Genomic DNA, 57,671 nt, shown 5'->3' with positions numbered 1-57,671 from the left:
ATGGTGCTAGCTGCACTTTATGAGAGCTTTTTGCTGCCATTTCTCATCATGCTAGCCATGCCGCTTGCCTTTTGTGGCGTGGTGATCGGACTTTTTATAAGCGGCAATCCATTTAGCCTATTTGTCATGGTTGGCGTCATCTTGCTCTTTGGTATGGTCGGTAAAAACGCCATCTTAGTCGTTGATTTTGCAAATCACTTTGCAAATAGCGGTATGGAGGCAAACGAAGCTGTGAAAATGGCTGCTAAAAAGCGCCTAAGAGCTGTTTTGATGACCACTTTTGCGATGATATTTGCTATGCTGCCACTTGCCCTTAGTAGAGGAGCTGGCTTTGAGGCAAACTCACCTATGGCTATAAGCATCATCTTTGGGCTCATTAGCTCGACCTTGCTAAGCTTGCTTGTCGTGCCAGTGCTCTTTGCATGGGTTTATAATCTTGATAAATTTATAAGAAAATTTTATGAAAGGGAGAGAATTTGAAGAAAATTTTGGCAGTTTTGCTCTTTGCCTTGCCTCTTTGGGCTGGAAATTTACTAGAGATCATCGCTCTAGCGCAAAGTGCAAGGCTTGAGAGTTTGAAAGAATTTAATAAAAATGAATATATAAATAAAAATAAGAGTAACAAGCTAAATTTATCCCTTGATGGCAGATATACCTTTGTGCCTGATGAGATAAAGGGCGGATATATGACAAAGGCGGGATCGATCACGGCAAAGGTTGAATATCTTATCTTTGACGGCGGTGCGAGCGAGGCTGCTGATAAAATTTTAGATCACAAAGGTGTGGAGAAAATCTACAAAGATGAAGAGCTGATGAATCTCACCGCTTTTCAGGTCGCAAAGGTCTATTTTAATGCCGTTGCCCTAAATTCGCTTATAAATTTAGAGACAAAATTTGTAGATAGCTTTGCCAAGGCTGCGGCTGAAAATGAGTTTTGGTTTGAGTATGGCGAGATCGATAAGAGTGAATTTGATGCGATAAATTTTACTCTTAATAAAAAAAGAGCTGAGCTTGACGAGCTTGGGCTTAAGCTAGCCGAGCTAAACTCAAGGATAAATTTGCTCTCAAACGGCGAGATCGGCTTTAATGCTGGCTCAAAGATAATGATGCCAGATTTTAGTAAAGATGATATAAGCGCAAAACTTGGGGCAATGGAGCAAGAAAAATTTATAAAAGAGCAAGAAAATGAGAGGCAAAAGAGTAAATTTGCTCCAAAAATTTACTTAAAAGATACGCAAAGTGTGAATAATAACAGCTTTAAAAAAGGTGAGAGGACGACTTCGCAGATGATAGGTGCTTACGCTGATACGAACAAGCCTAGAGTGGAGTTTGAGTGGAAGCTGCCTGATAGCTTAAGTCTTAGCAAACAAAGTCAAGTTAAACGCATTGAAGAGCAAAAGGCGGCACTTGATCTAAGCGATGAAGAAAATAGAATAATCACTCGCCTAAAAGAGCTAGAAAGCACGATCAAAGGCTTAAATGCGAAGTTAAATTTGCAAGATTTTAAGCAAGGTAAGCTTGATAGTGATTTTATTGATTTATTAAATGGCTATCTTGATGGCGAGATAAAATATGAAGAATTTTTGTTTGTGAGTGAGAAAAATTTTAGTGATAGGGCAAATTTCATACTTGATGGCGATTTACTTGAGCTAAACAAGCTTGAGTATTTTTTTGAATGTGCAAGAAAAATAAATGAGGTGATAATTGAATAAACTGATCTTTGTAACCATTTTGTGGGCTTTTAGCTTTAGTTTGATAGGTGAGTTTTTAGCTGGCAAGGTTGATAGCTATTTGGCTGTTTTTATTCGGGTTGCGCTTGCGAGCTTAGTCTTTTTGCCATTTACAAAATTTCGTGGCATCAGCCCAAAGCTAGCATTTGGCATCATGGCGATCGGAGCGGTACAAATAGGACTTATGTATCTATTTTATTACAATTCATTTTTGTATCTAAGCGTGCCAGAAGTAGCACTTTTTACCATTTTTACGCCGTTTTATGTGACACTTATCTATGACGCATTTAGCTTTAAATTTAGGCCACTTTATCTATTTAGCGTTGGCGTTGCGGTTTTTGGAGCTTTGGTTATAAAATATGGTGCTATAAACGATGGTGTATTAAAGGGCTTTTTGCTAGTGCAAGCGGCAAATATCTGCTTTGGAGCAGGGCAGAGTGCATATAAAGCACTTTTAGAAAAATTTGACGTGGATCAAAAAAATGTCTTTGGCTACTTTCACTTTGGAGCATTTTTTGTAGCTGTCGTTGCGCTTCTTACTCTTGGCAATCCAGCCAAATTTTCACTTACTTCAACGCAAATTTTAGTACTTCTCTGGCTTGGAGTGGTCGCTAGTGGGCTAGGGTATTTTATGTGGAATAAAGGTGCTTGCGAGGTCGATAGCGGTGTGCTTGCCATCATGAATAACGCTCTCATTCCAGCTGCTATCATCGTAAATTTAGTCTTTTGGCAAAAGGATACAGACTTAACTAGGCTAATTTTAGGCGCTGTTATAATGTATATATCTTTGATAATTCACAACAAGATAATGAAATTTTATGGTATGAAGATCGCTTAGGCGTAAATTTTATAGCCAGTAACGAAAAAGCACAAAAGCCCAAGTAGTGGCAAGATGTAGAATATGGATCTAAATTTTATAGCTAGAAGTGAAGCGATATTATAAAAGATAAAAATAATAGCTGGCACAAAAATTTTAGTCGAGCTTAGTCTAAAATTTAAAACATTATTTAGCAAGCTATCAAAAATGTCGCCATACGAAGCGATGTGAAGTGCAGCACTTAATGGATAAAAAACGCTAAAGATGTAGTTGATAGCAAGGACGCTAAGCTGCTGTAAGCTAATGAGTGGAAAGAAATAAAGTACGCAAATTTCCATTGCAAAGCAAACATATAAATTTAAAAGTATAAGATGAATGAAAGGCGAAAATTTATCTTTTAGGTGTTTAAAATATAAAAATATGTAAAAAACGCCCATGAGTGAAAAGTAAAAACCTACGCTAAAAAGTAGCTGCGGAAAGAGCGATATGCTAACAAGTGTCACTATAAAAAGTGTTTTGAAGTTTAAAATTTTAACGCCTTTTAACGTGCAATAAAATCCTAAAATGCTCATTAAGAACGCTCGCAAAAAGCTTGGTATAAAGCCTATTATAAAAAAGTAAAATGACAAGACTATAAAAACGATAATGGCTAGATCAAAGTTGTAGTTTCTAAAAGGTAAAAATCTCGCATATAAAAATTTTAAAAGTGGCCTAAATACAAAAAATATAACCGCACTTATAAAACCTAAATGATAGCCACTTATGGCTATAAGATGCGCTATGCCAAGGTGCGAGACGTCATCTCTTAACTCTGCATCGATACTTGTGCCTAAAAATAGAGCCGAGTAGAGCTGTGAAATTTTACTATTTTCATGCTGGGCGTAGATGAGTGATTGTAATTTTTGGTTGATATTTAGCGTGGCTTTTTGTGGTAGTTTTTCGCGTGAAAAGCTAGGCATATAAAAGGAGGAAGCAAGATAGTCTTTAAAACTAACGTCTAAATTTATGATGCTTAGAAATATATTATCTCCAGCTTTAAAGTCATCTGCTTTAGCTCCAAGCGTATAAAATGAAAACTCATCAGTTTTAAGCTTTAAAATTTGCCTTTTCTTGCCGTCATCTCCAAGCTTTTCGTAGCTAGAAATCACGGTTGCTGTTAGCTCTTGTTCGCCTTTGTCCATAAAAATTTGATATTTATGATAGCTAATAGCCAAATTTATAGAAAAAATGCAAAGGCAAATCAGACAAAATATAGTAAAAAATTCTTTATTCTTTAAAGCTTTAAAACGCATCAGCCTTCAAATGAAACATCAGATACTGGCATTGCAGACATATCTTCAAATCTTGAGTGTTGCTTTTGAAAGAGCACATCAACTGAGCCAGTTTCGCCATTTCTATTTTTGCCAACTATGATCTCAGCCTTTTCTTGAAGCTTATTAAAGACGTGATTGCTTTTGTACTCTTTACCCTCGGCACTTGCGCGTTTTTCTTTCTCTTTTTCTTCTTGTTCTAGATAAAACTCATCTCTATAAACAAAAAGAATGATGTCAGCATCTTGCTCGATCGCGCCTGACTCTCTTAGATCACTTAGCATAGGGCGTTTGTTTGCGCGAGATTCTAGGCTTCTGTTTAGCTGAGAAAGAGCGATGATTGGCATATCTAGCTCACGTGCCAAAAGCTTTAACCCACGAGAAATTTCAGCTATTTGGACGTGACGATCAGCGTAGTTATTTGTACTCATCATAAGACCGATGTAATCAATCACGCAAAGTGAAATTTCAGGATGCATAGCCTTTAGTTTTCGCATTTGTGTTCTTACTTGATGGATATTTACATAGCCACTATCATGCACAAAAAGCTTGCTAGCCGCGAACTCCTCGCAAGCATCGCTAAATCTAGCCAACGCTTCATCATCCATCTTTGCAGTCATTATGTCTTGAAGCGGGATAGAGGTCTTGCTTGCTAGCATTCTCATCATTATTTGCTCAGCTGGCATCTCGAGCGAGAAAAAAACAACTCCAGCATTATTTTTTAAAACCTGACTCATAAAATTTAAACAAAGTGTCGTTTTCCCCATGCCTGGACGAGCTGCGACGATGATGAGGTCACCATTTTTAAAGCCCTTTATCATCTCATTTAGCTTCTTAAATCCAGTATCAAGTCCAACAATATCTTTTTCGCCAAGCAAGGCTTGAGCATTAATATGATCCATCATTTTCATGATGATCTCTTTGCCTTCTTTTATAACTCCGGTGCTTCCACCTTCTATCAAAGAGTAAAATTCCTGGCTAAGATCATCGACCATATCGCGGCTTGGCTTGTCTTCATTTACTTTGCTTGGTATATTGTGAGCGATCTTTACAAGACTTCGTTTTATAGATTTTTCTCTTAGTTCATTTGCATATTTTTGAATGTCTATTAGGGAGTTTGTGCCCAAAATATCTAGTATTAGCTCTTCGTCGTATTTTTCGCCAAGTCTATTTTTTAAAAATGGCATAGTTATAGGATCATCGCTATTTAGGCATGCTACCATTGCATCATATATTTGCGAATGCCCTTTTAGATAAAAATCCTTTGCCTTAACAATGTCAAAAATTTCACCTAAAATATCGTTGTTTTGCAAAATGGAACTTAGTATAGCTCGCTCCATATCAATGTCGTAAAGGTTGGTAAATTCTATCTCGTTAATTCTTTGCTTTGCCACAACTTTTCCTTTAGTCTCTACTTTTTATCTCGTCATCGATCTCTTGTAAAAATCTATCCACAAGCTCGCTCTCAGGTAGTCTTGCGACCACTTCGCCGTGACGCATTATCATGCCATTTCCTTTGCCAAATGCTATGGCAACATCTGCGCCTTTTGCCTCGCCGATAGCATTTACCACGCAGCCCATAACTGAGACGTTTAGCGGCTCTTTTATACCTTTTGTTTTTTCTTCTACGAGCTTTACTGCTGCCATGAGATCAGCTTGCAAACGACCACAAGTTGGGCATGAGATGATATTTAGACCCTCTTTTTGGCGGCCACTATCTTTTAAGATCGCCTTTGCGACTTTTATCTCCTCTTCTAGCTCGCCTGTGATGCTAACTCTCATCGTATCGCCAATGCCTTCAAGCAAAAGCCCACCAAGCGCGATCGCGGACTTGATAGTGGCGTGAAATGTTGTACCAGCCTCAGTAACACCAAGATGAAACGGATAGTTTGTCTTTGGGCGAAGCGCCCTATAAGCTTGCATAGTGCGCTCGACGTCGCTTGATTTGAGCGAAATTTTAATGTCTGTAAAGTCAAAATCCTCAAGAAGCTTGATGTTATACATCGCACTCTCCACCATCGCCTCCACAGTGCGGCCGTAGCGATCCTCAAACTGCTTTTCAAGCGAGCCAGAATTTACGCCTATGCGGATAGGTAAATTTCTTTGTTTGCAGGCATCAACGACTGCTTTTATATTTTTGGCTGAGCCTATGTTGCCTGGATTTATGCGGATAGCATCGACAAATTCGCTAACGATGAGCGCGTAGGTGTGGTTAAAATGTATGTCTGCAACGACTGGAATAGGTGAGCCTGCAACGATCTGCTTTAGCGCGCTAGCGTCCTCTTTATCAAAAACTGCGCAACGCACGATATCACAGCCTGCAAAATAAAGCCTCTGTATCTGCTCAAGCGTGCCTTTTACGTCTTTTGTCTTTGAAAAAGTCATTGATTGCACGGATATTGGCGCGTCGCCACCTATTAAAACATTACGAATTTTTATCTGTTTTGTTGGGTATCGTTGCAAAATTTTGCCTTTAAATTTTTATTGGGGATTATATAAAATCTTGGCTTTTAAATAAATTTGTTTAACCCTAATCCCCAAAAACTTCTTGCCTATATTCTTGAGTGTTTATAAATTTGCTTCGAAGGCTCTTTTGTTTTTCTATGTGAGCATCAATATTTTTACTAGTTATTTCTACGCCAAAATCTTTGTAGCTACTTTTATTCATAAGTCTATCTAATACTATATTTCCAAGTTTTGGTGTATAGTGACTACTTTCAAAATAAAATTTCATTTTGGCACCATCAGTAGGTATTTTTTCATTAGTTATCTCGTGATAAACGGCAAAATCAACTACTCTAAATGGCTTTTTATTGTATTTTTTAGCCACTTTTTCTACTGTTAATACGATATCCTTTTTCCATTTATACCAAGTATCAAGTCCAATAAAATAATCAAGAGATTCCCAAAGTCGTATGTGGGATGGATTAAAGATTATATCCGTATCCACATCGTTTTTATAAGCTATTTCTAAAAGCTCTTCAAAATCAAGAAAACTATTTTTACCAGTGTTGGTATAGGTATAATTTTTTGAATTATTCTTGTAATAATCTTTTTCTACTGATTTGAATTCATCTGCATAATTATTATGCTTAAGAAAAAGTATTGTGTTGCCGTTATGTAAAACAGCGGCATTTCCATTTTCAAACATTGTCTTAAAACTATCCATTAAGGCATCAAGACTAAAGATATATTTTATTTTACTAGAATTACTTATTATTCCATCATTCTCTTTATCTTTTTGGCTGAACATCCTGTAATCAAGGCATAGCAAAACATGTTTTAAATTTTTTTGTTGTATTGAAAGTTCAAATAGCTGTTTGTTTTCATATATGCTTCCACCACTAATTGCAAGATTATATGAGACAGGTTTAAAATATTCATGACTAACATCTATGCCATATTTTGGTCTTGATGTTCCTAGTGCAATTGAAAATGGCTTTATTTGTTTTATTATTACAGGTTCTATTTCTCTTGATTTATCGTAAATTGTTACCTTTCTAAAATTAAATAAGTTTACTTCATATATGTAATAAGGATTAATTGTAAAAATTATCAAGAAGGTTAAAATAAATAAAATTATTGTCGTTATAATCCAAATTCTTATCCATTTTATAGGTTTCATTTTATATCCTTTAGAAATTAAAATATAGGAATTCTGAGATCTTATTTAGTGAAAGAATGGCTAATGTAAAAATAACAGTAGATAATAGAATATTTCTAAAATTAAATTTTAATTGTTCTAGTTTTTTTATACTATTTTTAAACACCAAAACTAAAATAAAGCCAAGTAACATGAATAAAAAAGTATTTTTATTTCCAACTCTTTCTATAAAGTTATTAAAACCAACTCCATATTTAGATAAAAACTCAAGCTTTGCTGCTAGAAAATTTGGTAAAACTATTCCACTAAGCCCAAACATCCCTTTTAGTACTTTTAAAGCGTCACCCCACTCCTTAGCTCTAAAAAATATCCAAGCGATATTTATGAAGTTAAAGGTCATAAACCAAGCCACGAATTTATTTAGCCTAAAGCCCAGCTCGCTCCAAATCCTTTGTATAACCAGTGCCACGCCGTGCAAAAATCCCCAAAACACAAATGTCCAGCCGGCCCCATGCCAAATACCGCCTATTATAAAAGTCGCCATTAAATTTATATAAGTTCGAAATTTGCCTCTACGATTACCTCCTAGCGGGATATAAATATAGTCTCTTAAGAATCTACTTAATGTTATATGCCATCTGCGCCAAAAGTCTTGAATGCTTAAGGCTTTATAAGGTGAGTTAAAGTTTATTGGAAGCTTAATATTAAAAAGAAGTGCCGCGCCGATAGCCATATCGCAGTATCCGCTAAAGTCAAAGTAGAGCTGAAATGTATAGCTTAGGCTAGTTGCCCAAGCTTCAAAGAAATTTAAAACGATAGCGTTATCAAATCCGTTTGTTGCCCAAATAGCAAAATTATCAGCAATAACTACCTTTTTAAAAAGACCTACCGAAAAGATAAATAAGCCAAGTGCTATATTTTTGTAGTTGATTATTTTATTTCTAGTATTTGCAAACTGCGGCATCATCTCTTTGTGATGCACGATCGGACCAGCGATTAGCTGCGGGAAAAAGGTAACAAATAAGCAGTAGTTTAAAAAGTCATACTGCCTCGTACCCCCCCCATAGCACTATCAACCAAATAGGCTATCTGCTGAAAAGTAAAAAACGAGATAGCAAGAGGCAAAAGTAAATTTAAATGAGATATGTGTGTGCTAAAGATAAAATTTACATTACTTATAAAGAAGTCTGAATATTTAAAATATCCAAGGAGTATTAAATTTGCCGTAATCCCTAGTATAAGAATAAATTTTTTAGAAATTTTACTATCTTCTTTGTTTAGCTCCACTCCAAAGCGGTAGTTAAATATCATGGAGCCTAAGATTAGTGGCAGATAAATGACATTCCACCAGCTGTAAAAAAAGAGAGATGACAGAACCAAAAAGCCTTTTGCTACTTCTGTAAGGCGCTTTTTATTTAGATAAAAGTATATAAAAAATGTAAATGGCAAGAATAAAAATATAAATTCGTAAGAGTTAAAAAGCATTGATGTATCCGTTAAATTTTTGGCGAGATTATAGTAAACATTAGCTAATCCCTAACTAAAGTTGACTGGGTCTATATCAATATCGCTAAGCTCGCTTTTGCAGAGGTTTGCAGCTTTTAAAAGAGGTATATGTGAGTTTGAGCGGAGTAAAATTTCATATCTAAATTTACTTCCAAGATACTCTATCTGGCACTTTCCGTATCCTATGACCTCAAGCTCATCGCTTCTTAGAGGTTCTATTCTTTGCACAAATTCATTCAATGTATTTTTTACTATGCGTTCATCTTTATGTGAGATGATAATGCGAAGAAGCCTAGTAAATGGCGGATATAGTCCCTCGCGGTAGCCAATCTCATCTTTTAAAAATGCGTCATAATCACTGATGTAGCTCTCAAAAAATTCTCTTTGTTTGCTTTGAATGATAACTCTACCAACCCCGTTTCTACCAGCTCTTCCAGCTACTTGCATGGCAAGAGCGAGCGTTCGCTCTCTGGCCTTATAATCAGGAAAATTTAAAAGCTCGTCAAATCCCATGATGACAGCAAGCTCTACGTTGTGATAATCATGCCCTTTGCTTAACATCTGTGTGCCAAGCAAGATATCTATCTTGCCGTCGTTAAATTCTTTTAAGGCCTTTACGAGCTTGTTTTGCGTCGTTATCTCATCCCTGTCAAATTTAGCGATTCTGGCGTTTGCAAACTCATTTTGCAGCCTCTCAAGTAGTTCGCTCGTGCCAATTTTTTTAGCCTCTATCATCTCGCTACCGCACTGGTGACAAAATTTTGGCACGGCCATTTTATGCTCGCAGTATTGACACTTTAGCACGTTTTGTTTTTTGTAATAGCTCATACCGATGCTGCAAAATGGGCACTTTAACGTTTCACCGCAGTTTTTGCAAACTAGATATTTAAAATTTGCCCTTGTTGGCAGGCAGATGACAGCTTGCTTTTTATTCACGAGTGTCTTTGAAATTTCATCTTTTAAAATTTCACTAATTCCAGTCTCGCTCTCATCGAAAATGTAATTTTTTTGCGAATCAAAATATGTCCCTTTTAAGCGAAAATGCTCCTGCTTGTAAAAGCTAGTAAGGCTTGGTGTGGCACTTCCAAGCACCACTTGTAGATCAAATTTGCTAGTTAAAAAGAGTGCAAGATCTCTTGCGTTGTAGTTGGGTTTTGAGCCTGTGTTTTTGTAGCTATCGTCATGTTCTTCGTCTATGATGATAAGTTTTAGCCTCTCAAGTGGTAAAAATAAAGCCGATCTTGCACCTGCAACGAGCCTAACTTTTTCACTTTTTATATCTTTTAAAATTTGCTCTTTTTTCTTTGATGTTATCTTTGAGTGCCAAACAGCTACCGCCTCGCCAAAGAAGCCCTCAAGGCGTTTTTGCATTTGTGGCGTGAGTGAAATTTCAGGCATTAAAAATAGCGCTTGGCTGCCTACGTTTAAAATTTCTCTGATCTTTGCTATGTAAATCTCGCTTTTTCCGCTTCCAGTGTCGCCAAAGATGAGTGAAATTTTACGTTTATTTATAAAATCCAAAGCCTCTTGCTGTTTTTCGTTTAGTTTGGGTGCCACATTAAAATTTTGATTTTCATAAATTTGATCTACTGCAATATTGTCATTTGGTTCAAATAAATTTAGGCTGACGCCAAGCTCGCATGTGTAATATTTTGAGATAAATATTGCCAATTCGCTTTGCATTGAAGTTAGATTAATCGGTAAAATTTCTAAAATTTTACTTGTTTTAAACTCTGGTTTGTCAGTCTCTTTTATGATAAAAGCAGTAAGAATTTTGCCTCTTAAAGAAGCCTTTACGCCTTGAAATTTTTCTAGTTTTTGATCGCTTTCATAAGTGAGTGGGGCTAAATTTAGCCCATAAAATGCGAGTATGTAGTAATGCATTACTGAAGTGATTTGCAAATTTCATTTTGGTCATTACAGCTAAAATCGCCAGTTGTTTTATCGTATTTGAAATTTGCTACTTTGCCATCTAGTCTAAATGTATATTTGTCATCGCTTATTCTGTGCCAGCCATTTTTGTTGCCGCTATCTTTTATCGGTATATTTATAACATTTTTGAAAAGTTTGCTTGGATCGCCATCGTCTAGTTTTTGTGGAAATTCTGGCTTTGCTTGCAAGATATTGTCATTGTATTTTAGTGAAATTCCGCTTCTTATAGCAGCAAGTTGAGTTTTTGCATTTGAGATAGTAGCGTCACTTCTAGAAAAAAATAGCCTAGGTATAGCGACTGTGCTTAAAATACCTAGTATAACTACTATAAATATCAGCTCAAGCAAGGTGTAAGCTCGTCTTTTCATCTCTCTTCTCGCTTTAATGTCTCATCAACGTTGCCAGTTAAATTTTTTACCGCCTTTATCACAGCATAATTTTCATAACATTTTTCTATAAAGGCATTTAAAAGCTCTTTTGGCTCGATAAATTGGCGCCCGCCCATTAAATTTTGCCAGTCATCTTCAAAGAATTTAGCAAAATCATCATCAAGCGTGATTGTGTAGTCGCGAGATGATATAGTGAGCGTAATTTTTTTCATATTTTAGCCAAGCTTATCTGCCAAGGACAGCTTCGATTTTTCTCATTACGTCATCAGCTTCGGTATTTTTCTTGTCAAGATCTTCTTCTAAACGCATGATTTGATTGCTTTTTGCCTCATTTTGTGCTTTTAAAGTTACGATCTCATTACGCAATTCTTCGTTTGTTTTGCAAAGCTCATCATATTTTGTGATTAGGTCATTTACTTTATCGCTTAGTGTGGTTAAGATAGCGTTGTCTTCAAACATCAAGATTCCTTTAAAATAATAATTAGGCTCGTATTCTAACACGCAGAGGCTAAATTCTTATTAAAATTCTCATTTGACAAAGCACTATCTTTGCTATAAAATTCGCCCAAATTTAAAGGCAATCAATGAGTAAATTTGAAATTTCATCTAAATTTAGCCCAAGTAGCGACCAAGCAAGAGCGATAAAAGAGATAGTAAAAAGTATAAAATCAGGCAATAAATACCAAACTCTTCTAGGTGTGACAGGATCTGGCAAGACCTTTACCATGGCAAACGTAATACGTGAGCTAAACATGCCAACTCTTATAATGACGCATAACAAATCTCTTGCCGCTCAGCTTTATAGCGAATTTAAGGGCTTTTTTCCAAAAAACCATGTCGAGTACTTCATAAGCTACTACGACTACTACCAACCAGAGGCATACATCCCAAGAAGCGACCTATATATAGAAAAAGATAGCTCAGTAAATGAGGAGCTTGAGCGCCTGAGATTAAGTGCGACGGCTAGCTTGCTAAGCTTTGATGATGTGATCTGCGTGGCCTCAGTCTCTGCAAACTATGGCCTTGGTAATCCAAGCGAGTATAAAGGGATGGTGGCATATCTTAGCGTGGGTGAGAAGATAAGCCAAAGAAAGCTTTTAGAACAGCTTGTGGATATGGGCTATAAGCGCAATGACAACTACTTTGACAGGGGCGACTTTCGTGTAAATGGCGACGTGGTTGATATTTATCCAGCTTACTATAACGACGAAGCCCTAAGGGTTGAGTTTTTTGGCGATGAGATCGATACGATGTATCATTTTGATGTGCTTGATAACAAAAGGCTAAAGGATATCTCTAAATTTACGCTTTATGCGACAAGCCAGTTCATAGTGGGTGCTGATAGGCTAAAGATCGCGATGAAAGAGATCGAAGAGGAGCTAGATTTTCGTTTGAAAGAGTTTAACGAGCAGGGCAAGCTAGTAGAGGCGCAGAGGCTAAAGCAAAGGGTGGAGTTTGACCTCGAAATGATGGCAAGTACGGGCATGTGCAAAGGCATCGAAAACTACGCGCGCCACCTAACTGGTCAAAAACCCGGAGAGACGCCGTACTCGATGTTTGACTACTTTGAGATAAGTGGCAAAGACTATCTAGTTATCGTCGATGAGAGCCACGTGAGTTTGCCGCAGTTTAGGGGTATGTATGCGGGAGATAGGAGCCGTAAAGAGGTGCTTGTGGAGTATGGATTTCGCTTGCCATCAGCACTTGATAACAGGCCGCTTAAATTTGATGAGTTCATAAGCAAAAAGGCGAAATTTCTCTTTGTCTCAGCCACGCCAAACGAATATGAGCTTGGTATCAGCCAGGGGCACGTATATGAGCAAATTTTGCGTCCTACGGGACTGCTTGATCCGCTTATCGAGATAAAAGATAGCGATAACCAAGTCGAGGCGCTATTTGACGAGGCAAAGGCAGTCATCGCAAGAGGTGAGCGTGTGCTAGTTACGGTGCTAACTAAAAAGATGGCCGAGGAGCTAAGCCGCTACTACATTGAGCTTGGCGTAAAGGTCAAGTATATGCACTCAGACATCGACGCGATCGAGCGAAATGAGATCATTAGAGGGCTTAGAAGTGGCGAATTTGACATGCTAATAGGCATAAATTTGCTCCGTGAAGGGCTGGACCTGCCTGAAGTGAGCCTGATAGCGATCATGGACGCCGATAAAGAGGGCTTTTTGCGCTCGACAACGAGCCTTATACAGACGATGGGGCGCGCAGCTAGAAATGTAAACGGCAAGGTGTTAATGTTTGCCAAAAAGATCACGCACTCGATGAAAGAGGCAATCGATACGACAACGGCTAGGCGTAAATTTCAAGATGAGTACAACAAAGCTCATGGCATCACGCCACACTCTGCAAGTAGGAATATCGAAGAGAGCCTGCATGTCGAAGATGATGGTGAAATTTATAAACGTGGCAAGAATTTAGAAAAGATGCCAGCAAGCGAGCGAGCCGCGATAGTAAAAGAGCTAAGAAAGCAGATGCTTGAAGCGGCGGCGCAGCTTGAGTTTGAGAAGGCAGCGGCGTTGCGTGACGAAATAGCGAAGATGAGAAAGCTATAGGCGTTGTCTTTTGTGTATCTTTAAATGAGCTTGCTAAAATTTTGCTCGACAGACTATATGTCTAGTCTGCGCAAATTTTAACCTCACAACATTTAGATATACAATAAAATATTGCCGTCAAGTGCCATGGATCAGCTCTTTTACGTCGTAAAATTTTTACCTAGGTTTAGCAAAAAATACTGCATCTTGGGGTTTAAAAATTACTAAACAAAATAAAAATTTTCTTGTCCTGGCGGCTTAATTTGTTCTATCTTTAGTCAAAAATTTCTTCATTTCTGCTTGCAGTTGCAAGCTCGCGAAGCAAAACATTTAAAATCATCACAAGATGCTTTGCCTTGATGATTATTCAGTAGCTAAAATTTAAATTTTTATGTGTCTAGTTTGTGCAAATTTTAACTGCGCAACATTTAAATTTATCACAAAATATTACCGCTTTTGAGCCCATTCGTATCGTAAATTTTGCCTAGTCTCCTCATAGCGAAGCTAAAGACAAAAATCATCTTGTCTTTAGCTGTTTAAATTATAAATTTATAGCCAAATGCCGTTTTATGATCTATCCTGCTCTCTTGTGTCTTTTTTCACGCTATACCAAGCAATTAGTAAAAAGAAAAACTCTGCTATATTAAAAAGGTCTATGTTTTTGGTTAAAAGGCCTATAAAGTCTGGCTTACCCGGAAATAGTAGTGTTAAAAGTATGACTGAACTTACCACAAACAATATAAAATTTATCCAAAATAGCCTACTTTTAGTTGCACTTGCTAATCTTGTTGTAAATAAAAATAAAAATACTGTAGCTAACAAATGAGCAAATACTCCAATGTATAAGATTGTGTTGGCACTATAAACTAAAGATTTAATTGAGGCATTGTGCGTACCAAAGATATTTAAAAAATTATAATCGTAAGCATATATATACATGCAGTCAGTTGTTGCTTTTGCTATTGTAAATATCACAAAAAGGATAGAGAAAAATAAGAAATTTGTATGTAGTCTTATCTCATTTAACGTATGTGCTATCTGCTTAACGGCAGAGTAAATAACCGCTAATACTACCGCATAAACAAGAGGCTTTATAAATATTATTGGTCGAAGTGACATTCTTTCTTGATGTGCTAACAAATATTCAAAAAATATATAGTAAAAAAATGTTGCGATAAGGCCAACTAAGCAGGCTTTCGCGGCTAATTGGCTTGAAGATTTGATAGTAGTCACGTTTAAAATCCCATCTTCGCTAGTTACTTGAATTTCGTCACTACTTGCTTGTGTCTTTAGTCGCCACCATGCGATTAAAGCAAGAAAGAAAGCTCCAATATCAATATAATCATAAATTTTATGATCAATTTTAATAAAGTAGCTTGCTATGTGAGATGCGCCAAATAATGCATAAGCCCAAAACATTTTTTCTTTTGTTGTTTTTATTAATTTTGCGATAGATATAAATAAAAATAGTGATGCTATTACGAATAATACTCTCAATAAATAGCTACGAAAAATGAATAGCTGTTTAAATAGGTCATGATTATACATAATCTCTTCGTTGCTATAAAAATAATTCAATATCGTAAAGATAAAATCATCATAGTTAAAATTTCTTTCTCCCAGATACATGACAATTTTAAAAGTTAAAAAAGTTAAAATGACATATATCAAAATGAAAATAGTAAAAATTTTAAAATATGTTCTTAGTTTTGAGGAATTATAAACAGAGCATATCAATGAAATGGCAAAAAATAAAAGTAGCCAACTGATAGAGTCGCAGCATGCTTTGAGGATAAGACTGAAATCACGATTAAGGGTTTTGTAAAGTCCTGAAACGAAAACTAGATACTTAAATATCACCACGATACAAGATATAAGCCCCAACTCTCTGGCGCTTTTTAGCATATATTTTTTTTCTTGTTGAAATGGTTCCAAATTTACTCCTTAAATTAAATCAGTTATTTTATTGTAATTAGTTTAAAAATATTCAAATATTTTAAATCAGGTTAATTTATTTTAATTTTGTATTTATCTCGTAACCGGCTTTAAAAAGTAGCTAGAAGCTGCGCATATAAGCGAAACTGCGGCGATAAAGTAAAATGGGTGCGTTAGGCTAAAGATGTCAGCGATCTTGCCAATGACCGTTGCGAATATGCCGCCAATCGTGATACTAAGGCTAAGCGTTATGCTTGACTAAGCCTATAAACTGATCTGATTTGGCAAATAAAGCTGTGCAAAGGGGTTGAGGGGGTAAAAGATAGGCTGATGTAGCCACTCACGCACATGGAGGCCGCGGGAAATAGCGCGTAGCTGTCGATAAAGAGCATTAGCACGACTAACGGCGCGGCGATGCTTAGGCTTATTTTGATGAGTCTAACTAGGCCGTATCTATCCGCTAGTGCTCCGCCAAATAGCGTAGAGATCGCACCTGCAGCGAAAAAGAGGCTTAAATTTATATTTGCAGCTTCTTTACTAAGGCCAAAAATTTTGATGAGGTAGATGCTAAAAAATGCCGAAAAGCCAAATGCGACGATCGAGCGTGAAAATATACATACGCAAAGTCTTAAAAATGCGCTCAAATCGTCTTTTAAGAGGGTAGTTTTTTGTAAAATTTGCTTTTTGTGATTGCCTTCTAGTGCTTTTATAAATTTGCCCTTTTTAAGGTATAAAAGCGTTAGAAAAATTTGAGGGATTATAAAGACTAGCGCCCCTTTTAGACCAAAATTTCCCACAAAAACAGCGACTAAAATGGGTCCAACTGCAAAGCCGACATTGCCACCAAAAGAAAATATACTTATGCTTTTGGCTCTATTTTTGGCGTTTGAGGCGTAGTTTATGATTCTTGCGGCGCTTGGGTGAAAGAGCGCGGCGCCGATACCGCTTATCATCACGCAAACTAGGATGATGTAGTAGTTTGTCACAAAGCCAGTGAGGCTCATGCCCCCGCCAGCAAGCAGTAGCCCAAGCGGGATGACGTATGGCAGCTCTTTTTTGTCGCTTAGGTGACCGATGAGCGGTTGGATGAGCGAGCTTGCTAAATTCGTGGCGGTCACGAGCGAGGCGGCTGTTGCGTAGTCGTAGTGGTAGCTCGCGATGAAAAGGACAGCATCGCACCAAGCGCGCTTTGGTTTATGTCGCTACAAAAGTGCCCAAGCCCCATTAAATACTTTAAATTTTCCGCCTTTTTCATCTAAAATAGCCCTTTTAAAAGCCCCTTTAGATTTTGCTTTTCGCCGTTTGCACCTTCATCATCTTTGCCGCTTAGTTTTTTGTCTAAAAATCTACCTATCTCTTTTTTGACCTTATTTTCGAGATATTGCGATCTGACGTCGTATTTTAGCTTGCCTGTAATGCCTGAGATTTGCACGTTTAGGTCAGTCTTTTCGAGCCTGCAAACAAGCGGTGCGTTAAGCATTTTTGTAGCTGTGTTATAAGTGCCGTTTGTAACCTTTATATCGCTCTTTGGCGAGCTTAAATTTACATTGAAAACGACATTATCGCCCTTTATATTGCCGTAAATTTTGCCGTCTTTGTAAATCTCTTTTGTGATGTCCTTGCCGGTGAAGGTTTTTATATTGTTTGTAAGATTTGTGTTGGCTAGGTGACCCTCTTTTAGCAAGATGTCAAATTTGCCAGCCCTTTGCTTTGTTTCGTAGTCAAATTTAGCATCGCCGTTGCCATCATAGAGATGCTCTAGCCCCAAAGTCTGCGTTAGCCCTTTGACCTCAAAGTTTTTTAGCACCGCATCAAGCGCGCCACCTTTGTAGGTTGCCTCTAGTTTGCCCTTAAATAGATCATCAGAGGTGGCTTTTACGCTTAGATTATCCACTTTGCCGTTTGCCGTTACGAGGGTTACAAATTTACCGTGAAGCTCGCGGCCAGCTAAAAATGCAAGCTTATTTAGCTCCGAAACTACCGCTTGAAGCTTTAAACTTAGCGTGCTTTTACCGATGTCAAAGCTGCCGTCTATACCCTTTATATCAGCTAGTGAGCTAAGAAAGTCGCCATTAAATTTTGCCATGTCACCTTTGTAATTTAGGCTCAAATTTGAGCTAAATTTCTCGTTTTCTGGGAATTTTTTATCAAGCATTTTGCTAAGCGCTGTGGCGTTAAATTTGCCATCATTTAAAGCGATCGTTGCGGCAATACTTGAGCTTTTACTAAAGATATTTTGCCCCTTTGCTTGGACATTTGTCTTAGCATTTGCTAGTCTGCCGTTGCCACTAAGTGCCAAGATCTCTCCTAGCTGCGCCTCTTTTAGGTTAAGATCAAGATTTTCATTTTTTATGGTGGCGTTTAGCTTGCCAGCAAAGGCATCGCCGCCCAAATTTAGCTCATCTATCTTGCTCTCTTTGAGCTTTACATCGCCCGCAAGTGCCATCTTTGAGCCCACTTCAAAGCCACTAACCGATTTAAATTTCTCAGGGTCGCTAATGAGCAGGGCAAATTTGCTAAAAATTTGGCTATTTTTTAGATCATAAATGCCCTTTACATCCTTTAGCTCGCCAAGATCGCTAAGCACGTTTGCGTCAAAATTTACAAGCTCACCTTTTGCTGTGGCACTGCCTTTTAGCTCAAATTTCGCCGCATTTTTAAGCTTTGCTAGTTCTTTATCTATAAGGCCGTTTTTTATCTCAAATTTAGCCTCGCCTGTAAGCTTTTTTAACTCGTCAAAGCCGCTAAAATTTGCGTTTAAATTTATCTCTCCGTCTGCGTAGCTAGGCTGAAGAGCAAGTGCTAGAAGCTCTTTTAGCTTAATATTAGCTGCATTTAAGGCTAAGTTTTTGCTATCAAAATTTGCATTTATTTTGCCGCCAAGCCCGTTTATATCAGCTTTTAGGTTTTTAAGGGCATTTCCTTGCATTGTAATTTCGCCGTTTGCATCCACAGCGCCACTTAGCTGTTGCCCCAAGAGCTTGCCAAAAAGGGCAAGATCAGGTACGTTTAGAGAAAAGTCGCTCTTTAAATTTTTGCTAACTAGATCATAAGTCGTTTCATTTGCTTTTAAAGTGGCTTCAGGCGCGATGATAAGGGTTTTTGCCACTACTTTTTCATTTGCAAATTTAGCATTTACGCCGCCTTTAAAGTTTATATTTTTTGCTAAAATTAGCCCAAATTCATTTTTTAGAATTTCTTTGTTTATCGCTGCATCGCTTGCTAAAATTTGAGCGTTAATGATCGGCTCATTTTTCTCATCAATCTCTTGCATATTGCTCGTTAGATCAAGTTTGCCGCTAGCCAAATTTGGCTTTTGTGCTAGAGCTGAGATCTCAGAAAGGTCGATGTTTTTAGCGTCAAGATTTAGGGCTTTTGGCAGGTAGTCTTTTAAGTTTGCATTTAAATTTATGTTTGAGCCAAGCGCCGTGCCAGTTGCCGCTAATTTAAAGTCGCTAAAATTACCAGCCATGTTTGCTTTAAGCGCGACGTCTTTTTTTAACCCAAGCTCGCTAGCCTTTGCCTTTTCGGCGTCTATATCTATGTTTAAATTCATGCTTTGAGCAAGCAGTGAAAGCTCACCATTTGCCTTTAAATTTATGGCATTCATCACGGTTGCTTCTAAATTTAGCGTGCTAAGCCCAAGATTAAAATCTTTAAATTTTACATCGATACCGCGAGCAAGTGCTTCTTTTTCTATTTTGCTAGCTATAAATTTATTACCAAAAGAGCTAAAGATAAAGCCAAAAATGCAAAGGATTATCAGGGCCAAAGCCGCTACTAAATAGGCTATTTTTTTCATAAAATTCCTTTATATTAGTTTTACATATCATAAAACTTTAGTGTAAGTGACTAAAGTTTTAATAAAATTTAACTATAAATTATTGACTTTTTTAGAAAAAAGTGCTAGGATCTCATCACTCAAAAATAAAGAGTGCTAAAAAAGACAATTAAACCAAAAGGATGAACAATGAACTTTCAACCATTAGGCAAGCGTGTTCTAGTCGAACGCGTAGAGGAGACAAAGACCACAGCTTCGGGCATTATTATACCTGATAACGCAAAAGAAAAACCTTTAAGCGGCGAGGTAAAAGCAGTCGGGGCTGAAGTAGAGGGCATAAAAGTTGGTGATAAAGTTGTATTTGCAAAATACGGTGGCACTGAGATAAATTTAGATGATAAAACATATCTTGTTTTAAACATTGATGATGTTTTGGGCGTGATTAAATAATTAAAAAAGGAAAAACAATGGCAAAAGAAATTTTTTACTCTGATGATGCAAGAAACCGCCTATACGAGGGCGTAAAAAAACTAAATGACGCTGTAAAAGTGACAATGGGACCAAGAGGCAGAAATGTCCTTATCCAAAAGAGCTTTGGCGCGCCAAACATCACAAAAGACGGCGTTAGTGTGGCTAAAGAAGTTGAGCTAAAAGATACTATCGAAAACATGGGTGCAAGTTTAGTTAGAGAAGTGGCAAGTAAGACAAATGACCAAGCAGGTGACGGCACGACAACAGCTACTGTACTAGCTCACGCGATATTTAAAGAGGGCCTTAGAAACGTAACTGCTGGCGCAAATCCTATCGAAGTAAAACGCGGCATGGATAAAGAAGTAGCAGCTCTTATAGACGCACTAAAAAATATCTCTAAAAAAGTATCTGGCTCAAAAGAGATCGCTCAGATCGCTACTATCTCTGCTAACTCAGACGAGAGTATTGGCAAACTTATCGCTGATGCGATGGAAAAAGTCGGCAAAGATGGCGTCATAACAGTAGAAGAGGCAAAATCTATCCAAGATGAGCTAAGCGTTGTTGAGGGTATGCAATTTGACCGCGGATATCTAAGCCCGTACTTCATCACAAATCCTGAAAAGATGCAAGTTGAGCTAAGCAATCCATTTATATTGCTATTTGACAAGAAGATCACAAATTTAAAAGACTTGCTTCCAGTGCTTGAGCAAGTACAAAAAAGTGGCAAACCACTTTTAATAATCGCTGAAGATATCGAGGGCGAGGCACTTGCAACGCTTGTTGTAAACAAACTTCGCGGTGTGCTAAATATCTCGGCTGTTAAAGCTCCTGGCTTTGGCGATAGAAGAAAAGCAATGCTTGAAGATATCGCTATTTTAACAGGTGGCGAAGTTATCAGCGAAGAGCTAGGCAGAACACTTGAAAGCGCTACCATAAACGACCTTGGACAAGCTTCAAGCGTAGTTATCGACAAAGATAACACAACTATCGTAAATGGTGCAGGCGAGAAGTCAGCAATAGACGCTAGAATAACTCAGATCAAAGCTCAAATCGCAGAAACAACAAGCGACTACGACAAAGAAAAACTTCAAGAGCGCCTTGCAAAACTAAGCGGCGGCGTGGCAGTTATCAAAGTAGGTGCTGCGACTGAAACTGAGATGAAAGAGAAAAAAGACCGCGTTGATGATGCTCTAAGCGCTACTCGTGCAGCTGTTGAAGAGGGCATCGTAGTAGGTGGTGGTTCAGCTCTTATCCTTGCTTCAAAGAGTGTAAATTTAAATTTACAAGGTGATGAGGCAATCGGCGCTGAGATCGTTAGAAGAGCGCTTCGTGCTCCACTTCGTCAAATCGCTGAAAACGCTGGCTTTGACGCAGGCGTTGTGGCAAATGCAGTTGAGACAAGCAAAGATGCAAATTTTGGCTTTAATGCTGCAACTGGCGAATATGTAAATATGTTTGAAGCCGGTATCATCGATCCAGTGAAAGTTGAGAGAGTTGCGCTTCAAAATGCTGTTAGTGTGGCTAGCTTGCTACTAACAACTGAGGCAACTATTAGCGAGATAAAAGAAGAAAAAGCAATGCCTGCAATGCCTGACATGGGCGGAATGGGCGGCATGGGCGGCATGATGTAGCAGCCCTTTTCGAGCTAGAGCCTTTTCTAGCTCGAATTTATATTTAAACTTTAACCTCACTAAATTTATAAAATTATTTACTCCTTTTTAAATTTATTCTTGTATCATTTTGCTTTCTTTTATGGAGAATTTACAATGAAATATGATGAAATTTTTAGAGAATACGACATCCGTGGCATTTTTGAAAAAGACTTGACAGAGGACAGCGTCAAGGCTATAGGGCTTGCTTTGGGTAAGAAATTTAACGAATTTGGCGTGAAAACTTTAAGCGTTGGTTTTGACGCAAGACTAAGTGCTAGCACACTTTTTAGGTATCTGCTAAGCGGTCTAAACAAGGCTGGTGGCTTTAAAATTTATAGTATCGGTTTGTTACCAACTCCTGTTGGCTACTTTAGCGTTTATGCTGATTACTTTGACGCAAACATCATGATCACGGGCTCTCACAATCCAAAAGACTATAACGGCTTTAAGATTACCATTAAAAAAGATAGTTTCTTTGGCAAAGATCTGCAAATTTTAAAAGATAAGGTGAACGAAATAATCGCCTCTGGTGAGCAAATAGCAGACGATGAGAGCTGTGAGAAATTTAACATCTTAGAAAAATATGTCGAGTTTTTTGTAAAAGAATTTAGCGAGCTTAAAAATTTCAAAAAGCCTTTTATCATCGACTGTGCAAATGGCGCTGTTGGCGTGAGCTTGGTGCCGATCGTTAAAGCGCTTGGGCTAAATGCAAAAATTTTATATGAAGATCCAGACGGAAATTTCCCAAATCACCATCCAGACCCAAGTGAAAAAGAGAATTTAAAAGAGATATTTTCGCTCATCGAAAAGAAGGAGTTTGACCTTGGATTTGGCTTTGACGGAGATGGCGATAGGATTGCGGTTATAACGCCAAAAAGAGATATAAAAGGCGATGAGCTAGCCTATCTTTATGCTCTAAATATGAAACATCCAAAGGTGCTTGGTGAGGTTAAATGCTCACAAAATATGTATGATGAGATCGCAAAAATAGGCGAAGTTTTTATGGGCAAGACTGGGCATAGCAACATCAAAAAAATGATGAAAGAGCTAAACGTAGATCTAGCGGCAGAAGTTAGCGGACATATCTTCTTTAAAGAGCGATATTTTGGCTTTGATGATGCGCTTTATGCGATGATGAGGGTGCTTGAGCTGGTTCACAAAGGCTTTGACCTTGACGGTGAGCTTGATAAGATGCCACTTGTCTTTAGCACCGATGAGATCAAGATAAAGACAACTGACGAGGCTAAATTTAATATAGTTACCAAGTTAAAAGAGTGCGTGAAAAACGAGAGTTGCGACCTGCCAAAGATAAAAAATATCATCGACATTGATGGTATAAGGATTCAGTTTGAAAATGGCTGGGCACTGGTGCGCGCGTCAAATACAACGCCAGTTATCGTCACTAGATTTGAAGCAAAGAGCAAGGAATTTCTAGAAGAGATCGAGCAAAAAGTGACAAATCTACTAAAGAGCTTAATGTAGCTTACAATGAGCATTTTGGGCTAAATTTACTCCAAAATGCTTTTAAAATTTTATTTAGACGTTCAAAAACTAAGTTTTATCTTTCTCGTCTAGCTTTTGCGGTTTTTCCTCTGCATACATACTATCTGTAATTTAAATTTATAAAATACATGCGCCTTAGCCTTTTTGAATGTTCATGCGGATAATGCAATTTAAATCCACAAGTAGCCTATCTATTGTTGGCATTCTTTTTTAAAAATAGCTCATTATTACAAGGAGCTCGCCTACTAGCTTGCTGCTTAGATACATAATACTGTCTATCATGCATTTTATGCAGTGTAACCTACAGGTAAAAAACTTCACAAGTGTATTCGTTAAATTTAAAAGATAGAGAGATGGCGTAAAAATTTACGCCATTAAATTTTTAGAGTTTGCCGCCTTCGACGACAAGTGATTCTGGATTGACACTATCACCATAGATCGGTTTTAGTGTAGCATCATAGTCTTTATGGAAGAAATTTTCTTTTCCAAGCTCAATGATCTCATTGTTTAGCCAGTCAAGTAAAACTTTGTTACCTTTTTTAACAGCTGGTGCTATCACATCCACATCACCAAGTGCTTCAACGCCTACAACAAAGCCAGGAGTCTCTTTCGCCCAGGCAAAAAGTAGGGCGTTATCATGCGCTAGTGCGGCACCTCTTTTATCAACCAAAGCTGCAAATGTTTCAGTATTTTGGTCGTATTTTGCAAGCTTAATGTCAGGATAATTTTTTGTAAAAAACGCGTCAGCGGTTGTGCCCTTATTTACGATTAGGGTTTTGTCTTTTAGCTCATCGATGCTTTTTATCACTGCACCTTCAGGGCTTACGATGCCAAGTGAAACCTTCATGTATGGAAGCGCAAAATCAACAACTTGTGCACGCTCAGGTGTTTTTGTAAAATTTGCAAGCGTGATATCTACTTTATCAGCTACTAAAACTTCAACTCTACCAGCAGCCTCGACTAGCTCAAATTTTACCTTGCTCTCATCGCCTAGTAGGTCTTTTGCGATACGTTTTGCAAAGTAAATATCATAGCCTTGATTTTTGCCGTCTTTATCGACATAGCCAAATGGTGGTTTGTCGCTGAAAACACCAATTCTTACATATCCGCGCTCTTTGATCTTTGCGATCGCATCAGCTTCGTTTGAAGCAGCTTTTGCCGTGTCGGCACCTTTGTCATTACCACAACCCGTTAGAAAGACGGTAGCGATTAATGCTAATAAGAAAAATTTAAATTTTCTCACTCTTTCTCCTTGTAAAAAAGTTAAATAAATAAGAGCGTTAAAATTTCGCTCTAAACGCATTTTGAAAAAACGGCAAATTATCTCTTATTTTTTCTAAAACGAGAATAAATTTAGAAATTTCTTCGCGCGATCGCTCTTTGGGTTGGTAAAAAATTCCTCTGGCTCGCTGATCTCCACGATCGCCCCAGCGTCCATAAATACGATCTTGTTTGCAACCGCCCTTGCAAAGCTCATCTCGTGGGTGACTATTAGCATCGTCATGCCATCTTTGGCTAAATTTAGTATCACGTCAAGCACCTCTCTAACGATCTCTGGATCAAGCGCAGCCGTAACCTCGTCAAATAGCATGATCTCAGGGTTTAAACAAAGGCTTCTTACTATTGCTATGCGTTGCTTTTGACCGCCACTTAGCTCCTTTGGATAGGCAAATTTCTTATCAAGCAGTCCAACCTTGCTTAACCACATATCAGCGGTCTTTTCAGCCTCGGCCCTATCTCTTTTTTGCACCTTTAAAGGCCCAAGAAGGACGTTGTCTATGACGTTCATATGATCAAAGAGCTCGTAGCTTTGAAAGACCATGCCGACTTTTTGGCGGATCCTTTGCCAATCATTAAATTTAGCATCAATCACTTCACCATCGATTATTATCTCACCGCTTGCGATACTCTCAAGGCCGTTTATGCACCTAAGAGTTGTGCTTTTGCCACAGCCTGATGGGCCAAGAAGCACGACTACTTCACCGCTTTTTACCTCTAAATTTATATCCTTTAAGGCGTGAAGCTCTCCATAAAATTTGTTTATTTTTTTAAGTTCTAATATATTTTCGCTCATTTTAGCTCCATTTTTCTTCTAGTTTTTTTGATAATTTTGAGACTGGATAGCAGATCGCAAAATATAAAAAGAATATGAGCGTGTATATCCAAAATGGCGCCATAGGATTTGTAAATACATTTCGCTCGATGATCTGCTGGCCGACTTTGACCACCTCTACAACGCCGATTAGAACGACGATAGAGGTTGTTTTTATCATACGACTTAGTAAATTTACTGCTCCAGGCACTAGCCTTCTTGTGGCAAGCGGGATGATGACGTGAGAGTAAATTTGAAATTTACTAAGCCCAAGTGATGCCGCTGATTCAAATTGATGTTTTGGTATTGATGTTATTGCGCCACGCACGATGTCCATCATTTCAAAAATTCCCCACAAGCTAAAGACGATGAGTGAGGCTGTAAATGCTGAAATGTGGATATCAAACGCCTTGCTGACACCAAAATAAAATAAAAATAGCCAAACGATCTGAGGCATTATGCGAACGATTTCTAGGCAAATTTTTAAAATAAAATAGATAAATTTGTTTTTCATGCTCATAAGCACGCCAAGCACTAAGCCACCGATTATAGAGATAAAAATAGAGATAAATGAAATTTCTGTGCTAACGACTAGACCTTCAAAGAGTCTTAGTAAATTTTGCGTGTCAAATAAAATACTAACTCCTTGCATTTCTCACCCTTTTTTCGACGTAGCTAAGCGCCAGCGAGACTGGCAAGATGATGACAAGATAGCTAATAACCAGCATAAAAAGTGCCTCATCTGTCTTGTAGTAAAGTCCGATGAGATCCTTTGCGACATAGACTAGATCAGCAAGAGCTACTATGCTAACGATGCTTGTCTCTTTTAGTAAAAATATGACGTTTGCGCTGATACTTGGCAATGCCACGCTAAAGGCTTGTGGCAAGATGACATATCTTAGGAGCTGATTTTTGCTAAGTGCGATACTAAGACCTGCTTCTATCTGCGACTTTCTAACCGCCTCAAAGCCAAGCCTAAAACTCTCGCTCATGTAGCTGCCGCCAAGAAAGCTAAGTCCCGCGACCGCACAGGTAAAGCCACTCATCGACACTCCAAGCTTTGGCAAGCCGTAGTATAAAAAGAAGAGCTGGATAAGAAGCGGCGTGTTTCTTGAAAGCTCAACGTAGCAATCAATCACTTTTGATAGAAATTTTAGCTTGTAAAATTTTACAGCCATACAAAAAATACCGATCAAAATAGAAAAAATGATCCCTAAAAAGGCGATCTCAATCGTAAGCAACCCGGCCTTTACAAAAAGTGGGTAAAATTTCTCAATAAACTCAAAATCCATAAATATTAATCCAATCTGAAAAATGGATGTATTTTATCCTAATAATCATAAATTTAAAACTAATTAGGTATTATCGCAACTTAATTTTAAGCTTGCAAAAAGGATAAATTTTGATCGATCTTTTTCAGATCATTGGCTTTTTAGGGATGATTTGCATCGTGATGGGCTACTTTTTACTTCAGATCGGCCGCCTAAATAGCCGCGATCTAGCCTATCAGATAATAAATTTAGTAGGCACTATACTACTCATCATCTCGCTTTTTGTGCACTTTAACCTCGGTTCATTTTTGATAGAGGTCTTTTGGATATTCATTACGATTTATGGAATTTATAAAATTTATAAGGAGAGAGCGTGAGAGCTTACGCAGAGTGGGAAGAGCAGGAGCTTTTGTTTTTATCATTGCCACACAGTAAGAGCGACTGGGAGCCCTATTTAGAGGAGATTTTGGCGAGCTATGAGGAGCTTGTGGCTGCTATTACGCCCTATGAGAAGGTGGTGCTCATCTGCCCTGATGAGGCAAATTTTTCTAGGTTTAAGAAATTTAAAAATGTTGAGTTTGTTAAACTTGAGACTGACGATACTTGGATCAGAGACTACGGTATGATCGACGTTTGTGCTGAAAATGGCGTAAAGAGCTACGACTTTAAATTTAACGCTTGGGGCGGTAAATTTAAAAGCTCAAAAGATGATGCGATAAATTTAGAGCTAGCTAAAATTTATAAAACTAAGCTTGAATCAGTTGATATGATACTAGAGGGTGGCAGTATCGAGTTTAACGGAGATGGCGTGCTTTTAACCACCTCAAAATGCCTGCTAAATGAAAATAGAAACAAAGCACTTAGTAAAGAGCAGATAGAAGAAAAGCTTAAAAATTTATTTGGTCTAAAGCGTATAATATGGCTTGAAAGTGGCTTTATAAGAGGCGATGACACAGATAGTCACATCGACACTTTAGCGCGTTTTATCACGCCTGATACGATAGCTTACGCAGCTTGCGATGACGAGAGCGATGAGCACTTTGATGAGCTTAAAAAGATGGAAGATGAGCTTAAAAAAACTGGCTTTAAGCTACTTGCTCTACCACTTCCTAAGCCTAAATTTTATGAGGGCAAAAGGCTTGGCTGCACCTATGCAAACTTCATCTTTATAAATGGCGCGCTAATCGTGCCAACATATAACGACGAAAACGATGAAAAGGTGCTAAATTTACTAGCTCAGGCACTGCCAGACAGAAAGATCATCGGTGTAAATTCACTAGTTTTTGTCCGTCAAAATGGCTCGCTTCACTGCTCAAGCCAAAATAGATACAAAAGGTCTTAGTCTTGTCAAGTCCGTTTGATTATGAGTTTAACCGTATAAATAAGCAGGAGTGCACGCAGGGTGAAAATAAGGCTGTTATCGCAGCTGGAGCTTGCGCCTTTTTGCTCGCACTTGTGAAATTTACAGCTGGGCTTTTTAGTGGCTCGGTCGCTGTGCTTGGCTCGGCGATAGACTCGATGCTTGATTTTATAGTTTCGCTTTTAAATTTATTTGCGCTTAGAAAGTCAAGAAAGCAAGCCGATGAGAGATTTAACTTTGGCTACACAAAGCTAGAGGCCTTGGCAGCGCTATTTGAGTGCATCATAATCGTGCTAGCGGCGGGCTTTATCTTTTATGAGAGCATTAAGAAATTTAGCAAGCCAAATTTAGAGATAGACCTTGGCTTAAGCCTTGGTGTGATGATATTTTCAGTCGTAGTGACGCTATCTTTGGTGCTATTTTTAAGCCAAATTTCTAAAAAAAGCGGAAACCTTATCATAAAAGCAGACGCACTACACTATAAGATCGACCTTTTTAGTAACCTAGCAGTCATCATCTCGCTACTTATCATTAAATTTAGCGGATTTGTGATGATAGATGCGATCTTTGGTATCGTGATAAGCGGCTACATCGCTCAAAGCGCTATAAATTTAGGTAAAGACGCCTTTGGCATCTTGCTAGATCACGCAGCAAGCCCTGAAGTCACAGATGAGATCATCAAAATGATAAAGGCAAAGCAGAGAATTTCAGACTTTCACTACTTAAACACAAGACAGAGCGCAAATACCATATTTTTAACGCTGCATTTAGTTTTTGACAAAGATATCTCGCTTTACGATGCGCACGAGGTGGCCGACTCGCTTGAAGCTGAGATAAGAGAGAAATTTAGGGATTATTCTTGGCAGATAACCACGCATTTAGATCCATATAACGACAAAGAAGGGAAATGAGATGAAAGTAGCACTACTTCAACAAGAATTTAAAGGGACAAAAGAGGCGACTATCGCAAAGACACTTGAGCTAATAGCTGAGGCAAAAAAAGGTGGCGTTGATCTAGTCGTCTGCCAAGAGCTGCACCAGACGCAGTACTTTTGCCAAAGCGAGGATACAAATTTCTTTGATCATGCAAACGACTGGCAAGAGGATGTCGCTTTTTGGGGCAGGGTGGCAAAAGAAAATGGCGTGGTTTTGGTCACTTCGCTCTTTGAAAAGAGGGCTGACGGACTTTATCACAACACCGCCTTTGTCTTCGAGCGTGACGGCAGTGTGGCTGGCAAATACCGAAAAATGCATATCCCTGATGACCCTGGATTTTATGAGAAATTTTACTTTACGCCTGGCGACATTGGCTTTGAGCCAATTGAAACCAGCCTTGGTAAGCTTGGCGTTTTGGTGTGTTGGGATCAGTGGTATCCAGAAGCAGCTAGGCTGATGGCGCTAAAAGGAGCAAAAATTCTCATCTACCCAACGGCTATTGGCTGGTTTGAGATCGATAGTGATGATGAAAAGTCAAGACAGCTTGAAGCGTGGGTGGCGGTGCAAAGAGGCCACAGCGTGGCAAATGGCCTGCCGGTTGTTGCGGTAAATCGTGTGGGCTTTGAAAAAGATGATAGCGGCGTGATGGATGGGATAAAATTTTGGGGAAATAGCTTTGTTTTTGGGCCACAAGGCGAGCAGCTTTTCCGTGCAAATAGCACAGATGAGCTTTGCAAGATCGTTGAAATAGACATGAAAAGAAGCGAAGAAGTGCGCAGAATCTGGCCATTTTTAAGAGATCGCAGGATCGATGCCTACGCAAATATCACAAAAAGATTTATAGACTAAATTTAGAGCTAGAAATTCTAGCTCTTTTAAAATGTAAATTTCTTATCTACTATGCGGACTATCCTGCCGTCAAGCCTTTTTGCCTGCTCTTCATTGTGCGTGGTGATGATGATGGTGTATCTTTGCGACAAGCTTTTTAAAAGATCTTCTACGATCAAGACATTTTTCATATCAAGCGATGAGCAAGGCTCATCAAGCATGAGCACTTCAGGTTTTGTAGTTAGCATCCTTGCGATGCAAAGTCTTTGCTTTTGACCGCCAGAGAGCTTGCTAGCTGGCATATCTAAGTCACTTATCTCATCTAGCAAATTTACACTTTTAAGTAGCTCTTCTACCCTTTTTTGCTTATCTTTTATGCTGCCTTCATAAAATTCCATCGCATAGGTCAAATTTCTTTCTACACTAAAAGGAAAGAGCGTGGCGTCTTGAAAGAGTATGGCTAGTTTTCGTCTTAGCCAAATTTCGCCCTTGTTTTTGATATTTTCACCTTTAAATAGTATCTCTCCGCTATATCTGCCGCCTTTTTGCTCTAAAAAGCCATTTAGTGCCGAAATAAATGTTGATTTACCACATCCTGAGCTGCCCATTAGGCAGATGATCTCGTTTTCGGCGACGTTTAAATTTAGATCTTTTAAAATTTCATTATCTTGATAAAAAATACTAAGATCTTTTATGTTTAAAATATCTGGCAATTTTCTCTCCTATATCAAATAAAACTACGGCTGAAAGCAGGTGCAAAATGATCAATATAAAAATGAGCACGAGTGCCGTGGCGTAGGCATTTTGCGTTGCGACTGACTGGCTTAGGAGCATGTGCAGGTGAAAAGGCAGTGCCATAACTGGTGAGAGCAGGCCCTCGGCCTTTGCCATGAAGACGACCCCTGTTAAAAGTAGTGGCGCAGTTGCCCCTACGGCGTAGCTGCCAGCTAGTATCAAGATCGATATAATATTTTTTCTAATAGTTGGCAAAACAAGCTTTCTGGCCATGAAATTTTTATCAACGCCAAGCGCGAAGCTATCTCTTAACATCTTTTCATCGATCTGCGAGATTACCTTTTCAACGCTTACTTCAACAAACGGAAAGACCATCAAAGCAAGCGTAATGCTAGCTGTTAGTAGGCTTTTAGGGATATCAAGACTAACGATAAAAAGCCCATAAACAAACATCCCAAGCAAGATAGAGGGTATGGAGGCCATCGTTTGGATGATAAATTTAAGCCCAAGCTTTATCGTACTAGAAGTGCAGTAAATTTGCCTATAAATGGCGCAGCTAACGCCAAGGAGCGCAGAAAATATCATAGATAGTATCATCAGTAAAAATGAGCCTATGATAGCGTCTCTTATGCCGCCACTCTCACCTAAATTTAAACCTTGTGGATTTTTAGCTAGAAAGTCTAAATTTATCTGAGAGATGCCATTTGCAAAGATGAAATAAAATATCCAAAATATCACCGCAACCACTATAAATACGCAAAGATAGGCGTAAAATTTGACTATAAAATCTTTAAAAGCATTCATTGTTTTTCTCAAATTTAAAGATAAAAATATTTAGCAAAAATATAAAAACAAGCAGGATAAATCCGCTTGCAATAAGGGCGTGATAGTGCAAGCTGCCAGCCTCGCTCATACCCATTTCAAGGGCTATTAGAGATGGTATGGTCTGAGCTTTTGAGAGTAGGTGCGGAAAAAGCGGGGTGTTGCCTATGACCATCATCACAGCCATCGTCTCGCCAGCTGCTCTTGAAAATGCTAGTATAAAGCCTGAAATGCTAGCTTTTATGGATTTTCTAAAAATGACTTTTCTTATAAAATATCCCGTGCTTACGCCAAGTGCGTCTGAGTTTGTTTTGAAATTTTGCTTTAGCAGATCAACACTTTGGAGCAAGTGCGAGGTAAAAAAGGGCAGTATCATGACGCTAAGGATGAGGCTAGCTGCCAAAACTGACTCGCCAGCAGACATTTTTAGCCCTGACTCTATAATTTTTACAACCGTGTAAAGCGCGAAAAATCCATAGATGATAGAGGGTATGCCAGCTAGTATCCGTATCATCCAGTCTAGCACGTGTTTAAGCCAGGCGCTCGTAAAAAAGCATATAAATATAGTAACGCCAAGTGAGATAAAAAATGAAAATATGCAAGCTAAAAACGCAACTACGAAATTTGCGACCAGGATATTAAAGAGTCCAAAGCTAAAAGGCTCTGTGCTAACGTCCCAGTCGCCATTTAGCAAGAAGTCAAAGAGGCTTACTTCTGTAAAAAAACTCGTGGAATTTAGCAGTAAAAACCCCACGAGTAAAAGCAAAAGCATGGCGGATAAAAGTGTAAAAAGATATATCGCGCCTTTAAAAATTTGCCCTGTCATTAGACTATTTTACTGGTATAAATCCCATTTTTTCGATAGTCTTTTGACCTTCGGCTGAATTTAGCACGTCAACAAAAATTTGCTCACTCTTGCTTAGATCGCCACTTTTTACGATGATGAGCGGACGAGAGATGTAGTATTTACCATCAACTATATTTTTAACAGTTGGCTCGACGCCGTCAACGTTTAGCGGTATTAGCTTGCCTTTGTTTTGATTTGTGATACCAAAAGATGCGTAGCCAATAGCATTTTTATTTTCGATGATTTTAGAGACCAATGCGCCCATTGAAGGTGATTGGATGACATTTTTACTAACTTTTACATCTTTCATTATCTTTTTTTGAAATACCTCGTGAGCGCCGCCACCTAGATCTCTTGTAACTACGACAATTTCGTCATTTGGTAGGGATTTGTCAAGGTCGCTCCACTTTTTGTACTCGCCTGAGAAAATTTTGATAATCTCATCTTTACTCAAATTTCCGCCCTTTAGCTTTATCACCTCATTTTCTGGGTTTACAGCCACGCAAAGTGCATCTATGCCAAGCGTATAGGCTTTCATATCTTTGATCTTTGCTTTTTCACTATCTTTTACGTCGCGAGCTAGCATGCCAAAGTCAGCGACATGATCAAGCACGGCTTTCACGCCAGCACCAGAGCCACCAGCTGAGACAAAGATGGTGATATTTTTGTTTGGCAATGCGCTATCTACTTTATCCCAAGTCTCGTACTTTTCGATAAAGTCGGTTGAAATTTTAGCGATGACTGGAGCTAGAGTAGATGAGCCACTAAAGCTAACTTGTGTTTTTTCGTCCGCACCAGAAGCGAAATTTAGAGATAAAAGCAGCATTGAAGCGGCCAACATAAGTGATTTTTTCATAAATTCCTCCATAAATAAATTTTTGATTGTTATTAACATTTATAAAAGCTATTGATTAGTTGTAAATTTGCAACAGTTTTTCTAAAACTTAGAACTGCGGTGGATTATACAATAAAAAATGATATTTAAATAGCTGGTTTATCAAATTTATTTTGACTAATAAATAAATATAAATTTAGTCTTAAGAAAATATTTTTTTAAGTCTTGATTGTGTAGAATGGTTGCAACTTTACTAAAACGGCATGAAAATATCATATCAAATAAGGTAAAAAGCTAAATTTATAGAATAAAATAGCCTTAAATTTCTTGAAAGGATCTTAGATGAAAACTACTTCTTTGGCACTTGCTGGCTTGCTTTTAGCAACAACTCTTTCAGCAAAAGAATTTATCAGTATTGGTACTGGCGGCATGACAGGCACTTATTATCCGATAGGTGGAGCGATTTGCCGTTTAGCAAACAAAAATACTAATGTAAAATGCTCAGTTCAATCAACTGGCGGCTCAGTCTATAACGTGAATAACGTCCTCAAAAAAGAGCTTACATTTGGCTTTGTTCAAAGTGATGTCGTTTATGATAAATATAACGGCACTGGCAAATTTGACGGAGCAAAAGATGAAAATTTACGATCAGTAGTTGCCATCTATCCAGAACTTCTTGCATTTGTTGTGGCAAAAGATAGCGGTCTAACAAGCGATCTTGCTTCATTTGCAGGCAAAAAGTATAACGTTGGAAACCCAGGCAGCGGTAACGAAGTAAGCACGCTTGAAGTCTTCAAAGCAAAGGGCTTTGACGTTTCAAAACTAGGATATCGCGGTGTTTTAACAGTTGGTGAATGCCCACACGCACTAAAAGATAAAAAGATAGACGGATATAGCTTTGTTGTCGGCCACCCAACCGCAAACATCACTGACGCTGCGACATCTTTGCCTATTGATATCTTAAATATCGAAGGTAGCGAGATTGACAAGCTTCTTGCGGACAAGCCATACTTTGCAAAAGGCGTGATCCCAAAAGGCTCATATGATGGCGTAGATCACGATGTAAATACTATCGGCGTAAAAGCTGTTTTGGTAACTAATAAAGATACAAAAGATGAGGCTGTAAAAGCTGTGATAAAAGCTATTTTAGACAACTTTGATGAGTATAAAACTCTTCACCCAGCGCTAAAATCAGTAAACAAAGAAGATCTTGTTCAAGGTCTTTCAGCTCCGCTTCACCCAGCTGCAGAGGCTGCATTTAAAGAGGCTGGTATTTTAAAATAATCTATTTCCAGAGGCTTTTGCCTCTGGATAAAATTTAAATATACAAATTCTTTTAAATTTATATATTTAAATTTTAAAGGAGAGAGATGAACGAAGTCAAAGACAACGAAGAACAATTTGTCGAAGTAAAAACAAGGGAGATAAATAGCAATTTTTATAACTATTTTATTGCGATTGTATGCTTTTCTTGGTCAGTTTTTCAGCTTTATATAGCTTATTTTCCGCTTAATACAAATATTTCGCGCTCAATACACTTAGCCTTTGCGGTTGGGCTTGTATTTTTGCTTTATCCAGTCACTTTTCATAAAAAGGCACATTCTAGTTTGCCATTTTACGATCTGGTCTTTTGTGTGGTAGGCGTTGTTGCCGTACTTTATCCAGCGGTTTATTTTTATGAACTAGCTGATAGGACAGGGGACTACATCACGCAAGATATCGTCATATCATTTTTGGCGATCATTGTCTTGCTTGAGGCTGGCAGGCGTGTCATGGGGCCAGCACTTCCAATTATTTGTATATTATTTTTGATATATGATCACTTTGGTCCTTATATGCCAGACATTATCGCTCATCAGGGTGCCAGCTTTGAAAAGATCGCAGGCCATATGTTTTTGACGACTGAGGGTATATTTGGTGTACCTATCGGAGTTAGCGTTAGTTTTATCTATCTTTTTGTTCTCTTTGGCTCATTGCTTGAGAGGGCAGGTGCTGGGCAATATTTCATAAATTTAGCTTTCTCTCTTCTTGGCAAATATAGAGGTGGCCCGGCTAAGGCTTCAGTCATCGCAAGTGGTCTAACAGGCATGGTTTCAGGAAGCTCCACAGCAAATGTTGTAACCGTTGGCACATTTACCATACCGCTTATGAAAAAAGCTGGTCTTTCTCGCACAAAAGCTGGAGCTATCGAGGTTGCAGCTGGTGTAAATGGACAGCTCATGCCTCCTATCATGGGTGCGGCTGCTTTTATCATCGCTGAGTTTTTGGGCATGACATATACAAATGTCATGATGGCAGCGATTATCCCAGCGTTTGCTTGCTATTTGTCGCTATTTTTTATCGTTCATTTAGAGAGCGTCAAGCTTGGCTTAAAAGGTATAAATCAAAGCGAGTTTCACTCAAGATTTAAAATTTTTGTAAGTGGCCTTCACTATATAACTCCGATTTTGATTTTACTTTATACACTATTAATCGCAAAAGAATCAGCCATCGCTGCGGCGTTTAATGCGATTGGATTTTTATTTTTAATAATGATCTTTCAAGAGCCAGTTAAAAAACTAGCAAGTGGCGAAAAAGTTGGAATAAATGATGTGTTAATAGGCTTTGAAGATATATTTTGGGCGATGGTTGCAGCCGCAAAAAGTATGACAACGATCGCTATAGCAACCGCACTTGCAGGTATCATCGTGGGCTCTATCTCTTTAACTGGCCTTGGCCAAGTACTTTCAGATTTAGTTGAGTTACTTGCTGGTGATAATATAGTTATGATATTGCTTCTTACTGCGATGATGTCACTTATACTAGGAATGGGTCTTCCAACGACAGCAAACTACATCGTAGTTTCAAGCCTTGTGGCACCTGTTATTTTATTTTTAGCGCACAAAAATGGCTTTTTAATCCCAGCCATTGCTGTGCATCTTTTTGTCTTTTACTTTGGAATTTTAGCTGATGATACGCCACCAGTTGGTATCGCAGCTTATGCAGCAGCTGGCATTGCTAAAGCAAATCCTATAACCGTTGGCGTTCAAGGATTCTTTTATGATCTAAGAACGGCGATCTTGCCATTTGCCTTTTTCTTTAACAACAAACTTATGCTGATAGAAAGCGTAAATGAGGGCGATCCGCTTGATTCAAAAGGAATAGTTTGGATGAGTAATCCGCTTGAAATTTTACTTGTCTTTGGTATGGCGATCGTGGGAATGTTTGCATTTTCAAGCTTACTTCAAGGCTACTATGTCACAAAGCTTAGAATTTGGGAGCGTATTCTTTTGATCCCTGTTGTGCCACTAGCTCTTGTACCAAATATATGTGTGAAATTTAATCTTATACCAAACGAATACACTGCTTATATCGTAGCTGCTGTACTTTATGGATTTGTTTTTATGACTCAATGGGGTATTAAAGATAAACCACTTGATCAAATAAAAATAATTTAATCTTAGGCAAGAGCACTCTTGCCTAAATTTCTAATATAAATTTTTAGACTACCTTTATACTTTGAGTAATTTCTATTTAAAATAAGTGTGTTTTTTTTGGATTTTTTGTTTTAAGAAATTTTTAGGCTCGTAAGCCTAAAAATTATAGTTGTTTTGAGCGTCTTAGATCGCCTGCAAATTCGCAAGACATCTTATCGCCTAATTCGCAGCCTTTTACTAAAAATTCATAAGCTTTTTTAAATTCTTTAGCCTCTATCAAGATAGAACCTACCATCTCGCAAGAATATCCATCATTCTTATCACAAGCTTTATTGAAAAGTTCTCTTGCTTTTTGTGGCTCAGTATTTAGATAAAGTCCACCAGCTGCCGAGCAACCTTTAACCTCACCAGCTTCGCAAGCTTTATTATAGTACTCTAAGGCCTTGTTTGGATTAGGTAGAGCTGTTTTTCCTAGTTGGTAAATCGCTCCAACTTTTACGCAAGATTTTACATCATTTGCCAAACATCCTGCTTCAAATTTAGCCAAAGCTTCTTTGAAATTCGAGCTCCCATATGCCTTTAGGCCATCTTCAAAGTTACCTGCAAAAGCACAAGCAGCTAATATTGAGATAAAAATCATTTTTTTCATTGAAATTCCCTTTTTTGTGAATTAACATGCAATTTTAGCATATTAATTTTTACACTTACTTGATGAAAAATAATTACGCTTTTAAAATTTGCTCTTGTTTTTTATAATCAGGCATGATTTTTTCTATAAAATCGTAAAAACTTTTTTGATGATGCGGATAGAGTAGGTGTGTTAGCTCGTGAAGAACGACGTAGTGCACGGCTGAGAGCGGCTTTTCTATGAGTCTTAGGCTTAGGTTTATATAGCCTTTTTTGTGGTTGCAACTACCCCAGCGAGTTTTGCTGTTTCGTATGACGATGCGCTTGATTGGCTTATTTATAAAAGGCTGAAAATGGCTTACAAGCTCTAAAAATAGCTCTTTTGCCCTTACTTTTTTAAAACGCTCAAGACCTTTTAAATTTGGAGTAAAGACAATCTCGCCATCAAAAAATGGCTCTTTAAAATTTTCATCAAATTTTATCTTATAAATTTGTCCAAGAAATTTCATCTCATCATCTTTTGGTAAATTTGCAATGGCTTTTTTGTAAGTATTTTCGAGCCAAATTTTATGCATCTCAAGAAAGCTAAGAGCCATCTTTTGCGTGCTGTAAAATGGCATAGAAAGCGTGATCTTAGCGTCCTTGCCAACTCTTAGACGCATGGATTTTACATTTGTTTTAAAATTTATTAAAACGCTTAGCCCATAAAAGTCTAAAATTATGCTCTTTTGCTTTAAACTAGGCGTTTTTCTTGCCATTTTTTACTTCTCCAACGCCACGTATTTGCAAGGCCTCTTAGCCATTCATCAGCACAAAACCCTATCCAAACGCCGATAATCCCCCAACCAAGATAGATGCCTAAAAAATATCCAAGTGGCAGTGAAAGCCCCCACATAAAGATAAGCCCAGTTGCTAGTGGAAATTTTGCATCACCGCTTGCACGAAGGGCATTTACGATGACAATGTTAAAGGTTCTGCCCGCTTCAAGAAATATCGAAAGTGTAAAAAGTGGCAACATGATCGCACGTAAATTTTCGTTTAAATTTAGTGCGTTCATGATTTGATGCTTTAGCGCATAAGCTATAAGCACGACTACAAGCGTTATAAAAACTCCAAGTCTTAGCGCTCTAAATGTCCTTGTGTAGGCCTCGTTAAACTCGCTTGCTCCAACTAAATGTCCTACAATGACCTCGTTTGCCACGCTAATGCTCGCTCCACAAAGCAAGATAAGAAGCGTGATCTGAAAGTAAATGGTCTGCACGCTAAGGCTAGCCTCGCCCATGCTTGCCACAAAGCCAAAAGCGACCATGTATTGCGCCATCCAGAGTAAATTTTCGCCTGCGCTTGGAAGGCCGATTGAGAGGATTTTCTTTAAAATTTCAAATGGCACGACAAGTAGCTTTTTAAAGTAAATTTTAACTTTTGCCTTTTGACTTAGCATATAAGCTAGCACAAAAATGCCTACTAGTCTGCCAACAAGTGTCGAGATAGCGACTCCTTGTAGGCCTAAATTTGGCAGATTAAACCAGCCAAAAAGGGAGATAGCATTGCCTAAAATCGTAATTACGTTCATTAAAACCGAAGTTAGCATAACAGCAGTTGCTAGATTATATACGCGAAGCACCGCAGCTAGCACCATGCCGATACCATCAAAAAGTAGGGCAAAGCCAAGGATGTGAAGATATGAGAAGCTATCATTTATAAGCTCTTTTGGCACGTTTAGTAAATTTAAGATGTTGTAGCCAAAGACGTAGATGACGATAGCCGAGAAGATACCAAAGAGCGTATTTGACGTGATACTTGCGTGTATGACGTTTGAAGCAAGATCGTTCTTTTTAGCTCCCAGCGCTTGGGCGACGACGACTGAACAGCCAATGCTTAGGAAGTTAAAAATGGTCATAAAAAGATCCATCACTTGATTGCCAGCACCCATGGCACCAACTAGATGCACACTCACTTTTGTCACCATGTAGGTGTTGATGATGAGCGTAATGAAGTGTAAAAACATATCCAAAAATATCGGAACTACGAGTTTTCTCATAGATAAGTTCATTAAATTTTCCTTAATTATTTTAAAATTTTGGCGATTATAGCCAAAATTAGGTTTTAGCTCCCTTTTGATATAATCGCAAGAAATTTAAAAAATGAGAGAAAAATGGCATTAATCGACCTGATAGACGTAAGTAAAAAATTTGGCGCAAATGAGATTTTAAACGCTGTAAATTTTAGTGTAAATGAAAATGAAAAGATAGCGATCATTGGCAAAAATGGCAGCGGTAAAAGCACGCTTATGAAGATCATCTCTGGCGAGGTGGCAGCTGATAGTGGCAGACGCATAGTGCAAAGCCTAATAAGCGTCGAGATGCTAGCTCAAACTCCAAATTTTAACGCAACTTTTACCGTAAGGCAGGCGCTAAATAACGAGCTAAAAGAGATATTTGATGCGATAAGCGAATATGAAAAGAGCGGTGTTTTACTAGCAAATGACCCAGAGAACAAAGAAATTTTAAAAGAGCAAGAGAGACTTTTAAAATTTATAGAGGCAAAGGATGGCTGGAATATCGAGCATAAGATCGAGCGAATTTTGCAAGAATTTAAGCTAAAAGAGTATGAAAATAGGCCCATTTGCTCGCTTAGTGGCGGCGAGATCAGACGCGTGGCACTGGGTGCGCTCATCCTTAAAAAGCCAGATGTGCTGCTACTTGACGAGCCGACAAACCACCTTGATGTTTACATGGTCAAATTTCTTGAAGATATGCTAAAGGGCTCAAATCAAAGCATAGTTTTTATAAGCCACGATAGGTATTTTATCGATGCACTGGCAACCAGGTGTGTTGAGGTTGAGGATGCAAGCTTAAAAAATTTCGAGGGTGGATATGCAAACTATCTAACCAAAAAAGAGGAAATTTTAGCAAGCCTTGCAAAGTCGCATGAGACGCTACTAAAACAGCTAAAGGCTGAAGAGGAGTGGCTAAGAAGAGGCGTGAAAGCTAGGCTAAAGCGAAACGAGGGTAGAAAAGAGCGGGTGCTCGCTATGCGCGAGGAGGCTAAGAAAAATCCAGGTGTGATAAGGCGCGTGAGGCTAGAACTTGAGCGTGCGAGTAAAAATTTCAACCAAACGCAGAGCCAAAACCGCAAAAAAATGCTCTTTGAGTTTAAAAATTTAAGCAAAAGCATAGATGGTAAGGTGCTTTTTGAAAAATTTGACGCAAGAGTTTTGCAAGGCGAGAGGATCGCCATAGTCGGGCGAAATGGTAGCGGCAAAAGCACGCTACTTAAAATTTTGCTAGGACTTGAAAAACCAAGTAGCGGCGAGATAAAAAGAGGCGAGGTGAGTATCGGCTATTTTGATCAGGCTAGAAATGTCCTTGATGACGATAAGAGCCTGATCGAGACATTTTGCCCAAACGGTGGCGACCACGTGCTAGTTCGTGGGCGAAATATGCACGTTTATGGCTATCTTAAAAATTTCCTTTTCCCAAAAGAATTTTTAGATAAAAAGATAGGTGTTTTAAGTGGCGGTGAAAAAAACCGCGTGGCACTTGCACTTCTTTTTATAAAAACCTACGACGTGCTGGTGCTCGACGAGCCAACAAACGACCTTGATATCGCAACTATTAACATTTTAGAGGATTATTTGCAAAGCTTTGAGGGGGCGATCTTACTTGTTAGCCACGATAGGTACTTCGTCGATAAGATGGCAAATAAGCTTTGGGCGTTTGAGGGCACAAAGATAAATGTCTTGTATGAAGAGTATAGCGTCTATTTGGAGCTTGAAGATGAGCTAAAAGAGCTTGATAAATTTGAAAAAGAGCTTGCAAATAACCAAAATGAAGCCAAGCAAAAGAGCAAAACCGGCATAAAGCTAAGCTACAAACAAACGCAAATTTTAAATACATATCCAGATAAAATTTCGGCCCTTGAAGCAAAAATTTCTGAGCTAAATGAAGGTTTAAGCGATCCAAAAATTTATCAAGAAGTGGGGCTAACTAAGCTTTATGAAGAACTTGAAAAGGCAAAAACTGAGCTTGAGTGCCTAGAAAATGAGTACTTTGAAGTGCTTGAGATCGCCGAGGCACTGGAGTAGGGAAGATAAAGTATCACAAGATGAAGTCATTTGCAGGTTTAAAATGATAAAAAAATACCCAATAATTGTCATAGTGCTACTTTTTGCTTTTATCTTGCTTGGTATTTATATATTTATGTTTATTTCCACTGGCTATATAGATGAAGATAGAGAAAAATTTAAAGATATAAGAGGCAGTGTGTTTTATACCACCGAATATGACAAGGTCTATGCCATGGTACCAAGCGGCGGTAAATTTGAGCTAATAGGCGTGAGGGCCAGTAAATTTAGATACATTGACACCGGCAAATACGACAACAGAAACGTTGGCGCTAGCGATGAGGCTGTATATTGCGGTAACCTCGTGATGAGTGGGCTTGATCCAAATGGCGTTAGAGCGCTTGGCAATGGCTATTTTGGTGACGGCAAGATTACATATTTTTGCGATAGCGTAAGCGAGACAAACCTCGAAATTTCCGCACTTAAAGAGTTTTGGGACATCTTCTCGCACAAAATGTTTAACACCCCAAAAGCGCAAACTCATATCTATAAATTTAGGCAGGTTGATAACGCAAATTTAGCAGCGATCTTGGGCTTTGGCTATGCAAGCGATGGAGTAAAGGTCTATCATGAGGGCAAAGAGCTAGAGGGCGCAAATGCCAGTAAGATGCGTTATATAGAGCAGATATCTGGCAGAAAGAGCGTGCATTTTACGACTGATGGGGAAAATGTCTATTATGACAGCACAAAGCTAGGGATCAAATTTAGCCCGCAAATACGTGATATCGGCGAGATATGGCGCATTCACTATCTTTATGAGCCAAATTCTGGCATGGTCTATGCAAATGATCATGAATTTGACCCCAAATTTGCCCCATACGAGCCACTTTTTAACCTAAAAGATGAGCACTCCTATCACGCTCTTTTTCGCGGCAAAGGCGGGATCTATCACTGGGAGCGAAAGTGGCAGTGGTATAACAGTATAGATGAGGGCGAGTTTGTAAGGGACGGCGATGATCCATTTAAAGGCGAGATAACGCCGCTATATGGCGACGTGGTGATAAGTGATGGCAAGACATATTTTTTAAAAACCTATGAAATTTGGCACAACACAAAAAATAACCACAGCCTAAGCTCACGCCACACGTCTATCGTAAGGCTCGATACAAAAGAGCAGTGGCGAAAGATCGGCTTTGTAAGAAACGATGGCTACGGAGCGGTCTATGCAAACGGCGATAAGACTTATTATTTTGATAACGTCGGCTACGGCTGGCATTTTAACAGCAGTGTTTATGATATAAATGACCTTGGCGTGGTTGAAATTCTCACTCGTCCTTATGGCCCAAATGTTGAGAATTTAAAACTTGATGAGATAGTAAAAATGGTAGATCAAGGCGCTATGGTGCCAGCTGAGGGCGAGGTGGTGATAGATGCAGTAAGCGACTTTGATGATTACTCGCAAAAATATGCCTACTGGATATTTTTAGCCATCGCATTTATAGTCTCGGTGGTTGGCGCTATTTTTAAAAACAAAAAGCAAAAAAGCGAGCTTAAAAAAAGGATAGATGACTATAGATCATGAGAAAAATTACTATTAGATTTATTTATTTTTTAGTTATCTTGACGCTATTTTTTGTTTTGGCGATGCTTTATCTATGGCATGAGGGCGAGTATCAAAGAAGCTTTGCAAACATTGACAATAGCGAGTTTTACCGCTCGCCAGATGGTAAAATTTACGTTCAAATTTCAGGCAGCGGCAAGTATGAGCTAAAAGGCGTCGATGAGGCTAGTTTTAGGGTTTTAAAGCTAGAACATGCATACGACTACTCAAATGTGGCGGCTGATAAAAATTATGTCTATTGCGCTAGAGAAATTTTGCCTGGTCTTGATCCAAAAAGTGCCAAAGTGCTTGGCAATGGCTATATAAGTGATGGCAAGATAAGCTATTATTGCGCCACTAGAAGCGAGAAAGAGGCGGGATTTAGCGAATTTGGCGTTATTATGAAAAACCTTGTTCACGTTTTTATAAAAAGCTACGATGATAGCCCTTATTTTTACAGGACAAAAAGGGTTGAAAGCACAAATTTAGAGCCTATCTTTGACGCTGGCTTTGCAAGAGACGGCGACACGCTTTACTACAAGGGCGAAAAGCTTGACGCGCAGCCTAGCGAGCTAAGATACATCACGACAGAAAATGGCGCTCCTAGCGGATATTACACAGATGGTAAAAGCCTATTTTTAGGCTTTTATAGGCTTGATGCAAGCTACTCAGATGAGACGCGCCGGATTTGCTATGACCCAAAGCATGATATAGAATATCTTTTTGAGCCAAAAAGTGGGGCGGCGTTTGCAAATGAGCATAAATTTAACGCTCAAAATATGCCTTATAGCGCTATTTATAGCGTGGATAATGTGCACTCGTTTTGGCCTCTTTTTGCCAGCAAAGATGGAATTTACTTTTGGGATGGCAGTAAAAACGAACAGGCTAAAATTTCAGACTACCAGCTAAAAGGCGAGCTAAAAAGGCTCTATGCTGACGTTTTTGTAGATGAGAGCTCAGCGTATTTCTTACAGCAAGGCGAAGAGTGGCGGCGCTCAAAGCATGGCAGACACTTAGAGGCGCAAACAGTCTCTTTATATAAATTTGCCCCAAGCTCATCTTGGCGTGAGGTGGGGTTGGTAAAAGATGGCGAATATGGCGCAGTTTATGCAAATGGAGATAAGCACTATTTTTTTAGCAAGATAAAGCCATTTTATGGCATAAAGCATAGCGTTTATGAGGTGGCGAGTCCTAGCGTCATAGAAAATTTAACAAGAGCGTCTAAAGAGCTTAGCGCAAAAGATATCAGCGAGATGATAAAGCGCGGCGAGCTAGTGGAGGCAAGCGGCGAAGAGGTCGCGAGATCTAGGATAGAGTATGACACGCCAAAGATCATTTTGTATATCACATTTGGCATCGCTTTTGTCGTCATAGTGCTAATAACTCTTACAAAACCAAAGAGAGATAAAAGCGACTTGAGATAAATTTCAAAGTGGCTATTTTTGATGGTTAAAGCTTAAAATTTCATAAAAAATTTAAAGAAAAAATTTGACCCATTTACTCTTTTTTGTTATTTTGAAATGAAGCTGAAATTTATAAAAAAGGAGAAAAATGATCAAATTTCAAAAGTCGAAATTTAACAACTCGGTATTTATCCCATCGCTTGTTGTCATATTTTTAATAACGGCATTTGCAGCGATATTTCCAAATTTCTCAAATGAGTTTTTTAAAGGTATGCAAAACTACATCGCGGCCAAATTCGGCTGGTTTTACATCCTGGCCGTCGCCGTCATACTGCTAAGCGTCATCATCCTTGGCTTTAGTAAGCTTGGCGAGATCAAGCTCGGAGCCGATCACGTAAAGCCGGAGCACAAAAACGTCTCATGGTTTTCTATGCTTTTTGCCGCCGGCATGGGCATCGGGCTTGTGTTTTTTGGCGTGGCCGAGCCGCTCATGCACTATCTAAATCCGCCGCTCGGCGACGCGCAAACTATCGCAGCGCAAAAGCTTGCGATGAATATCACCTTCTTTCACTGGGGTATGGGCGCATGGTCGGTCTATGCTATCGTGGCGCTAATCCTTGCCTTTTTCTCGTATAGACACGGCTTGCCGCTTACGCTTAGATCGGCGTTTTATCCGATAATCGGCGATAAAATTTACGGCAAGATAGGTAGCGCCATCGACACATTTGCCGTCGTAGCGACGCTTTTTGGCGTGGCGACATCGCTAGGATACGGCGTACTTCAGGTAAATGCCGGCCTTACGCACGTTTTTGGCCTGCCGACCATGCATATTACGCTTCTAATAGTGCTTTGTCTGGCTGCAACCGTCTCAGCGGCAAGCGGCGTGGATAAGGGGATAAAAATTTTATCAAACGCAAACATCGCGCTAGCTATATGTTTTATGTTTTTGATACTATTTTTGGGCGATACGACGCAGCTTTTAAAGTCGTTTGTACAAAATAGCGGCAACTACGTCTCGACGCTTATTTCAAACACCTTTAATCTCTACGCCTACGAGAGGCAAAACGAGAGCTGGCTTGGCGGTTGGACGCTGCTATACTGGGCTTGGTGGCTATCTTGGTCGCCGTTTGTGGGGCTGTTTATCGCCAAAATTTCAAAGGGCAGGACGATAAGAGAATTTGTGATCGGCGTGCTTTTCGTGCCAACCGGCTTTACATTTGCTTGGATGAGCTTTTTTGGCAACTCGGCGATCGCGCTTGTGCAAAGTGGCTTTAGCGAGCTTGCAACGACCGTAAATTCCGACTCGGCTTCGGCGCTTTTTATGTTTTTGGAGAAATTTAGCTTCTCAGGCGTGCTAAGCACCATCGCAGTCTTTATGATCGTTATATTTTTCGTCACTTCCGCCGACTCTGCGGCGATCGTGATGAATATGCTTTGTTCAAACGGTAGGGATGATACACCAGTTTGGCAAAAGGTCTTTTGGGGCGTTACAGTGGGTGTCGTGGCGGCATTTTTGATGCTAGCAGGCGGTCTTGGCTCACTTCAAGCACTTACGATCACGACCGCGCTGCCATTTGCTATAGTGCTACTTGGTGCCATTTATGGGCTATTTAAGGCCTTGCGCGTGGATCTAACCAAAAAAGAGACAAATAACTTTAGCAACATGCCTCTTAGCGATCTTTCAAAGCCATGGCAAGAGCGCCTAAGTGCGATCATCACGCTTCCAGGCAAGAAAGATGGCAAGAAATTTTTAAACGAAGTCGTGCTAAAAGCCTTTAATGAGCTAAAAGAGGAATTTGCTAAAAATGGGCTTGAAGCAAAGGTTACAAATGGCGAAAATTTTGTAAATTTAAACGTAGGACTTGGCGATGAGATGGACTTTAGATATGGCGTCTATCTCACCAAAAGCCAGAGCCCAGACTACACCAGAGAGCTTGACGGCGATGATCTTTACTATAGAGCTGAAGTCTATCTAAAAGAGGGCGGTCAGGACTACGACGTGCTTGGCTGGAGCGAAGCCACGCTGATAAACGACGTCATCGAGCAATACCGCAAACACATGCAGTTTTTACATGTTGTTAGAGAGTAAATTTGAGTGAAATTTGCCTGGAATTTGAAAATTTCTAGGCAAATTCTAAATTTTACTCACTCGTTATCGTTTGTTACTGAATTTAAAAGCGTGATATACTTGTTTGTAAATTTTAAAATTTAATTGAATTTATGTACGTGGTGTAAAGCAAGATATGAGTGTCCTTATTTTTTAGAGAAAACAAATTAGAAAATTTAACTTTATTAGTTTGTATTTTTGCTTGTAGCTATGAAATAAATTTGAAATAAAAAATGTTAATTTTTTGTTGCGTATCGTTCAAATTCCAGAGCCAAAATGCATTTTCTGTAAATTTTTAACTTTGATAGATGTTTTGCTGTATCGGTCATTGTAAAAATTTATAAAATCTCAAGTCTGGTGCTGATATCAGCAACGCCTTTTGAATACATCGCTGATGTTACTATCGCATCGGCATTTGCGTAATCTTTTGCATTTGATAAATTTATACCACCGGCTGCTAGGATAATGGTATTTGGCGAAATCTCATCTCTTAAAGAGAGTACATTTTCGATGAGCTCTGGACTAAATTTATCGCACTGCACGACGTCGCAATTTGCTTTTAAAAGCTTGCTTACTTCGTCTAAATTTTCAGCTTCAATGCATACTTTTCGCTCAGCCATTTTTGCTTTAAACTCTGGCAAATGCGATAAAAATTTATCAAAGCTACCGTAGGCTTTCATGTGGTTTTTAAAAAATAAAATACTATCGCTAAGCCCAAGCCTATGGATGCCACCACCGCCTTCAAGTACGGCTTTTACGCAAAATTTCTTAGCAAACGGAAAACTCTTTCTGGTTGACAACACTTCACATTTTTCATTGACGCACTTTGCGGCATTTACCATTTTATTTGTATAGGTTGCAATGCCACTAGCGTATTCTAAAGCTACTTGAGCTAGTTTCCAGACCTTGTGTGCGCATTCATAATCACCATAAATTTTTATGATTACATCGCCAGCTTTGCAAATTTGACCATTTTGGACAAAACTTTGACTTTCACATGAAAGTAGCCTCGCGATACTTGCAGCTACATCAACGCAGCTAACACAAATTTCATCACGTGAATAAATCTCAAGTGAGGCTTTTTTATCGATATTTTGAAGCGACGTAGTAAGATCAAAGTAAGGTATATCTTCATTTATATAGCTTAGAATTTCTGCGTCGCTAAGTATCATTTTATGCCTTTTTTACCTCATTTTTTGCTTTTATTATCATTTTTTTAAAGATTCCATTGTCATAAAGCCCAGCATGATAAAGAGCAAAACAAGTAAATGCAATGCCTGAAGCAACGTGAAATTTCTTAATGCTTTTATTTCTTTTCATAAAAAGGGCGCTTAAGCAAACTGAGGCTAAAGTGATGCCCATACCGACTTTTGATACTTGTCTGTGAGTGTGTATATCAAGTAGTTTGCCACTTATTTTTGTATCGTTTTTCAAATTCTTCTCCATTTAGTTTTTATTCCAGCAACTTGTATTTTTGATGCCAAGACTTTCTGGGTCAAATTCTGGATTTAGCCCAGCCTTTCTTTGAGCTTCGTAGTCTTTGACCGCTATTATCACTACTTTTGAAAGTAAGAATATAGCGATGATGTTAATAGTTGCCATTGCAGCCATTGTGATATCCGCGATATTCCAAGCGAGCTTTAAATTCATCTGAGCGCCAATAAATATCATAACGACAGCCGTTATCTTAAATAGCAACGTAAGCTTGTGGTTTTTTGTTAAAAATTTCATATTTGCCTGAGCGTAGTAGTAGTTGCCAATAAGCGAAGTGATGGCAAAAAGTACAACTGCAAGAGTAGTAAAATGAACTCCAAATTCACCAAAATACTCTTTCATTGCAGCTTGAACGAGAGGAAGGGCGGTTAGCACCTCACCACCTGAGCCAGTCTGCTTCGTAAGATAGGCCTGTGAAAATAGCACGATCATACCAGATGCGATACATATAGTCATGTCTATAAAGACTGCCATTGCTTGAACTAGGCCTTGTTTTACTGGATGGCTAGTATGTGCTGCGGCTGCTGCGTTTGGAGCTGAACCCATACCAGCTTCGTTTGAGAAAAGGCCTCTTTTGATGCCTATTACGATCACGCTGCCGGCAAATCCACCAAATATCGCTTTAAAATCAAAGGCATTTTCTAAAATCATCTTAACAACATCAGGAATTTCTTTGAAATTTAAAATAATAGCGATAAGCGCTAGCGAGATGTAGGCAAGTGCCATGAACGGCACGATGTATGAGCTTACCTTACCGATGATGTGGCTTTTGCTAAAAAACATTACCGCCGCAAATGCTGTAAGGATAAGGCCGATGCCAACAGGTAGTCCACTTTGTGCAAAGCTAACGTTGCTACCAGCTTTGTCATAGTAAATTTCAAAAGCTGATGTCATGGTATAGCTTTGAAGTCCGTTAAAGCCGTATGCGTAGGTGATGATGAGAATCACCGCAAAAAGCGAAGCCAACCACTTTATGCCAAGGCCATTTTTGATGTAATAAGCTGGACCACCTTTAAATCCAAAAACATCTTTTGTCTTATAAATTTGCGCTAGCGTGCTCTCTATAAAAGCTGAAGCTGATCCTAAAAATGCCATCAAGCACATCCAAAAAAGAGCACCAGGACCGCCCGCGACGATGGCAGCTGAAATTCCAGCGATATTGCCTATGCCAACGCGCGAAGCAGTCGAGATCATAAGTGCTTGAAATGGCGTTAAATGGTGCTTATTGTACTTGTCTTTTTTTTCTACTAAGACCCTGCAAGCTTCAAAAAACATCCTAAACTGCACAAAACGAGTCAAATAACTAAAATAAATTCCCGTAGCCACAAGAATAATGACTAAAAAATATCCATATAAAAAGTCGTTGGCTACGTCCATTTTGCCGTTTAAAAAATTTAAGAAACTATCAAGCACCATCTACCCTTTTAAATTTATTTCGATTTGAATTTTACGCCCTTCATCGAATTTAATAAAAGCCAAATCGTTGTACCATTATGAAGCATGGCAGTTGCTATTGGATTTAACATACCAAGTGTCGCAGCACTTAGTATAGCTGTGTTTACGCCAACGGTTGAGCGGAAATTTGAGCTAATTAAATCCATTGTTTTATTTGCAAGCTCTTTTACGAGAGCTACGCTCATGATGTCGTCTTTTAAAAGACTTATGTCAGCCGTCGCTTTAGCTATATCAGCACCTTTGTGCATGCTTATGCCCACATTTGCCTTAGTTAGGCTTGGAGCATCATTTATGCCATCTCCCACAAAGGCTACTTTTTTGCCCTCACTCTTTAGCTCTTCGATGATAGCTGCTTTATCTGTTGGTAAGCACTCTGCATAGACCCTATCAAGTCCAAGCTCACGTGCTACTTCTTCAGCCTTGCTTTTGATGTCGCCGCTTAGCATGACGACCTCTTTTACGCCAAGGCTTCTTAGCTTTTTAACCATATCTTTTGCGTTTTCTCTCATATCATCTTTCATAGCGATGACGCCAACTAGCTCTTTATCATATCCTACATAGAGTAAGGTTAGTCCGCTATTTAATGCTTTGCTTATTAAAGCTTCATGAGCTTTAAAGCTTATCATCTCGTCATCTTCCAAAAAGTGCCTGCTGCCGATAACCACCTCTTTGCCGTGCATCGCAGTTTTTACGCCGTGAGCTACGATAAATTCAACTTCATCGTGATGAATATGGTGGAAACCACGCTTATTTGCAGCTTCAACTATTGCTTCGGCTACTGGATGAAAGTAGTGTTCCTCGGCACTTGCAGTTAAATTTAATATATCATTTTGAGAAAAGCCCTCTTTAAATGAGTAAATTTCAACTACACTTAGGCGTCCATGTGTAAGAGTGCCGGTCTTGTCAAATACAAAAGTATCAACTGAACTTAAAGCTTCGATCGCCTTTGCACCTTTTACAAGAATGCCGTTTCTACCTGCTTTTGAGATGCTTGATTTAAAAGCAACTGGTGTAGCAAGCTTTAATGCGCAAGAGTAGTCCGCTTGAAGTACGCTAGCAACGCTATTCATATTTTTATTTATAATGTATGAAAGTCCAGCAAGAGAGAGCGTAACAGGCACAAGTTTATCAGCTAGTTTTAACGCTTTTACACCAATGGCTGATTTTTCATTGAGTGAGGTTTGTATGTACTCTTTGATCCTAGCTGTCGCTGTATCACTACCTACATTTTCAGCCCAAATTTTTATCCTACCTTCATCAACCACGGTGCCACTTATAACACGGTCGCCTCTAGCTTTTGGTATAGGCTCAGCCTCTCCGGTCATTGAGACTTGATTTACATCGGCATTACCTTCAACGATATAACCATCAACACCTATCGTCTCACCAGCTCCAACTACTACGATGTCGCCCTTTTTTAAATTTTCGGTTTTTACTTTTTCAAGCGTCTTTTCACCATTTAAATTTCTCTCGACCCAGACTTCTTCGATATTTGGTTTTGCTAGCTCTTTGATGAGATCATCACTTCTGTGGCTAGCACTTTCTTCCATATATTCGCCGATATTTATCATCAAATTTGTGCTATTTGCTGCTAAATGATCGCCCATTGCTAGGCTAGTACCAATGGCAGTTGCCTCAAGCACTTTTGAAGTGATACCCTCATGCCTTAGCTCTTTTGCACCTTCTATTAGATTTGGAGCTGTGGCGTAAAGAGTCACGGCTGATTTTAGAGTTTTGTTACTCATAAATGGCGTTATGCCAAGTGCAGCAGCAGCCTTATAGATATTTGCCTTGCTTGGCAAATTTGGATCTTTAGCCTTTGTTGGAAATTCATAGCTCTTGATAAAGTTTAAAATTTTATCGTAGTTTTTATCGTATTCAACGATAATGCTTTTTGCGTATTTATTTACACGAACACTTAGTGCATCAGTTCGCTCTGAGATCGCAGCCTCGATAGCGCTGACGTCGCTTCTAGCGTTTAAGCTCTCGCAAATAAACCTGGCTCTATTTTTACTCTTATGAGCTAGAGTGATCTTATTTTTGTGAGTCAAGTTCTGCTTTGACATCTTCAAAACGCTCTTTTAGTTCTTCTATGCCAGCATTTATAAGCTCGCCACCTTTGATAATCGCTTTAAATACGCACTCTTGTGCTTTTGGATTAGTCAGTACATAAGCTGCGATACCACCTAAAACTAGACCTTTTACAAAGCCAGCAGCATTAAAATTTTCAGGTACAAATGGTAAATTTTGAGCTGCATTGTTTATTGCATTATCGATTGCGCTTGGCTGAGTAGCTGCTGCATTGTTAGCTGCAGTCTCACTTGCTACGTTTTCTTCATTGATGTAAGGGTTATTCATTATTTACTCTCCAATTTTATTAGTTTTTCTGCTATCAAAAGACCGCCGATGCCAGCTGCTGTAAAAGCTGCTGCATTTAGATATTTTTTTTGTGCTATTAAATTTGAAGCATGAATACCAACAGCACCTACAAAACCACCTGTTACAGCGTATTTCGCTATCTTTTTAGCAACATCTTTTTTAGTTGCTCTATTATTTAGATAGTCGCTAAAGCCAAGTGCAGCTGCACCCATGCCAGCGATTAAAGCACCGCTGATGAAGTGATCAAATGGAAGCCTTGTGCTTGAAAGTGTAAAAAGACTATTTTCTTGCATTCTCTATCCTTATGCTATATCGTTTGGTGTGATAGCTTTTGGAGCGGCTGGCTTTTTAGCGCGTGGTTTTCTTGTTTTCTTTACCACTTTTTCAGCCTCTTTTTCTACTTTTTTAGCACCGCGTTTTGCTTTTTTCTCTTCTTTTACTATAAAGTCTTTTGCATCTTTTGCAACACTTTTACCTTTTTTGTAAAGATCTTTTGCAGCCTCTTTGCCTTTATCAAAGCCATCTTGGGCGTACTCTTTGATCTTATCTCTTTTATTCCAAGCAGCTATTGCTAAACCGCCTACTGCTAAACCTGCTAAAAATGGTAATGCCATTTTAAATCCTTTCTTTGTTTGATTTTGTAAATTATTCATTTTCTTCATCCTTATTAAAATTTTTACTAACTACTGAAATGCCTAATGCCCCAAGCGCAAGCCCGCTAAAAAACGAGAAATTTGGATTATTGGTTATCTTTGCTAACTCGCTTTTATCAGCCTTGCCACTTGCGATATTTTGCAAGCTTTTAGTTATCTCATTAAAGTCATTTTGATAGTTTTCTAAAATATTTGTTATGCCATTTTGCTCAAAATTTTGTGAAATTTCATTTAAATTTAGCTCATTTTTTATTTCACAGCCACTATAAATTTCTTTTAAGCGTTGTTTTAAAGAGGCGACGTATTCGTTATTTGAAGTAGCCCAAAGTCTAAAAAATAGATCTTTTAGCTCCTCGTCATCTAAGCTTTCGCAAAATTTTTCATACATTTTATTTAGCTCTAGCTCATAGTTTAAAGCTTGTATTAGCGCATCTTCTTTATTTTTTGCTGGCAAAAATATAGCTTCATTTTCGCAAGCAAGCTCATAATCATGTGTGCTCGCAAATTTTTCTATCAAGATGATTGCATTTTTTCTGATATTTGCGATCTCGTTAAAAATATCACCAAATGAAGCTAAATTTTCATATAAGCTAAGTGCGTTCTTTTCGCTGGTATACGATGCATTTAAAAGTTCATTAAGCATATTTCACTTCTTTTGCAACTTCATTTACTCTAGTTGAAATCTCTTCTAAATTTTGCCCTTTTAAGAGATCTTCCCAAAGGTTTTTTGGAAAAATTTCATGATCATATTCGATCGTTACAGAGCCGATTAGCTTGTTAAATTTTACATTTTTTATACCATTTATTTGAGCTATCACATCATCTAGGCTAGCTAAATTTACGCTGCTACTTAGCTCTTTTATCTTTGGACTAACTCTTACTCTTAGTCTGCCGTTTGTATGAGCTATCATTGAAAAATAGCTTGCAACTTGTGCTAAAGTTTGTGTCTTTATATCCATTTTCATCCTTTTTTTAATTGCGTATTATCTATTTCACAGCTTAAATAAATCTGAAATTTTTTTGTTTTTCATTATCAAAAAGTAAAATGAAATGATAAAATTTAATTTCCATTTTTTTCTTGGCAATCACTGCAAATACCATAAAGTATCATTGTATGCGACTGTTCACTAAAATTTTTTTCTTTGCAAATTTGCTCTTGCCTTTGCTCTATCATCTCATCTTCAAAATCAACTATCTTTTCACAAATTTCACATATCAAATGATCGTGCGAGGATTTTAAATTTAACTCAAATTTCTTTACTCCATTTTCTTCAAAACAGTTTGCAAGATGATGCATTTCGAGAAAATTTAAAAACGAGTAAATTGATGTCATTGAAATTTCATTCTTGTGGATTTTGTAAATTTCTGAAGAAATTTCTTGAGCACTTAGATGAGAGTTGCTAATGAAAAGTACATGCAAAATTTGTTCTTTTAACTCTGAGCTTTTCTGCCCAAAGGCTTCTAAAAACTCTTTAAAATGCTTATAAAATAGTTCAAAATTATCCACAAAAACCTAACTAAAATGATAATGAATATAAGGATTTTACAACTTTACTTATAAAAAAAGTATAAAATTTCTTACGAATTTCAAGTAAAGTATTTTATAAGATTGTTTTGGTATAGTGTCGCATTTTTTAAATCAAAATTAAGGAATAAAATGACTTACGACGAGCTTGAATTAGACGCCGTTTTGTTAGAGGTTTTAGAAAATAGAGGCAGTTTTGATTCTATGGACGATGAGGAGCTTTATGAGCTTATCGAACAAGTTGCACAATATACAGATGGCGATTACGAAGAAGCGTTTGAGTATATGACTCAATTTTCTCCAATCCCTAAAAAACGCTTTGTTTCACTATTTATGGTTTAGCAAAAAGCTAAGCCATAACTTCTATAAAATTAATCAAAAAAGTAAAAATAAAAAGAGCTCTTGACCCACTTAATGAGCCAAAAAATTTGAGCTATAAGAAGTATTTTGAGATTATTTCTTTAAATTTTAGTGTGTATTTACTAGCTTTTGGGCTATTGTTGTAGATATTTTCAAAATCATACATTCGCTCATAGTAATCATTTGTATCTTGTCTATTTATTTTTAGCCTTGCCACATCTAAGCTGACGCCTACAAAAGCACCACTTGTATTGCCGCGCTCCTCAGCAAATGCTGAAATTTCAGGCAAATCACTTGTGATCGCTACCTCATTACCAACGCCACCAGTTGCTTCTGCTTTTAGGCTGATCGTATCTTTTGCATTAAATAAATTTGCATAAGCTTCTGAATTTTTAAATAAAATGATCATATCAGCTGAGCTGTAACCAAGTTGTAAGCCTATGCTACCAGATGTGTAATTTACAAAAAATGGGCTTGACCATTCACCATCATCGTTTTTAGCGATAAATACGCCTTTGCCTGTTGAGCCAGTAACGATAGCGCCTGCTTTTGTCACATCAGGGATTATGGCGATCGCTTTTATGCCTTCAAATTTAGTGTTTGGCTTTAAATTTCTTGCACCAAAAGTGTTTAAAATATTTATTGCATTTTTTAGCTTTTGATTTTGGATCACATCAGCATTTAAGTATGGCGTGAAAAATAAACCAGCAAGAAATATGATTAATAGTCTTTTCATTAAAATTCCTTCCTTAAATTTTTCGTTATTATAGCCTAAAATAAACTAATGGTAAAAATATTATTAATGATTTTTTATGAGAGTTCATTATAAAATGCGACCTTTTAAGGGAAAAATATGAGTTTAATAATTTTTGTCGAATACGTCGGTATCGCATCAGCTGCACTTAGTGGGTTTTTATTTGCAGTAAAAAAGGAGTGCGACTGGCTTGGAGTCTTTTTATCTGCATTTTTGACCGCACTTGGTGGCGGTATCATGCGTGATATGCTCGTTGGTAGGGCGGTTTATTCATTTACGCACTATATGCCAGTAAGCGTTGTCATTTTTATGTTGATTGTTTCAAGAGTGGCAAATTTACACATAAAAAGAGAAGGATTGGAACGAAAATTTGTATTCATCTTTGCCGATGCGATCGATGTTATCTGTTTTTCTATTGTGGGAGCAATGGTTGCAATTGAGTATAACTACAACATCTTTGGCGTGATGATGATCGCCTTTTTTAACGGAGTTGGTGGCGGTATCTTAAGAGATATTTTGCTAAACGAAATTCCATGGTTTTTACGCACAGGGCTTTACGGCACGATAAGCCTTGGCGTGGGGCTTGCTTACTTTATCCTCTATCATCTAGGCCTAACCAATATATTTTTTACCATGCTCTTGCTTGCTGCTGGCATAACGATTAGGATGTTTGCATTTTACAGAGGTTGGAAGCTACCCGATCTATGAAATTTAGCGAGTTTTTTGATATCTGGGTCAATGAAAACTACTATAAATTTGGCGTAGATATCGGCAAAAAAGGCGATTTTTACACAAATGTAAGCGTTGGCTATCTCTTTGGCGCTTGCCTTGCAAACTATTTTATAAAGCTGCTTAAAAATGGCGAAATTTCTAGCTCTTGCAAGGTCGTGGAGATCGGTGCGAACTCTGGCGATATGCTAGCTGATTTTGCGCAAGGAATTTTTACGCTTAAGCTAGAAATTTTGCCAAATTTGGAGTTTATAATCATCGAACCTCATGAAATTTTACGTAAAAAACAGCTTGAAACTTTTGCAAAACGCTTTGGCGATGATGTCAAAATAAAACATTATGAAAATTTAGACGAGTGCTCGTTTGAAGAAATTTTCGTCATCTCAAATGAGCTACTTGACGCATTTAGCTGTGAGGTGATAGATGGGCAAAATATGCTTTTTGTGGAGGAAGACCTAAAATTTCACTGGCAAAAGGCAGATCAAAATTTGCTAGCTCTTGCAAAGAAATTTGGCATAAAAAAGGGCGAGATATCAACTAGCTACGCTAAATTTGCGCTTCAACTTGCAAGTACGGCAAAAAAGGTCAGATTTTTAAGCTTTGACTATGGCGAATTTGAGCCAAAAAATGAGTTTAGCCTAAGGATTTTTAAAGACCATCAAGTATTTTCTTTGTTTGAAATTTCAAGCCTTGCGCCATATTTTAAAAGATCGGATCTAACATATAGCCTTTGCTTTAAACAAGTAAAAGAGGCTTTTTGTGAGGCTGGCTTTGAGATGCTTAAATTTAAAAAACAAAATGAAGCTTTAGTTTGCGATCTTGGCGTGGATGAAATTTTATCTTTAGTACTTGAAAATGGTAGCAAGCAAGCCTATGAAAATGCAGCCAAACAGGCGAAATTTCTACTCTCACCAGAGTTTTTAGGCGAGAAGTTTAAATTTATAGAGGTTTTAAAGAGCTAGCCTAGCGATATTGGCAAAACTTGCCTCGCAAGCCTTTAAAAGATCGTTTGGAGCTATCTTTATCTGTTTGCCTCTTACTCCAGCACTTACTAACACGCACTCTTGCTCTTTTGCACGTTCATCGATAAATGTTGCAAAGTGTTTTTTCATAGCAAGCGGTGAGCAGCCACCCCTGATGTAGCCAGTGATCTTTTCTAGATCTTTTAAATTTATAAGTTCACAGCGTTTTGCGCCACACGCGTGAGCAAGTGCTTTTAGATCAAGCTCCAAATCGCCCTGCAAGCAAGCAACAACGAAATTTTTAGGCTCACACTCACAAACGATAGTTTTATAAATTTGCTTTATATCTTGCTTGGTGCTAGCTGCTACGTGGAGGGCTGAAAGATCGTTTAAATCAACTTCATACTCTAAAATTTCATAATTAATTTTTAGCTTGTCTAAAACTCTAGCAGCATTTGTCTTATGTATCATTTTTTCTCATTTTTGCGAATTTTTTGTATAATTATAGCCAAAACTTAAAGGAGGAAAGATGGCTGAAGAAGTTGAAGAGAAAAAAGCAAAAAAAGGTGGCAATGGTGCATTAATGATAATTATCATTGCGATATTTGTTTTGCTGCTAGTTATTGGAGGGCTAGTCGCGTTTTTAATGCTTAGTTCTGACGAGCCAAAAGAGGCAAACATGATGCAAACACCAGCTCAGACTCAAACGCAGCCCATGCCAGCTCAAAATAAGGCAAAGCATGGTAGCAACGACTATTCAAATATGGGACCGATATATCCGCTTGATCAGTTTATTGTAAATTTGCTTAGTGAAAATGGCTCAAGATTTCTTAAAACCAAGATCGATATGGAGCAAAGCGATGAGTTGCTAACTCCTGAGCTAGATAAGAAAAAGGCACTTTTAAGAGACATTATCATCAGAACACTCTCTTCTAAAACTTACGAAGAAGTGAGTACCGCAAAAGGCAAAGATAGGCTAAAAGACGAGATCGTCGGCAAGCTAAATGAAGTGCTAAATGATGGCTACATCAAAAACATATTTTTTACTGATTTTGTGGTTCAATGATAGGTATTGATATCGTTAAGATAGATAGAATTTCTAGACTCAAAGCTCGTTACGGCGAGCTTTTTTTAAAAAAATTTCTTAGTGATGACGAGATCACGCTAGCAAAAAATGATGCAACTTTGGCTGGATTTTGGGCAGCCAAAGAAGCAGCTAGCAAAGCCCTTGGTGTGGGTATAAGC

The 57,671-nt window shown here is 38.4% G+C and carries 57 protein-coding genes and 1 pseudogene (2 of these 58 running past the window's edge); 22 read left to right on the top strand and 36 right to left on the bottom strand.

Annotated elements, in window-relative coordinates:
- The 3 genes in view from CYP43_RS06525 to CYP43_RS06515 are tightly spaced (each overlapping or abutting the next) and all read left to right on the top strand, a layout consistent with a single transcriptional unit that may run on beyond the window.
- A protein-coding gene (locus CYP43_RS06525) for an efflux RND transporter permease subunit (protein ID WP_103582942.1) crosses the window boundary here: on the top strand, positions 1-480 show its 3' portion. Its footprint begins 2,547 nt before the window's first position; 480 of the gene's 3,027 nt are visible here — the last part of the coding sequence; its start codon lies beyond the left edge, outside the window; the stop codon is at positions 478-480.
- Positions 477-1,712 carry a TolC family protein gene (locus CYP43_RS06520; RefSeq protein WP_103582941.1) on the top strand — a complete coding sequence of 412 codons (1,236 nt, stop codon included), beginning with the start codon at positions 477-479 and terminating at the stop codon, positions 1,710-1,712. Before CYP43_RS06525 ends, CYP43_RS06520 begins: the two co-directional genes overlap by 4 nt.
- Entirely contained in the window at positions 1,705-2,568 is an 864-nt protein-coding gene (locus tag CYP43_RS06515; protein ID WP_087586594.1) for an EamA family transporter, read from the top strand. The genes CYP43_RS06520 and CYP43_RS06515 overlap by 8 nt, the downstream gene beginning before the upstream one ends.
- Here CYP43_RS06515 and CYP43_RS06510 read toward each other — a convergent pair.
- The 9 genes and pseudogenes from CYP43_RS06510 to CYP43_RS06470 all read right to left on the bottom strand — a co-directional run bounded on the left by CYP43_RS06510 (position 2,565) and on the right by CYP43_RS06470 (position 11,747).
- Positions 2,565-3,728 (bottom strand): ComEC/Rec2 family competence protein, encoded by a 1,164-nt coding sequence (locus CYP43_RS06510; protein ID WP_258032171.1) that lies wholly within the window; start codon positions 3,726-3,728, stop codon positions 2,565-2,567. The genes CYP43_RS06515 and CYP43_RS06510 overlap by 4 nt on opposite strands.
- 110 nt (positions 3,729-3,838) lie before the next feature.
- A complete protein-coding gene (locus tag CYP43_RS06505; RefSeq protein WP_103582939.1) occupies positions 3,839-5,251 on the bottom strand; it encodes a replicative DNA helicase in 1,413 nt (470 codons plus the stop codon).
- Positions 5,252-5,261: 10 nt separating this feature from the next.
- A complete protein-coding gene (gene ispG / locus CYP43_RS06500) occupies positions 5,262-6,320 on the bottom strand; it encodes a flavodoxin-dependent (E)-4-hydroxy-3-methylbut-2-enyl-diphosphate synthase (protein WP_085658583.1) in 1,059 nt (352 codons plus the stop codon).
- A gap of 67 nt (positions 6,321-6,387) precedes the next feature.
- Positions 6,388-7,482 (bottom strand): hypothetical protein, encoded by a 1,095-nt coding sequence (locus tag CYP43_RS06495; RefSeq protein ID WP_103582938.1) that lies wholly within the window; start codon positions 7,480-7,482, stop codon positions 6,388-6,390.
- Between the two features lie 10 nt (positions 7,483-7,492).
- Positions 7,493-8,946 (bottom strand): annotated as a pseudogene (locus CYP43_RS09720) (MBOAT family O-acyltransferase).
- Positions 8,947-8,997: 51 nt separating this feature from the next.
- Entirely contained in the window at positions 8,998-10,851 is a 1,854-nt protein-coding gene (locus CYP43_RS06485; RefSeq protein ID WP_103582937.1) for a primosomal protein N', read from the bottom strand.
- The gene (locus CYP43_RS06480) at positions 10,851-11,267 is read right to left on the bottom strand and encodes a type II secretion system protein (protein ID WP_103582936.1); all 417 of its coding nucleotides are present in this window, start codon (positions 11,265-11,267) and stop codon (positions 10,851-10,853) included. The genes CYP43_RS06485 and CYP43_RS06480 overlap by 1 nt, the downstream gene beginning before the upstream one ends.
- Positions 11,264-11,500, bottom strand: a complete 237-nt coding sequence (locus tag CYP43_RS06475; protein WP_103582935.1) for a hypothetical protein — start codon at positions 11,498-11,500, stop codon at positions 11,264-11,266. The genes CYP43_RS06480 and CYP43_RS06475 overlap by 4 nt, the downstream gene beginning before the upstream one ends.
- A 13-nt stretch (positions 11,501-11,513) precedes the next feature.
- Entirely contained in the window at positions 11,514-11,747 is a 234-nt protein-coding gene (locus CYP43_RS06470; protein ID WP_021091279.1) for a cell division protein ZapB, read from the bottom strand.
- Positions 11,748-11,872: 125 nt separating this feature from the next.
- Between CYP43_RS06470 and uvrB the strand changes: the two genes are divergently transcribed.
- Positions 11,873-13,849, top strand: coding sequence for an excinuclease ABC subunit UvrB (gene uvrB, locus CYP43_RS06465; RefSeq protein WP_103582934.1), 1,977 nt, complete (start codon positions 11,873-11,875; stop codon positions 13,847-13,849).
- A 546-nt stretch (positions 13,850-14,395) separates the two neighbouring features.
- On the opposite strand, the gene CYP43_RS06460 is transcribed toward uvrB, so the two are convergent.
- From CYP43_RS06460 to CYP43_RS06450, 4 genes are all read right to left on the bottom strand, one after another.
- Positions 14,396-15,763 carry a hypothetical protein gene (locus CYP43_RS06460; protein WP_103582933.1) on the bottom strand — a complete coding sequence of 456 codons (1,368 nt, stop codon included), beginning with the start codon at positions 15,761-15,763 and terminating at the stop codon, positions 14,396-14,398.
- Between the two features lie 248 nt (positions 15,764-16,011).
- Positions 16,012-16,881: an MFS transporter gene (locus CYP43_RS06455; RefSeq protein WP_180998652.1), complete on the bottom strand. Its 870-nt coding sequence runs from the start codon at positions 16,879-16,881 to the stop codon at positions 16,012-16,014.
- Complete coding sequence (locus CYP43_RS09510; RefSeq protein WP_180998651.1) at positions 16,878-17,018, bottom strand: hypothetical protein; 141 nt, start codon at positions 17,016-17,018, stop codon at positions 16,878-16,880. The genes CYP43_RS06455 and CYP43_RS09510 overlap by 4 nt, the downstream gene beginning before the upstream one ends.
- Complete coding sequence (locus CYP43_RS06450; RefSeq protein ID WP_103582932.1) at positions 17,019-19,565, bottom strand: tryptophanyl-tRNA synthetase; 2,547 nt, start codon at positions 19,563-19,565, stop codon at positions 17,019-17,021.
- Between the two features lie 168 nt (positions 19,566-19,733).
- Here CYP43_RS06450 and groES point away from each other — a divergent pair, with 168 nt between their 5' ends.
- The 3 genes from groES to CYP43_RS06435 all read left to right on the top strand — a co-directional run bounded on the left by groES (position 19,734) and on the right by CYP43_RS06435 (position 23,149).
- Positions 19,734-19,994 carry a co-chaperone GroES gene (gene groES / locus CYP43_RS06445; protein ID WP_103582931.1) on the top strand — a complete coding sequence of 87 codons (261 nt, stop codon included), beginning with the start codon at positions 19,734-19,736 and terminating at the stop codon, positions 19,992-19,994.
- A 17-nt stretch (positions 19,995-20,011) separates the two neighbouring features.
- The gene (gene groL / locus CYP43_RS06440; protein ID WP_002940160.1) at positions 20,012-21,646 is read left to right on the top strand and encodes a chaperonin GroEL; all 1,635 of its coding nucleotides are present in this window, start codon (positions 20,012-20,014) and stop codon (positions 21,644-21,646) included.
- A gap of 135 nt (positions 21,647-21,781) precedes the next feature.
- A complete protein-coding gene (locus CYP43_RS06435; protein ID WP_103582930.1) occupies positions 21,782-23,149 on the top strand; it encodes a phosphomannomutase/phosphoglucomutase in 1,368 nt (455 codons plus the stop codon).
- 403 nt (positions 23,150-23,552) lie between these two features.
- On the opposite strand, the gene CYP43_RS06430 is transcribed toward CYP43_RS06435, so the two are convergent.
- From CYP43_RS06430 to CYP43_RS06415, 4 genes are all read right to left on the bottom strand, one after another.
- Entirely contained in the window at positions 23,553-24,413 is an 861-nt protein-coding gene (locus CYP43_RS06430) for a cysteine ABC transporter substrate-binding protein (RefSeq protein WP_021091264.1), read from the bottom strand.
- Between the two features lie 93 nt (positions 24,414-24,506).
- Positions 24,507-25,244 carry an amino acid ABC transporter ATP-binding protein gene (locus tag CYP43_RS06425; protein ID WP_021091230.1) on the bottom strand — a complete coding sequence of 246 codons (738 nt, stop codon included), beginning with the start codon at positions 25,242-25,244 and terminating at the stop codon, positions 24,507-24,509.
- Position 25,245: 1 nt separating this feature from the next.
- Complete coding sequence (locus CYP43_RS06420) at positions 25,246-25,914, bottom strand: amino acid ABC transporter permease (RefSeq protein WP_103559226.1); 669 nt, start codon at positions 25,912-25,914, stop codon at positions 25,246-25,248.
- Positions 25,901-26,554, bottom strand: coding sequence for an amino acid ABC transporter permease (locus tag CYP43_RS06415; protein ID WP_103582929.1), 654 nt, complete (start codon positions 26,552-26,554; stop codon positions 25,901-25,903). Before CYP43_RS06415 ends, CYP43_RS06420 begins: the two co-directional genes overlap by 14 nt.
- A 110-nt stretch (positions 26,555-26,664) precedes the next feature.
- Between CYP43_RS06415 and CYP43_RS06410 the strand changes: the two genes are divergently transcribed.
- The 4 genes from CYP43_RS06410 to CYP43_RS06395 are packed head-to-tail and all read left to right on the top strand — an operon-like array spanning position 26,665 to position 29,678.
- Entirely contained in the window at positions 26,665-26,910 is a 246-nt protein-coding gene (locus tag CYP43_RS06410) for a CBU_0592 family membrane protein (RefSeq protein WP_103582928.1), read from the top strand.
- Complete coding sequence (locus CYP43_RS06405; protein WP_103582927.1) at positions 26,907-27,875, top strand: agmatine deiminase family protein; 969 nt, start codon at positions 26,907-26,909, stop codon at positions 27,873-27,875. Before CYP43_RS06410 ends, CYP43_RS06405 begins: the two co-directional genes overlap by 4 nt.
- A 2-nt stretch (positions 27,876-27,877) precedes the next feature.
- Positions 27,878-28,804: a cation diffusion facilitator family transporter gene (locus tag CYP43_RS06400; protein WP_103582926.1), complete on the top strand. Its 927-nt coding sequence runs from the start codon at positions 27,878-27,880 to the stop codon at positions 28,802-28,804.
- Position 28,805: 1 nt separating this feature from the next.
- Positions 28,806-29,678, top strand: a complete 873-nt coding sequence (locus CYP43_RS06395) for a carbon-nitrogen hydrolase (protein ID WP_103582925.1) — start codon at positions 28,806-28,808, stop codon at positions 29,676-29,678.
- A 26-nt stretch (positions 29,679-29,704) separates the two neighbouring features.
- On the opposite strand, the gene CYP43_RS06390 is transcribed toward CYP43_RS06395, so the two are convergent.
- Genes CYP43_RS06390 through CYP43_RS06375 form a run of 4 tightly spaced genes read right to left on the bottom strand, consistent with a single transcriptional unit; the run spans position 29,705 to position 32,917 of the window.
- On the bottom strand, positions 29,705-30,370 hold the full coding sequence (locus CYP43_RS06390; RefSeq protein WP_103582924.1) for a phosphate ABC transporter ATP-binding protein: 666 nt from the start codon (positions 30,368-30,370) through the stop codon (positions 29,705-29,707).
- A complete protein-coding gene (locus CYP43_RS06385) occupies positions 30,339-31,208 on the bottom strand; it encodes a PstA family ABC transporter permease (RefSeq protein WP_219808134.1) in 870 nt (289 codons plus the stop codon). The genes CYP43_RS06390 and CYP43_RS06385 overlap by 32 nt, the downstream gene beginning before the upstream one ends.
- On the bottom strand, positions 31,183-32,040 hold the full coding sequence (pstC, locus tag CYP43_RS06380) for a phosphate ABC transporter permease subunit PstC (protein ID WP_103582922.1): 858 nt from the start codon (positions 32,038-32,040) through the stop codon (positions 31,183-31,185). The genes CYP43_RS06385 and pstC overlap by 26 nt, the downstream gene beginning before the upstream one ends.
- 4 nt (positions 32,041-32,044) lie before the next feature.
- Complete coding sequence (locus tag CYP43_RS06375) at positions 32,045-32,917, bottom strand: phosphate ABC transporter substrate-binding protein (protein WP_103582921.1); 873 nt, start codon at positions 32,915-32,917, stop codon at positions 32,045-32,047.
- Positions 32,918-33,238: 321 nt separating this feature from the next.
- Here CYP43_RS06375 and CYP43_RS06370 point away from each other — a divergent pair, with 321 nt between their 5' ends.
- Together CYP43_RS06370 and CYP43_RS06365 are read left to right on the top strand one after the other, a co-directional pair.
- Positions 33,239-34,180 carry a TAXI family TRAP transporter solute-binding subunit gene (locus CYP43_RS06370; RefSeq protein ID WP_103582920.1) on the top strand — a complete coding sequence of 314 codons (942 nt, stop codon included), beginning with the start codon at positions 33,239-33,241 and terminating at the stop codon, positions 34,178-34,180.
- An 86-nt stretch (positions 34,181-34,266) separates the two neighbouring features.
- The gene (locus tag CYP43_RS06365; RefSeq protein WP_103582919.1) at positions 34,267-36,333 is read left to right on the top strand and encodes a TRAP transporter permease; all 2,067 of its coding nucleotides are present in this window, start codon (positions 34,267-34,269) and stop codon (positions 36,331-36,333) included.
- Between the two features lie 142 nt (positions 36,334-36,475).
- Here CYP43_RS06365 and CYP43_RS06360 read toward each other — a convergent pair whose 3' ends face one another.
- From CYP43_RS06360 to CYP43_RS06350, 3 genes are all read right to left on the bottom strand, one after another.
- Entirely contained in the window at positions 36,476-36,961 is a 486-nt protein-coding gene (locus CYP43_RS06360; protein WP_103582918.1) for a tetratricopeptide repeat protein, read from the bottom strand.
- Positions 36,962-37,034: 73 nt separating this feature from the next.
- Entirely contained in the window at positions 37,035-37,697 is a 663-nt protein-coding gene (locus CYP43_RS06355; protein ID WP_103582917.1) for a M48 family metallopeptidase, read from the bottom strand.
- Positions 37,673-38,992, bottom strand: coding sequence for an MATE family efflux transporter (locus CYP43_RS06350; RefSeq protein WP_103582916.1), 1,320 nt, complete (start codon positions 38,990-38,992; stop codon positions 37,673-37,675). Before CYP43_RS06350 ends, CYP43_RS06355 begins: the two co-directional genes overlap by 25 nt.
- A 102-nt stretch (positions 38,993-39,094) precedes the next feature.
- Between CYP43_RS06350 and abc-f the strand changes: the two genes are divergently transcribed.
- The 4 genes from abc-f to CYP43_RS06330 all read left to right on the top strand — a co-directional run bounded on the left by abc-f (position 39,095) and on the right by CYP43_RS06330 (position 46,097).
- Entirely contained in the window at positions 39,095-41,026 is a 1,932-nt protein-coding gene (gene abc-f, locus CYP43_RS06345; RefSeq protein WP_103582915.1) for a ribosomal protection-like ABC-F family protein, read from the top strand.
- 43 nt (positions 41,027-41,069) lie between these two features.
- Complete coding sequence (locus CYP43_RS06340) at positions 41,070-42,587, top strand: DKNYY domain-containing protein (protein WP_103582914.1); 1,518 nt, start codon at positions 41,070-41,072, stop codon at positions 42,585-42,587.
- A 38-nt stretch (positions 42,588-42,625) separates the two neighbouring features.
- Positions 42,626-44,029 carry a DKNYY domain-containing protein gene (locus tag CYP43_RS06335; protein ID WP_258032170.1) on the top strand — a complete coding sequence of 468 codons (1,404 nt, stop codon included), beginning with the start codon at positions 42,626-42,628 and terminating at the stop codon, positions 44,027-44,029.
- A 127-nt stretch (positions 44,030-44,156) separates the two neighbouring features.
- Positions 44,157-46,097 (top strand): BCCT family transporter, encoded by a 1,941-nt coding sequence (locus CYP43_RS06330; protein WP_103582912.1) that lies wholly within the window; start codon positions 44,157-44,159, stop codon positions 46,095-46,097.
- Between the two features lie 356 nt (positions 46,098-46,453).
- On the opposite strand, the gene modD is transcribed toward CYP43_RS06330, so the two are convergent.
- The 10 genes from modD to CYP43_RS06280 form a co-directional block, all read right to left on the bottom strand.
- The gene (gene modD / locus CYP43_RS06325) at positions 46,454-47,287 is read right to left on the bottom strand and encodes a ModD protein (RefSeq protein WP_103582911.1); all 834 of its coding nucleotides are present in this window, start codon (positions 47,285-47,287) and stop codon (positions 46,454-46,456) included.
- Between the two features lies 1 nt (position 47,288).
- Positions 47,289-47,549: a helicase gene (locus tag CYP43_RS06320; protein WP_103582910.1), complete on the bottom strand. Its 261-nt coding sequence runs from the start codon at positions 47,547-47,549 to the stop codon at positions 47,289-47,291.
- Between the two features lie 12 nt (positions 47,550-47,561).
- Positions 47,562-49,025: an alanine/glycine:cation symporter family protein gene (locus CYP43_RS06315; protein WP_258032169.1), complete on the bottom strand. Its 1,464-nt coding sequence runs from the start codon at positions 49,023-49,025 to the stop codon at positions 47,562-47,564.
- Between the two features lie 14 nt (positions 49,026-49,039).
- Positions 49,040-51,115 (bottom strand): heavy metal translocating P-type ATPase, encoded by a 2,076-nt coding sequence (locus tag CYP43_RS06310; protein WP_085658619.1) that lies wholly within the window; start codon positions 51,113-51,115, stop codon positions 49,040-49,042.
- On the bottom strand, positions 51,099-51,422 hold the full coding sequence (locus tag CYP43_RS06305) for an oxidoreductase (RefSeq protein ID WP_087577962.1): 324 nt from the start codon (positions 51,420-51,422) through the stop codon (positions 51,099-51,101). The genes CYP43_RS06310 and CYP43_RS06305 overlap by 17 nt, the downstream gene beginning before the upstream one ends.
- On the bottom strand, positions 51,422-51,736 hold the full coding sequence (locus CYP43_RS06300) for a hypothetical protein (protein ID WP_021091246.1): 315 nt from the start codon (positions 51,734-51,736) through the stop codon (positions 51,422-51,424). Before CYP43_RS06300 ends, CYP43_RS06305 begins: the two co-directional genes overlap by 1 nt.
- Positions 51,737-51,745: 9 nt before the next feature.
- Positions 51,746-52,096 (bottom strand): hypothetical protein, encoded by a 351-nt coding sequence (locus CYP43_RS06295; protein ID WP_021091243.1) that lies wholly within the window; start codon positions 52,094-52,096, stop codon positions 51,746-51,748.
- Complete coding sequence (locus CYP43_RS06290) at positions 52,089-52,739, bottom strand: ferritin-like domain-containing protein (protein WP_103582909.1); 651 nt, start codon at positions 52,737-52,739, stop codon at positions 52,089-52,091. Before CYP43_RS06290 ends, CYP43_RS06295 begins: the two co-directional genes overlap by 8 nt.
- Positions 52,732-53,055: an HMA2 domain-containing protein gene (locus CYP43_RS06285; protein ID WP_021091233.1), complete on the bottom strand. Its 324-nt coding sequence runs from the start codon at positions 53,053-53,055 to the stop codon at positions 52,732-52,734. Before CYP43_RS06285 ends, CYP43_RS06290 begins: the two co-directional genes overlap by 8 nt.
- A 101-nt stretch (positions 53,056-53,156) precedes the next feature.
- Positions 53,157-53,603 carry a Fur family transcriptional regulator gene (locus tag CYP43_RS06280; RefSeq protein WP_054196789.1) on the bottom strand — a complete coding sequence of 149 codons (447 nt, stop codon included), beginning with the start codon at positions 53,601-53,603 and terminating at the stop codon, positions 53,157-53,159.
- Between the two features lie 150 nt (positions 53,604-53,753).
- On the opposite strand from CYP43_RS06280, the gene CYP43_RS06275 reads away from it, so the two are divergent.
- Positions 53,754-53,963, top strand: coding sequence for a hypothetical protein (locus CYP43_RS06275; protein ID WP_002942234.1), 210 nt, complete (start codon positions 53,754-53,756; stop codon positions 53,961-53,963).
- Between the two features lie 91 nt (positions 53,964-54,054).
- Here CYP43_RS06275 and CYP43_RS06270 read toward each other — a convergent pair whose 3' ends face one another.
- Positions 54,055-54,717, bottom strand: coding sequence for a lipid-binding SYLF domain-containing protein (locus CYP43_RS06270; RefSeq protein WP_103582908.1), 663 nt, complete (start codon positions 54,715-54,717; stop codon positions 54,055-54,057).
- A gap of 117 nt (positions 54,718-54,834) precedes the next feature.
- On the opposite strand from CYP43_RS06270, the gene CYP43_RS06265 reads away from it, so the two are divergent.
- Positions 54,835-55,443: a trimeric intracellular cation channel family protein gene (locus CYP43_RS06265; protein WP_103582907.1), complete on the top strand. Its 609-nt coding sequence runs from the start codon at positions 54,835-54,837 to the stop codon at positions 55,441-55,443.
- Positions 55,440-56,426 (top strand): SAM-dependent methyltransferase, encoded by a 987-nt coding sequence (locus tag CYP43_RS06260; protein WP_103582906.1) that lies wholly within the window; start codon positions 55,440-55,442, stop codon positions 56,424-56,426. The genes CYP43_RS06265 and CYP43_RS06260 overlap by 4 nt, the downstream gene beginning before the upstream one ends.
- Here CYP43_RS06260 and ybaK read toward each other — a convergent pair.
- Positions 56,415-56,897: a Cys-tRNA(Pro) deacylase gene (ybaK, locus tag CYP43_RS06255; protein ID WP_103582905.1), complete on the bottom strand. Its 483-nt coding sequence runs from the start codon at positions 56,895-56,897 to the stop codon at positions 56,415-56,417. The two genes, CYP43_RS06260 and ybaK, sit on opposite strands and share 12 nt — an antisense overlap.
- 58 nt (positions 56,898-56,955) lie before the next feature.
- On the opposite strand from ybaK, the gene fliL reads away from it, so the two are divergent.
- A complete protein-coding gene (fliL, locus tag CYP43_RS06250; protein WP_103582904.1) occupies positions 56,956-57,492 on the top strand; it encodes a flagellar basal body-associated protein FliL in 537 nt (178 codons plus the stop codon).
- Positions 57,489-57,671 carry the 5' portion of a holo-ACP synthase gene (acpS, locus tag CYP43_RS06245; RefSeq protein WP_103582903.1) on the top strand. The gene runs 162 nt beyond the window's last position, so the window shows 183 of its 345 coding nt (coding positions 1-183); the start codon lies at positions 57,489-57,491; its stop codon lies beyond the right edge, outside the window. The genes fliL and acpS overlap by 4 nt, the downstream gene beginning before the upstream one ends.

It is taken from the genome of Campylobacter concisus (assembly GCF_002913045.1).
Taxonomy (GTDB): Bacteria; Campylobacterota; Campylobacteria; order Campylobacterales; family Campylobacteraceae; genus Campylobacter_A; species Campylobacter_A concisus_AP.
The sequence above is the reverse complement of the archived record's forward strand: the minus strand, read 5'-3'. Positions and strand labels throughout refer to the sequence as shown.

What these genes read in the sequence shown, in the direction of transcription:
- CYP43_RS06510 (WP_258032171.1), bottom strand. Translation starts at nt 3,728, where the DNA reads ATGGACAAAGGCGAACAAGAGCTAACAGCAACCGTGATTTCTAGCTAC.
- CYP43_RS06495 (WP_103582938.1), bottom strand. Translation starts at nt 7,482, where the DNA reads ATGAAACCTATAAAATGGATAAGAATTTGGATTATAACGACAATAATT.
- CYP43_RS06485 (WP_103582937.1), bottom strand. Translation starts at nt 10,851, where the DNA reads ATGCATTACTACATACTCGCATTTTATGGGCTAAATTTAGCCCCACTC.
- CYP43_RS06480 (WP_103582936.1), bottom strand. Translation starts at nt 11,267, where the DNA reads ATGAAAAGACGAGCTTACACCTTGCTTGAGCTGATATTTATAGTAGTT.
- CYP43_RS06475 (WP_103582935.1), bottom strand. Translation starts at nt 11,500, where the DNA reads ATGAAAAAAATTACGCTCACTATATCATCTCGCGACTACACAATCACG.
- CYP43_RS06470 (WP_021091279.1), bottom strand. Translation starts at nt 11,747, where the DNA reads ATGTTTGAAGACAACGCTATCTTAACCACACTAAGCGATAAAGTAAAT.
- uvrB (WP_103582934.1), top strand. Translation starts at nt 11,873, where the DNA reads ATGAGTAAATTTGAAATTTCATCTAAATTTAGCCCAAGTAGCGACCAA.
- CYP43_RS09510 (WP_180998651.1), bottom strand. Translation starts at nt 17,018, where the DNA reads ATGAAAAAGGCGGAAAATTTAAAGTATTTAATGGGGCTTGGGCACTTT.
- CYP43_RS06450 (WP_103582932.1), bottom strand. Translation starts at nt 19,565, where the DNA reads ATGAAAAAAATAGCCTATTTAGTAGCGGCTTTGGCCCTGATAATCCTT.
- groES (WP_103582931.1), top strand. Translation starts at nt 19,734, where the DNA reads ATGAACTTTCAACCATTAGGCAAGCGTGTTCTAGTCGAACGCGTAGAG.
- groL (WP_002940160.1), top strand. Translation starts at nt 20,012, where the DNA reads ATGGCAAAAGAAATTTTTTACTCTGATGATGCAAGAAACCGCCTATAC.
- CYP43_RS06435 (WP_103582930.1), top strand. Translation starts at nt 21,782, where the DNA reads ATGAAATATGATGAAATTTTTAGAGAATACGACATCCGTGGCATTTTT.
- CYP43_RS06425 (WP_021091230.1), bottom strand. Translation starts at nt 25,244, where the DNA reads ATGAGCGAAAATATATTAGAACTTAAAAAAATAAACAAATTTTATGGA.
- CYP43_RS06420 (WP_103559226.1), bottom strand. Translation starts at nt 25,914, where the DNA reads ATGCAAGGAGTTAGTATTTTATTTGACACGCAAAATTTACTAAGACTC.
- CYP43_RS06415 (WP_103582929.1), bottom strand. Translation starts at nt 26,554, where the DNA reads ATGGATTTTGAGTTTATTGAGAAATTTTACCCACTTTTTGTAAAGGCC.
- CYP43_RS06395 (WP_103582925.1), top strand. Translation starts at nt 28,806, where the DNA reads ATGAAAGTAGCACTACTTCAACAAGAATTTAAAGGGACAAAAGAGGCG.
- pstC (WP_103582922.1), bottom strand. Translation starts at nt 32,040, where the DNA reads ATGACAGGGCAAATTTTTAAAGGCGCGATATATCTTTTTACACTTTTA.
- CYP43_RS06375 (WP_103582921.1), bottom strand. Translation starts at nt 32,917, where the DNA reads ATGAAAAAATCACTTATGTTGGCCGCTTCAATGCTGCTTTTATCTCTA.
- CYP43_RS06370 (WP_103582920.1), top strand. Translation starts at nt 33,239, where the DNA reads ATGAAAACTACTTCTTTGGCACTTGCTGGCTTGCTTTTAGCAACAACT.
- CYP43_RS06365 (WP_103582919.1), top strand. Translation starts at nt 34,267, where the DNA reads ATGAACGAAGTCAAAGACAACGAAGAACAATTTGTCGAAGTAAAAACA.
- CYP43_RS06360 (WP_103582918.1), bottom strand. Translation starts at nt 36,961, where the DNA reads ATGAAAAAAATGATTTTTATCTCAATATTAGCTGCTTGTGCTTTTGCA.
- CYP43_RS06355 (WP_103582917.1), bottom strand. Translation starts at nt 37,697, where the DNA reads ATGGCAAGAAAAACGCCTAGTTTAAAGCAAAAGAGCATAATTTTAGAC.
- CYP43_RS06350 (WP_103582916.1), bottom strand. Translation starts at nt 38,992, where the DNA reads ATGAACTTATCTATGAGAAAACTCGTAGTTCCGATATTTTTGGATATG.
- abc-f (WP_103582915.1), top strand. Translation starts at nt 39,095, where the DNA reads ATGGCATTAATCGACCTGATAGACGTAAGTAAAAAATTTGGCGCAAAT.
- CYP43_RS06340 (WP_103582914.1), top strand. Translation starts at nt 41,070, where the DNA reads ATGATAAAAAAATACCCAATAATTGTCATAGTGCTACTTTTTGCTTTT.
- CYP43_RS06330 (WP_103582912.1), top strand. Translation starts at nt 44,157, where the DNA reads ATGATCAAATTTCAAAAGTCGAAATTTAACAACTCGGTATTTATCCCA.
- modD (WP_103582911.1), bottom strand. Translation starts at nt 47,287, where the DNA reads ATGATACTTAGCGACGCAGAAATTCTAAGCTATATAAATGAAGATATA.
- CYP43_RS06315 (WP_258032169.1), bottom strand. Translation starts at nt 49,025, where the DNA reads ATGGTGCTTGATAGTTTCTTAAATTTTTTAAACGGCAAAATGGACGTA.
- CYP43_RS06305 (WP_087577962.1), bottom strand. Translation starts at nt 51,422, where the DNA reads ATGAATAACCCTTACATCAATGAAGAAAACGTAGCAAGTGAGACTGCA.
- CYP43_RS06300 (WP_021091246.1), bottom strand. Translation starts at nt 51,736, where the DNA reads ATGCAAGAAAATAGTCTTTTTACACTTTCAAGCACAAGGCTTCCATTT.
- CYP43_RS06295 (WP_021091243.1), bottom strand. Translation starts at nt 52,096, where the DNA reads ATGAATAATTTACAAAATCAAACAAAGAAAGGATTTAAAATGGCATTA.
- CYP43_RS06290 (WP_103582909.1), bottom strand. Translation starts at nt 52,739, where the DNA reads ATGCTTAATGAACTTTTAAATGCATCGTATACCAGCGAAAAGAACGCA.
- CYP43_RS06285 (WP_021091233.1), bottom strand. Translation starts at nt 53,055, where the DNA reads ATGGATATAAAGACACAAACTTTAGCACAAGTTGCAAGCTATTTTTCA.
- CYP43_RS06275 (WP_002942234.1), top strand. Translation starts at nt 53,754, where the DNA reads ATGACTTACGACGAGCTTGAATTAGACGCCGTTTTGTTAGAGGTTTTA.
- CYP43_RS06270 (WP_103582908.1), bottom strand. Translation starts at nt 54,717, where the DNA reads ATGAAAAGACTATTAATCATATTTCTTGCTGGTTTATTTTTCACGCCA.
- CYP43_RS06265 (WP_103582907.1), top strand. Translation starts at nt 54,835, where the DNA reads ATGAGTTTAATAATTTTTGTCGAATACGTCGGTATCGCATCAGCTGCA.
- CYP43_RS06260 (WP_103582906.1), top strand. Translation starts at nt 55,440, where the DNA reads ATGAAATTTAGCGAGTTTTTTGATATCTGGGTCAATGAAAACTACTAT.
- ybaK (WP_103582905.1), bottom strand. Translation starts at nt 56,897, where the DNA reads ATGATACATAAGACAAATGCTGCTAGAGTTTTAGACAAGCTAAAAATT.
- fliL (WP_103582904.1), top strand. Translation starts at nt 56,956, where the DNA reads ATGGCTGAAGAAGTTGAAGAGAAAAAAGCAAAAAAAGGTGGCAATGGT.